Source organism: Gemmatirosa kalamazoonensis (genome assembly GCF_000522985.1).
GTDB lineage: Bacteria > Gemmatimonadota > Gemmatimonadetes > Gemmatimonadales > Gemmatimonadaceae > Gemmatirosa > Gemmatirosa kalamazoonensis.
Window position 1 is genome coordinate 57,672 of the sequence record NZ_CP007129.1, and the last position, 53,817, is coordinate 111,488.

Here is a 53,817-nt window from a genome sequence, read left to right on the forward strand (position 1 = left end):
GGAGGTACGCGGCCTCGCGCGAGCCGAGGCCGTAGGCGATATGCGCGTTGCAGCGCGCGCACTCGGTGAGCACGCGGACGGTGCCACCGGGTCGACGGCGTGTCATACACCCACCGCCACCGGCGAAGCCGGCATCTCGTCCCATGTACGGCCGTCGAGCTCTCGACCCGCGCGCACCTTCCCGAGGCGGAACATCATGCGAGCGTGCCCGCATGTCGGATCGGTCACGTACTGGTGCGCAGCGTTGTGCGCGATCGCCGCCTCGAGCACGCGCGGGTCAGCGTCGTCGGCGATCCACTCGCCCCACTGTTTGAAGAAGAATGGGACACCCGCGCAGGCACACTGGTCCCGCAGCGCGCGCGCCCATGCCGGGTGCATCGGGCGCGCACGCGGCCCACTCTCGCCGCCGACGATGACCCAGTCCACGCCGGCGTCGGTCCACTGGTGCAGCCCGTGCCGGTCGCGCGCGTCGAAGGTGATGAACGACTGATCGGCGACGTACTTCCGCACCGCACCCAGGTCGACCGGGCCTAACAGCGGCTCCATGGAGAGGAATCGCACCGCCGCCGGCGTGTCGAGCAGCAGGTGGATCCGCGCATCGGCCGCCGCCTGGTCTTCCACCGAGACGCCGAGCCACACGTTCGGCAGCGCGCCGCGCGCGAAGCGCTCTGCTACGGCGTTCACCTGGGCAAGCGAGAACGCTTGCCCGAGGAACGTGCCTGTGAGCAGCTCAGCCGCACCGAGCTGTGATCCGTAGCGTTCGCGCAGAGTCGCGCACCAGGTCTGCATGCGCGCGGGCCGCTTCGTGAGCACCTGGAAGACGTGGCGCTCGGCGAGCGCCATGACGGCGAAGATCGCCGCGAGCTGCTCGTCGGTGACCCCGTCGTGGAAGAGGTCGGACATGCTGTTCACGAACACGCGCCGCGGCCGCTGCCAGCGCAGCGGATCCGCGAGGTGCTCCGGGATGAACCGCACCTCACCCGTCCAGCGCGCCTCACCGCTTGATGTGCGCCGAGCAAGGCCCTCGTACGGCTGCCCCGCGCCGCTGAACCGAGCCGCGACGGTCTCCGCGTAGCAGTGGCGGCAGCCCTCGGACACGCGCGAACACCCGCGGATTGGATTCCACGTCGCGTCGGTCCACTCGATCCCCGTGCGATCACCCATGCGTCGGCCTCGCTGTTTCGTGGCTCATGCCGCGGACTGGTCCCGATACGCCTTCAGCTGCTTCTTCCACGGGCTGTGCTCCGGGTGGTACTTCGGCGGCCGCCCAGGCGGCTTCCAGGCGATCGGCTCGCCGCACTTGGCGCACACCGGCGCCGGCCGCACCGGGTGCAGCCGGTAGTAGCGCTCGAGCGCCTGCCGCCGCTTCTTCTCGGCGCGCTCGGGCCGCGCGTTGGCGCGCATGTAGCCGGCGACGTAGCCCGGCGTCCGCTTCAGGTGGTAGCGCCGGCGGTGACGCTTTCGCGCCTCGGGATGCGCGGCCTCCCATTCCTTGCGCCGCGCCTTCCGCCGCTCACGGAACGCCCGGTCCGTGCGCCACCGCTTCCGCCACTGCGCGTTCTTGCGCTTCCGGATCTCCGGGTCCTCCTCCGAGCGACGTCGCGACGTCGCGCGCGCGGCCGCGGCGCACTCGGCGCAGCGAATCGCCCTGCCGATCGCGCCGTACACTGGGCGGGGGCAGTCGCGGCACAGCCCAGCGAGGCGCCGCTCGCACCGCGGGCAGCGTGTGACGACCGCGCCACCCGGCTGGACGTCGTGCTCGAGCAGTCCCCCGCAGAACCGGAACGTGCACTTCGCCATCTGCAGCCCCTTCGCGGCAACGCCAGGCATCGTCGGAGACCGTTAGGCGTAGAGGGACTGCGCCGCCGACAGCGCGATGGTCTCCGGGTCTGTGCCGCGCGCGTGAAAGCCGGCCGCGTACGCGTGCTCGGCGACGCGCGTCGCGTAGGCGGCGACGCGCTTCGCGAGCGCCTTGCTCAGGTTCTCCTCGCGCGACTGCAGCGCGTCCTCCTGCCGGTCCTGTGGGGCGCGCACGATCAGCATGCCGCGGACGGTGCCCGCGAGCGCGGCCGCAATCGCGTCCTCCACCGTCTCCGTCGTCGCCAGCTCGAGCTCCTGCTGCTGGGCGAACTGCGGCAGGATGAACGTGCGGATGGCCGCCGCGTCGTCGTCGATCGTGCGCGCGGCATTCCGGTAGCCGTCGTCCTTCAGCTGCTTCGCGCGCTTGGCGAGCGCCTCGGCGCGCTGCTCGAGCGCCTGCACGACGATCGTGTGGTCGTGCGGCGTGCGCAGGATGACGCTGGAACCCGACGCGGTTGCGGCGAACGCAGTAGCCATGGGTCTCGGTCCTCGCTGGTGGTCAGAACGGGATGTCGTCGTCGGCCTTCGCGGCCCTTCGCTCGAGTGCGTCCTCGACGCGGCCGCCGGCGGGCATGTCGACGCGCGCGGCCGTACTCGGCTTCGGCGGCTCCTGGACGCCGAGGTCCTGCTGCTTCGCGTACGCGGGCACGTCACCGCGCGCGCGGCGTGCCTCGAGCTCCTCGCTCACGATCTCGATCCACTTCTCCGAGCCGCCCTTGCGCGACGCCTCGAGTGCGTCAGTGAGTTCGCTCCAGGTGCAGTCGCCGACCTGGCGGCCGCGCAGCTGCTCGAGCGGGAAGTTCTTCGGGAACTTCTTCTCGCCGCGCTTCACGTCGGCCGACTTCGGCGGCCACTCGCCGGGCCAGTACTTCCCGTCGCAGCTGCGGTCCTTGCATTTGAAGTCCGGCGCGCGCGGGTTCGTCTTCGTCTCGCGATTGTCCCACATGCCACCGCTGCACTTCGGGCACGTCGGCGCCGGCGGCTCGTTCGGATCGCCCGCGCTCGCCGACGCGGCGGCCGCGGTGTCCTCGCTCGCGGGCGCCGCGTTCGACGCCTGGCCCATCTCGTCCGGCGTGTACACGCCCGAGAGCTCGTTCGGGAACGCCTTCCGCAGCGCGAGCGCCTCGGCGCACTTCGCGAGCTGCTCGGGCCCCATGCGCTCCCACATCGACACGAGCCCTCCATCGCGCCTCTTCTGCGCGTACGCGTCGAACCGGGCGATGCCCAGGAGCGGCTCCTTGAACGCGCGGCGGTGCACGCCCACGCGCGCGGCGTACGGCTGCTCGGCGGGGAACGGCCACACCTCGAACCACCGTACGACGGGGTCTCCGCCGGTGACGTCGAAGTCGTACAGCTTGCCCCACTGCGGCGGCGTCTGCCCCTCGTACTCGCCGGTGCGCTCGGCGACGAGGCGGAAGCCGTCGATCGACACCTCGGCGCGGCCCGTCTCGACCCAGCGGCCGTCCTCCTGCGTCTTCCGCTTGATGAAGTAGATCTGCCGCGCGAACGGGTCGAGGCGGAGCCGCTTGCACGTGAACAGGAAGAGCTGCAGCTCGTCGTCGGTCGCGCCCTTCGCGATCGTGCGCTTGATCAGCTCGATCTGCTCGCGCGTGAAGTGCAGCCCCTCGACGGTCGGCGGTGCGGGCTCCGACTCCGGCGCCTGCTGCTCGCGCTCCGCGCCCTTCGACACGTGCACGAGCGGCGCAGCCTGAGGGAGGTCGACAACAGGACCGGTCTGGGCGCGGTCCTGCACTTCGGGGGCGGGCGCGGTCATCCGAGGTGGCTCCGATCCTTGAGGGTCTCGAGACGGCGCGCGCCGCTCGCGCGGCGGCGGAGCCACCGCACCAGCGCGCGCGCGCCGAGGAACAGCGCGGCGCCGATCGCGCCGCTCCCGGCGCCGGCGAGGAACGTCGCGACGTTAGGCATCGGTCGCCTCCTGCCGGACTGCCGGCGCCACGCGCTTGGTGCGACGTGACGAGCCATCGCGCCGATGTGTGTTCAGATTCACGCGCGACGAACCGACCAGAGCATCCGAGGCGCACATCGCCTGGAAGGCCGGCTTGAGCGAGTCGATGAGCGCGAGGGTGGCCGGCGTCGGCGGGATCATCGGCGCGCGCTTCCCACCGCGTGTCGGGATCGGGAGCGGACTAGCCATGCGCCGCGGCCTCCCCGCGCTCGGGCGCGCGCTCCGCAGCGATCACGCGCGGGATGTGTGGAAGCGTGACGTTGCCCAGGCACGAGACGCACGGCTCGCCGGGGGCCTTGTGGCAACGGGGGCAAGGGACGGCGAGCGCCGGATGATGCTCCCAGCGCTCGATGAGATCGCGGGTCCGTTTGTCGAGGCGCATGGTCACGCCTCCGGTGCGCGCGCGAGCGTCCACGCGCGGCAGCGCGCGGCTTCCCACTCGGCCCACCGCTCGAGCGTCGCGATCACGGCCGCGCGCTGGTCGCCGCGGTGCCGCGCGTAGTCGGCGTCCTGCTCGACGATCTTCTCGGCCGCGGTCGCCGACGTCGCCGCACTCGACTCGAGGAGGCGCAGGATCGCGTCGCGCTTCACGAGCGCGCGCCGATCCTCGAGCGCCATCTCGTGCGCGCGCGCCTCGCCGAGTCGCCGAGCGGCGTCGTGCAGCTGCGCGATCGCGCGGTCCAGGTCCGACGCGATCGGTGACATCGTTGCGCCCAAGGCGGTGGCCATCACGCGGCCTCCGTCTCGGCGGCGCCGCGCGCTGCGTCCTCGCGCTCCTCGCGCTCCACGGCGTCGAGCGCCTTGCGCCACATCACGAGCCGGATCTGCAGCGCGGCCTCCGTGATGTTCGGCGTGAGCGGCGCACCGCCCTTCGCGACGCGCCGGTCGCTCTCGGCCTCGCGCAGCCCGCCGAGCCGCCCGAGCTCCTTCGCCATGTCGGCGATCTCGCGCTCGAGCTCCTCGCGCGTGAGCCCCGCCGGGACGTTCAGGTCCATCATCGGCGCCGTCGGGACGCCACCGTATCGCAGACTCGGACGCATCGTTGCGGTTCAGTGCGGGGTGAGTATCTTCCCCGTCGGGACGCCCATCCCATGGCGGGGCCTCTGGTCTCGTCCTTCGCGCCCTCCGGCCCTCACGCCGGGGGGCGTCGTCGTTAGGCGGCCTCCGTCACCGCGTCGAACGTCAGGTCCACGGCGCGCAGGACCGCGGCGACCAGGTGCTGCTTCACGCGCTCGCGCTGCGCGCCGCCGCTTGCGATGTCTTCGAGCGCGTTAGGCAGCTTGCCGGCGGGGCGCACGCGGCCGCGCGCGATGTCGTCGATGCGCTCGGAGGGGCGGCGCGGCAGGCCGGCCACGCTGAGCACGAGGGCGCCGCGCAGCTCGCGGTCGACGCGCTCACGGATCGTCAGGCGCCGCCGGGCAGGCGCCGGGGGGTGGGGCGGGGGATCGTCGCTGGTGGCGCGCGCGGGCGCGCCGTCGGTCGTGGGAAGGAGCCCATCCATCGTCTGCCTCTGCGGCGTGTGCCGCGACATCGGATCCGGAGATTCCGGCTCGCCCCGGTGCGGAGCCGGCCCTACCCTCGCGCTCATGTCCCTCACGACCTGCGCGCGAGCACCACCACGTCCGGGCCGGCCGCGTCGTCGGCCCCGCGACGCGTGGGCCCTACGCCACCTGCGGTGGCAGGTGGTCGGCGATGAACGCCTCGATGAGGCGCGAGAGCCGCGCGCTTTCGCGCTGCCCCGACAGGACGAAGTAGAGGTGCCCGTACGAGATGCCCTGCTTCTGGGCCCAGCTCTCCATCGTCTCGCCGGCAAGCTTCAGCGCCGCTTCGAAGCGTCGCTTGCGCTCATCTGATGCGCTCGGCATAGTCGGCTATCGCTCCTCACACGTAAGGTTCACTTACGGTAGGATCATATATCGGATGCGATATGCTGTCAAGCGGATCCGATGGTCGTCGTATCGCACTCGACAGGATGCCAGACACGCCACCGACGCTCGGGGCCCGGCTCAAGCAGGCGCGCCGGCAGAAGGCCGCCAGGGAGGGGCGTGACTACACGCAGGCAGCGCTCGCGCAGGACGCGAGCGTGGCACCCGTCAGCGTCTCCCGGTACGAGTCGAACGTGCAGGAGCCGTCGCTGGAGCTGATTCAGCGGATGGCGGCCGTCCTCGGCGTGTCGCCTGGCTGGCTCGCGTTCGGCGACGAGGATGACGTGCCCAACGACCGTCGGGCACCTACGAGCATGTTCAAGACGCGTGAGCAGCTCGAGGCGGAGGAACGCGAACAGAAGGACCGCGGCGCCTAACGGTTGTCGAGCTCTCGGAAATGCGGCATCGGCGGGAGCATGCCGCGACGCTTCCGCCGGTTGTTGAGCAGCTCCTGCACGCGCGTCATGTAGTCCCGCGGATCCACCGGCGATGGCGCCGGCGGCTGCGGTCGGTCCGGAACGAGTTTCAGCTGCGGCACCGGATGCTTCAGGTCCAGCCACGCCTCGAGCGCGCCCATCGCCCGCCCCAGTGGCCACTCTGGTGGCACCGGGCGCTGCGCGCGCAGTGCGCCGGTGTGGTCGATCGCGAGCAGCACGAGCCGCCCGCGCACCGTGTACGGCGCCACGAAGACGCCGCGCTGCAACAACTCTGTTGTCCGTCCGCCTTCGACTCGCAGCATCAGCTTCGGGTTACGTTCGGGGGTGCGCTATATGGCACCCGACGCGGACACCCGCAACCGTGCGGCCGAGCAAGCCTAACGCTTCCACATCTCCACATCGCTCGGTGTTGCGTCGATGCAACACCGGCGGCCGTACCCGGGCGGATGCACGACCCGGCAATGCCGCCGGTTGCCCGCGCCTAACGGCGTCCCCCACCTGCTGAAGGTCGCCGCATCATGTTCCTCCTATTCATCTTCGCCGTCGCCTGCGGCATCGCCGGCTACCTGCTGCTCGAGCCGATGGACAACGGCGGCGCAGGCGCCGCGCTCGGGTTTCTACTCGGCCCGATCGGGATCCTTATCGCGTGGATCATGCGAATGAACGCGCAGCGCGAGCTCGAGGCACAGCGCGTTCGACACGACCGTCACCACCGCGAGAGCGATTCCCGAGCGACGGCCGTCGTCCCGAGCGCGATGACACGCGACACGAAGGTCTGCCCCGACTGCGCGGAGACCATCAAGGCCGACGCCCGCATCTGCCGGTTCTGCCGTCGGGAGTTCAGCGTGGAGGAGATCGCGGCCGCGAAAGCGCCGCGCGAAGTCGCGCGCGCGAAAGGACCGCCGCGCGAGCCGAAGCCCTGCGAGGTGTGCGGCACCCCCGTGGCTTGGGCGGACCAGCGCATCGGCGGTCCTGTCCAGTGTCCGGAGCACCGCGGTGCGCCGGCGCGCCGGTCCTTCCGCTGATGCGGGATCTCAAGTGGTGTGCGGTGTCTCTTCTGATCGTCGGAGCGGCGGCCTGCAAGGGAGCTGACCGCGGCCCGGACCGTCAGAAGGTCACCGCGGCGCAGCCCGTAGACACCAATCCACCAGGGACGCGATGGACGATCGACAGCACCGTCGACGAGCTGACACGCGCGGTGTCGTATGAACTGAACGCGCGACCGGTCGAATCGTCGGAGCCCCACGGTTCCATCACCAGCACGGTCGACATCCGGTGGCGGTGCGGGCCGCGCGATCCGGTGGCTTCCGCCGGCGCCGCGTTCGACATGGCACTCCTCGACTCGCCTAACGTGACCGTGCAGCCGGGCGGGCGGCCCGCGCGATATGAGACGTGGCGACGTTCGGGCCGGTTCATCGTCGCTGACCCGCCGTTGGCCGATTCGTTGGTCGTTGACCTCCACGTCACCGACACGACGATCGTGCGATTTGAGGCGTTGGGCCGGCCGGCCTACGTCCACCTGCCGGCGCGCGGCTTTCCCGAAGCATGGCGCGACTGGGTCGCGCGCTGTGACAGGGGAGGTACCGTCCGGAAGATTGTGCTGCCCAGGATCGGTCGGGCCGTGAGCCGCGTCCAGCAGGCGGCTTCGCGATGAGCGCGATGCCCACACTCCAGGCGCCGGAGGAGTTCACGAAGCCGGCGACCAAGCGGTTCGTCGACGAAGCGCGCGTGGCGCTCGACGAGCACCACGCCGGCGTGCGGATCGACTTCACCCACGTCGTGTCCGTCGGCGCCGCTGGCGGCCTCGCCCTGCTCGCGCTGCACGAGTACGCCGCCCAGTTAGGCGGTGACGTCCTCCTCGTAAACGTGCCGGACGATCTCGCGGACGAGCTAGCCGCCGCGGGTGTAGACCGCGCGTGTTACGTGCGCCGCGCCGACGCACGCGCTACTGCGTCGCGACGAGCGCGCGCGAACCAGCGGGCCGGCCGTACCGAGGAGGGCGACGGGGCAAGCGCACGAGGGGGCTACATCCGCTTGGTGCGAGAGACCGAGTGAACGCTGAGGGCAAACCCCTGTACTTCACCGATCGCGACGGCACGCGGTGGCGCGTGTACGACCAGGTGCGGCACGAGTCGACTGCGGATGTCTGGCCCCCGGGCCCGGCGACCTTCACGTACCACGATCCGCCGCATCCCGCGGCGTGGATCCGCGTCTTCGTGCGCGAGGATCGCGTGCGGCGTATCGCGAGCATCGTGTGGCCTGCCGAGCGGGCCGTCGATGACGTGATGCTCGCGGAGCAACTCGCCGGCGCGTTCTGGGACACCTCGCACGCGCGCGGGCCCGTCGCGATCGAGGCGACCGGTGGCGGGATGACACCGACGTGATGTGCTCTGCGGAGAGCGACGGCGCCGGGCACGTCGGCGGATGACCTTCACCGCGAGGACCGATGAAACGCGAATGCATCGGTGGGACGTTCCACGGACAAGTCTTCGATGTTCGAGACGGGATTACTGAGGTGCGCATCCCCCTACCAAAGAAGCCCGGCAAGGCCGAGCGGTACACCCCTGGCCATGACGATGCCGGGCGCGCGCTGCTCGTGTATGAGGAGGAAGTTGACCACCCATTGGCGTGACACCCCCGCGATGCATGGCGTTCGAGGTTCACGTGTGCAACAACGCGCGATCAGTTTGCCTCAGTGCCCCCGCGCGCTGAAGCGTGACGCTCTAGCGTCGCACGCAGATTCACGACGAACCTGCGAGCGCTGTGGGCGCATCGGGCCCCTGGGAGAGGTGACGCGGAGCATGCAGCGTCCGTGAGCGCCGCCATAAGCTCATACGCCCGTGTCTGGACCGGTGCGGAATGGGAGGAGCACATCAACATGCTGCTCGCCATCCGCTACGCGGCCGGAGACTACGTGCGAGTACCTGCAAAGCATGGGGGGGACTGCGGAATCGAGGGCTACTCGATTCCGGACGGACGGGCGTATCAGTGCTACGCGCCGGAAACACCGCTCCCGACGACCCAACTCTACGAACACCAGCGACGGAAGATGGCGACCGATGTGAAGAAGTTCATCGCCAATCGGGAGCGGTTGCTGGCCGTCCTCGGGACAACTCGTATTCGTCGCTGGCTCCTCGTTGTGCCCGAGCATCGCAGCATACGCCTCAACGAGTACGCCGTCCGCAAGACCGAGGAGGTCCGCGCCGCAGGCCTGCCCTACGTCACGGATGACTTTCATGTTGTCGTCGTAACAGACGACGACTTCGCCCTCGAGCGAAACAAGCTCTACGAACAGCCAAGTGGCCTCGTTCGTCTCCCCGAAGTCCTCATCGACGGCGAGGTACTGGACCTCTTCGCCGCGAAGAATGCAGCGGCCATGGAGCACCTCGAGCGAAAGGTGAAGTCCATCGTGCCTCGTGATCTGTCAGCGCGCGCTGAGGTCGTCCAACAGCTGCTCGAGGCATACGTGATCGGCACAGCGTTGTTACAGCGGCTACACGACCTTTCCCCAGCGTTACACGAACAACTACTCAGTGTCGCTGCACGCGCGGCGAAGGAAATCCGTCTGAAATCCCGGATTACGACCGTTCCAGCCTCGGAACTTGTCCAACAAACCATCGGCACGCTCAAGGTGCAGATCCTTCGTGCAGCGCCGAGCCTTGAGCTGCATGCCGACGATCTCACGATGCAGATTGTTGCCGACTGGCTTATGCGCTGCCCGCTGGACTTTTCCGTCACATCGATGCCCGTCTCATGAGCGTCCTGGACACCACGCCCACGCCGACGCCTAACTATCTCCTTGCTGCGTTAAGGAAGTCGGCATCGGTCGTCTCGTTCACGGCCCGCCCGATACCTTTGCACGCCGACTACCGGCCAATCTGGCGCGTCCCGCTTCTCGCGATAACGATCCGCCTGTGTTGTCACGCGAGCAGGACAAGTCTAACGCGACTCCACATACTCAACTGGGCGGTGCGAACGCCGTCAGCGCGACGCGAGCTCCTCGCCCTGCTCGACGGCAAGAAACGTCCGCAGGACGTCATCGTTCGCACAGAGCCGACGCTGAACTTTGTGGTTGATCTTGCTCTGGGCGAGAAGGTGGTGTCGTTCCCACGTGGCGACCGGGTCGCGTTGACGGAGCGAGGGATCGCGCTTGCCGATGAAGTAATTCAAACGGAAGACTGCTTCGAGGTCGAAAAGGCATTCTTCGCGGCCCTCGGAAAGCAACTCACCGAAGAGTGGGTGGGCGAGCTCGTGAAGGTAAGCTTTCAGGACCGTTCATGATCATCACGCGACTTCGCCTTCGCGCGTACACCGCCATCGGTGAGGTTGGTGTTACAATCCCCTTCTCGAAGGGCTTGGTGCTCCTGCGCGCGGAGGGCGCTGGCGGCAAGTCGAACTGCTTGCTCGCGATCTTGTACGCGCTGGGTCTCGACGGCATGCTCGGGCCGAGTAAGGCAGTACCGCTTAAGCACGCGATGACGGACTTCGTCGATGTTGACGGCGAAGAGGTGCCAGTGATCTCGTCGGAAGTCATGCTCGAGATCCAGGACGCTGCTGGCCGATTCATTACCGTGCTACGGTCGGTGAAGGGCAATCGCTCCCGTGACCTAGTAACGGTCTGGGAGGGTGAACATCTTGAGGATACCGAATCCGCTAGCGTGCCCTCGCGCGATTTCTTTGTGCGCGTGCCCGGTGCGGTGACCAACGCGGCTGGGTTCCATCAGTATCTGGCGTCCTTCTTCGGCTGGAAGCTGCCGGGTGTGCTGACGTACGGCGGCGAGACAGTCCCGCTCTACATGGAGAGCATCTTCCCGCTCCTCTTTGTCGAGCAGGTACGAGGCTGGAGTGCCATCGAGGGGATTTATCCTACCCACTTCCGCATTCGCGACCCAGGAACCCGCGCGGTCGAGTTCATCCTTGCCCTCGGCATCCGCGACCTTGCGGCACGCCGAGCGCTGCTCGAGCGAGACATGGAGAGCGTACGGGTGTCTTGGACACAGTCAGCACGGCAGGTGGATGCGGTTGCCCGAAACCTGGGTGCTGTTGTGCATGGCCTACCCAATGCGCCGGTCGCAGAGTGGCCAACATCCGCACCACCACGCTTGCTGGTCTCCGCCGGGGAGAATTGGGAGCCCATCGATGCGTTGATCGCTACCCTTGAGTCCGAGCTCGCCGAGAAGTCTCGAGAGCCGGCTCGTACGACGGCAGAGGTGGCCCCACAGCTGGAGGCGGACCTTCGCGAGGCCGAACGACGGGTCCGAACGGTTGAGGCGTGGCTCTCGGGCGTGTTCAATGATATCGAGCTGCTTGAACTGGAGATAACGCGGACCGAGGAGCGCATTCGGGCGCTCGCGGATGATCTAACACGCAACAAGGACGCGCTTCGCCTCAAGAAGCTCGGGTCTACGCGGGCACTCGCAATCACATCGGACCGATGCCCGACGTGTCATCAGAGCGTCGAGCTGGCTCTGCTTCCCGAAGTTCGCGCCGCTGAAGCAAGCCCGATGACGCTCGAGGACAATGTGAGGTACCTCGAGGATCAGCGCGACATGTTCCAACTCGTCCTGGCGCAGACGCAGGACTCGCTCAGTGCGAAGCTCCGCCAGTCAACCGCTGGCGGCGAGGAGCTTGCCAGAGCACGGGCGACGGTCCGTGATCTCCGCGCGGCGCTAGTCGCACATCCGCTAACGACCTCGAAGGAGTCGGTCGCCGAGATCGTGCGCCTAGAGGCGAGGATCGATGCGTTGAAGCGCGGTGTCCGGCTCGCGCAGGAGTACACGAACGAGTTCACGGTGCTTGCCGAACGCTGGGCAGACCTCCAAGCACGGCTGGCAGAATTGCCGGAGGACTCTATATCGGCGGAAGATGCAGCGAAGCTCGGTGCCCTGCAGAGTTCCTTCACGGAGCAACTCGTCGAGTACGGGCTCACGTCGGTTGAGCCGCACGCGATCGTTATCCCAAGAGACTCACTGCGTCCGGAGTACAAGGGTTTCGACCTGCAATTCGACCTCGCTGGGAGCGACGCAACGCGGGCGACTTGGGCCTACCGGAACGCATTTCTGGAGGTGGCTCGCACCCACGCGACGAATCACCCGGGATTTCTCATCATCGATGAACCGCAGCAGCAACACCCGAGTCTGGAATCATTCGGGGCTCTGCTGCGGCGGGTCTCCCGGAGTGAAAGGCACGATCAGCAGGTGATTATCTCGACGAACGAGAAGGTCAGCGACTTAAGAGCGTTGCTCGAGGGGCATTCATACACGTTGCTTGACTACGGAGATGAACGGATGATGCGGCTTGTCTCTCGGACGGAGCGACCGGTGTGACGATCGCGTGACGCACCGAACGTAAATCGGGGCTCCCTCACCAGGAGCCCCGATTGTTTACACCGAACCTTACAGATTGCGAGCTCGCGGAGCTGCTCGTCGCGGTGTGACGAACGGGGCCCAGCTCTCGGAATACCGCAGCGGTCTCGCGGCGACGCGCGTAGGTGGGGGGCGGTCGATCTTCCTGACGACGCGCGCCGTTGTCGAGCAGCCGGAGGGACGGGATGGGCGCGTGGCTCAGCGCGATCGCGGAATGGCTCGAGGACGTCGTCATCTACGCGCTCGTCGTGGTCGCGGCGATTCCCACCTACCTGCTGACGATGCGTCGGCGCCGGAGCCGGCCGGAGGACGAGGACGACGAGCCGCGGCCGCCGCGGCGTCCCCCACCGCGATGACGCACGTGTGACGCACGAACGCGAGATTGGGCGCCCCCAACCCGGAGGCGCCCATGTCGCATCTCACCGATCGCGAGCTCGCCGAGCTGCTCGCGGCGATCGCGGGCGACGAGCCGCTGAGCCGCGCCGAGCTGCGTGGCCTCGCGCTCGAGGTGATGCGGCTGCGTCGCACCCTTGCGGAGTGTATATACACGACGTATATTCACCCCATGACGACGCGCTTCGAGTGGGACGACGCCAAGGCCTCGGCCAACCTCGTGAAGCACGGGATCGATTTCGCCGACGCGGTGCTTGCGTTCGCCGATCCGCAGTTCGTGAGCGTGGAGACCACAAAGCCGGAGCACGGCGAGCGTCGGTGGCTCGGATTCGGTCGCGTGGACGGCCGGCTGCTCGCGGTGGCGTACACGATCCGCAGCGACGCGACCCGGATCATCTCGGCGCGCAAAGCCATTCGCCGCGAGCAGCGCAAGTACGGCGCGCAGTGACTACCGCACGACCGCAGTGACTACAGCCCTGGTAACGATGCCTCGTAACGATAAGACGCCCGGCCGCGGCCGGGGGAAGCCGCGCGCGGGCCGCGCGGCGCAGACGGGCGGCGCGAAGGCGCCGGCGCCCACGAAGACGACCAGCATGACGCTCGAGGAGGTGCGCGCGCGCGCCGCGCTGCCGCCTAACGCGCCCGGCGCGCGCGGGCGTACGGACTGGGCCCGCGTCGACGCGATGACGGACGACGATGTCGAGCGGCAGATCGCCGAGGATCCGGATGCGCCGCCGCTACTCGACGACGCCTCGTGGGCGGCGGCGGTGGCAGAGCGAGATCGGAAGCAGGCGATCTCGCTCCGCGTCGACGCCGACGTCCTCGCGTGGTTCCGCGCGCAGGGCGCGGGCTACCAGTCGCGCATGAACGCCGTCCTGCGCACGTACATGCACCACCAGCAGCGCGCAACCGGCGGCTGACTAGGCGACCGCCTCGAGCGGCGGCTCGTCGTAGACGAGGCGCGCCCACCACTTCTGGACCCGCGGGGTGCCGTCGGCGGCGGTGACGCTCATCGTCACGCGGACGGGCGTGCCCTCGGCCGGCGCGGTGATCGATGGGACGAGCACCTGGGCGGCGCCGGTGCCGTCGGTCACGCCGCTGGCCGAGGCGAGCGGCGCCCCGCTGGCGTCGGCCACCGTGACCGTGACCGTGGCGCCCACGGCCGCCCCCTGGGTCCGGTTGTCGATCACGTCGTACTCCTCGAGCTGCGCGCTGCCGAGCGGCCACGTGTGGGGGATGATCGCGGGAGCCTGAGACATGGGAGGGGGAGCGAGAGGAGGACCGAGGCGTCAGCGCCGCGATCAGCGCCGCGATCAGCGCCGCGGTCAGCGCTGCGAGCGGCGGATGACATCGAGGACGGGCGCGCTGCGCGCGGCGAAGCGAAGCGGGGTGCTGAACGGGATCACGAGAATGGCGGTACCGCGCCCGGTGATGGCGGGGCGCGCCGCGAGCGAGCCGCCGCCCGATACGCGGACCGCGCCGACGCCGGCTACGCGCGCCACGCCGGCCACGCCGGCCAACGCACCACTACCCGAGACGGCGACTGCGCCGGCGCCGGCGAGGCGCACGTTGGAGACGAGCGTTCCGCCCCCCGTGGAGGTCGGCGCCCCCGCGACAGTGCCGCTGCCGGCGATCTTGGGGCTCGTCGTCACCACGCCGCCCCAGCTCGTCGCGCCAAGCACCTGGGGGTGCGCGTCGAACCAGTCCTTCGCGAAGTTGCCGAGCTTCGGGGCGGCCGACGAGTTGTAGTGCTGCACCGTCCCGTCGAAGTAGGTCGTATCGACGCACGCGTGGCCCGGCGCCTGGCGATCGATCTGCAGGAACGGGATGCCGTTCTCCCGCATCGCCTCGAAGTCGAGCAGGCCGGCCACGCCGGGCAGCGTGAGGAACGTCGTGCGCAGCCAGTCGTTCCACAGCTTCACGTTCACGCCCGTCTGATTGAGCGTGCCCGTTCCTGAGGGGCTGTAGAGGAGGTTGTAGTCGATCGAGGTCTGCCCGATCACCCGGAAGCCGAGCGCCACCGCCTTGGCAACGAACGCCGTAAACAGCGTCGTGACGGTGGGGATGTCGCCGGCTTGGTTGTAGAGGCTCGTGATCGGACTCAGGACGAATCCGGTCAGCAGGAGGTGCGGCCCGCCGCGGCGCGTATCGAGCTCCAGCGCCACGCGATGGTCCCACGTCGTATCGAAGTCGAGGAACCCGGCGCCGTTGTGCGCCGCCGACACCTTGTTGGGGTCCGTCTCCAGCCCGAGCGCGGCGAACGTCCCCGCGCCGCTGTTGCGATTCGCGCACGTCGAGAACCACCACCCGCTGCCGTTCGCGCCTGCCGTGTCGCCCACGTCGTCGACCGGCGCCGTGGTGCCGAACCCGCGGTCGTTGCTCGCGCCGATGTTGATGAACGTGCCCTTCTTGGAGAGGTCCGGCGCGGCGCCGAATTGCGCGGTCGCGAAGTCCTCGAAGGCGCTATCGAGCGCGCGGCTGCGCGTGGCCGAGCAGACGCCGACCCACAGGAGCGTCATGTCGGCGTAGGTCGTGCCCCAGCGCCCGAGCGCGAGCGCGAGCGACGCACTCGGCGCCACGGGGAGCCGGTGGCGCTTCACGCCCTGGCGGCCGCGCACGTGCAGCTGGTAGACGTGCGGCCCGCCCAGCGACGTGCTCACGTTCTGCTCGCGCCCCGCGATGATCGCGCGCGGCGTCGCGCCGGCCGCACTCACGCTGTCGAGCGTCACGAGGTTCGTCGTGCCCGCCGACCCGGCGTTCGCCTGCAGCCCGTAGTTGCCGCCTGCCGTCGTGGTGAGGTTGCAGTACGGCAGCGAGGTCGTGAGCGTCGGGTCGGGCGAGAGCGAGACGAGGTGCGCGCCGCTCGACGGCGACTTCACCACGGCGAAGATGTGCAGCGCGCTCGTCGCCGCGAGGTTGATCGCCGCGTCCACCGCCGCGATCATGTGGTCCTGGCGCGCCGCGCTGAACACGATCCCGTTGGCGGTCCACAGCGGCTGAGTTCCCGCCGTCGCCTGCGCGAGCGTGTTGAGGAACCCGCCGCCCGCGCCGCGCACGTCGTCCCACGCGGAGACGCGATCGGTGCCGTCCTTCGTCACGTTCTCCCGGCTGTCGGCGACGGCGAGCCACACCGCGTCGCCACCGGTCGCCGCGATGAACGCGTCGTTGTCGTAGCGCGCGGCCGTGTGGACGATGATCGTGCGGCTCGCCGTGCCCGTGGCGCCGAGCGAGTCCGTCGCGGTCAGCGTGATCGTGTGCGTCCCGACCGAGAGGGTGGGCGCGATACTCGTGCCGGTGCCTAACGCGCCGTCGATCGAGGAAGTCCACGCGAGGGAGGCGCCGGTCAGCGTGCCGTCCTCGGCGTCGGTGCCCGTGCCGGTGATCGTCACCGCGCTCCCCGCCCGCACGATGGTCCCCGAAGCCGGCGACGTGATCGCCGCCGTCGGACTGCTGTTGCCGCCGTCCGGCGTGTAAGCACCGACCGAGTAGAACGCGCCGTCAGTGAAGTTCCGCCGCACCGCTCGGCGCTCGTCGGTCGAGCGCGCCGTCTTGTAGATGCGCACCTCGCGCAACCGGACAGCGGAGCCCAGGATCTGCGTGCGCGTCGTGCCGTTGATGCGCCGCACGCCGATCGAGATGTCCTGCGGCGCCGCCGAAATGCTGCCGCTCGTGGTGCCCGTCGTGACGGTGCCGTTCACGTCGAGGATGCGGCGCGCCGTCGTGACGGCGTTGAGCAGGTCGAACACCGCGGCGCCGTAGTTCACGCCGACCGCGAGCTGGCTGTTCGCACCCGTGACGGCGTTTGTCAGGTTCTGCGACCGCATGGCGTCGGTCGGCCGCACCTGGAGCTCGTAGGGAATCTCGTTCGCCGCGAACCCGCCGAGGTCCACGAGCGAGTAGGTCATCCCCGTGCTGATCGACGCCGTCGTCTCGAAGATCGCCTCGAGCGTGAGGACGTTCTTATCCGGCACCACGTCGGTCGAGCCGTCGTACTCGCCATAGCTCGCGCCGTCGCCCGCCCACTGGCCGTCGCCGCCCGAGTCGAGGCTCGCCGTGCCGGTGCCGGTGACCGTGAGGTTGCGACCGCCCGGCGACGAGTCGAGGCCGGCCCAGGTGCTGCCGTCCCGCATGTGGCAAACGAACGCGTAGACGCTCGAATCCCACGCCGCGCTGCTGCTGTAGTCCGTCGCCTGCCCCGCATCGCCGATCGCGACGACGAACGTCTGGGCCGTCGTCTTCGACACCGTGACGCCCGCGACGTAGAGCACCACCTCGCCGGCGACCGGGTCGAAGCGCGTGCGCTCGAACGTGAGCTGCGTGCTGAACACCCCGCCCGAGACGCTCGCGTACGGCACGATGTCGCGCCCATCGGCGCGGCAGAGCCCTCCGTTCGCCACGCTCGCGAGCTGCGCCGCCGAAAGGCGAACGCAGACCGTGAACGCGGTCACGTCGGCGGTGAGGCTCGCGTCGGCGGGGATGGTGACGGTGAAGTGGCCGGCGAATGCCATTACGAGAGAGCTCGAAGAGGAGGGAGAGCGTTAGGCCGCGCGTTAGGCGCGTGCGTTCGGCAGACAGCGCGCGCGATCAGGTGAGGTTGAGCGTCGAGATCGTGACGTTCTGGCCGACCGTGATGCTGGTGTTATCCAGCTCGATGTCGCCGCCGCCGGCGGTCAGCGTGATCGTGCCCTCGATCCGGTGCTGCGTTCCCACGGCGGCGCCGGTGTCGCCTGTCGCCTTGATGCGGAAGTGCCCCGCCGTGCCGGCCGCCACCGCGGCGGTCGTCGCCAGCGCGGCGTTGAGCGCCTTGACCGCGCCCGACGCGGCGGCCCACAGGTCGGCCGGCAGGGTGATCGAGACGAGGAGCGTGCCGGACGGCACCGCGCCCGGCCCCGGCGGCGCGCCCGTGCGGATCTCGAGCGTGCCGCCGTTGAACGTGGCGTCGATGCTGTCGAGCATCGTGTTCTTTGTGACCGTGTTGAAGACGGTAGCCATCGGAAGGGAGGGCGAGAGGTCGAGGAGGGGAGGGGTGCGTTAGGCGCTAGCGCGGCGCCTGCGCGATCGTGTTGAAGAGGTGCCAGAAGGCCTCGTCGAAGGCCTTGCCGCCGCGGAGCCACCAGTCGCGCGGCGTCTTCGCCGCGAGCCCCTCGAGCAGCGTGCGCACGCTCGGCGTGCGCTGGGCGTTCGAGGGCTGGCCGGTGGTCGCGGCCAGCCACGTCGCCGGCGCGAGCAGGAACGCGTTGAGGCCCGGCTCCGGGTTCGGCCGCGCGGGCGTCGTCGCGCCCTCGTCGGTGCCGCGGAGCGAGTGGTACTGGAACGAGCGCGTCAGCGGGTCGTACTCGCGCGCCCACAGGTCGTCGACGGCGCGCTGCACCGCGGCGAGGATCCGCGGGTCGGGACTCACCTCGTCGTAGTACCGCGTGAGCGCCTGGAGCAGCATGCCGACCATGTAGTTCGACTGGCCGCCCGAGTCCGCGCTCCAGGTGCTCGCGGAGTAGTACCGGCCGCCGAACTGCCCGTCCTTCCGCTGCGACGCGAGCAGGTTGCTCACCATCGCCGGCAGCGAGTCGGGCGTGAGGTACCGCCCGTAGTACACGAGGCTGGCGCCGGCGATCGTGTAGTAGCGCGCCGCGTCGGCGGGCTGCGCGAGCATCTCGAGGCGCGCGGCGTCGAGCGCCGCGGCGAGCGCGCGGGCGCGCATCCGGTCGTCGCCGTACGTGCCGCCCATCCAGCCGCTCATGCCCTTCCGCGTCATCCACGCCTGGATCTCGGCGGTCTTGCGCAGCTGGTAGCGCGTGCGGTCCGAGCCCGTCGCCCAGTAGTGAAGCGGCATGGACTCCGTCATCGTCCACCACGCGGGCGAGCCGCTGTTGACGGCGATGTACCGCGTGAGGTAGTCGTCCACCATCGCGGTCGCGTGGTACCAGAGCGTCGCGTCGCCCGTACGGAGCCACGCCTGGTACGCGATGTAGGCACGGTCGTAGCCGGCGGTGCGCCCGCAGTCCCACTTCGGACCGCAGCGCACCCACTCGGCCGCCTCGAGGCGGCGGTAGTCGCTCTCGAACTGGCGCACGATCGCGCTCGTGTCGCTGCCGGCGACGCTGAGCGGCCCGCCCCAGCTCGACGCGATGAGGTACCGCGGATCGGTCGGCAGCGCGGCGGCCGCCGGCACGGGCGAGGTGACCGCGACGCCGGGCCGCGGCAGCGCCGCGGTGTCGTACGGCGTGCCGATCACGAGCTGCGCGTCGACGGGCGCCCCGTCGGCGAGCGAATCGCTGAACTGCACGAGGACCGCGCGGAGCGAGCCGTCGGGGTGCCGGCCGAAGAGCGCGGTGAAGCTCGCCGCGCGCTCGACGCCGGCGACGACCACGTGCATGCTGTCGAGCGTCGCCGCGGTGGCGAGGCCGCGCACCAGCGGGATCCCGTTCGTGATCGTGAGCCGACCCGCGCCGCCATCGAACCGCTGCAGCGCGAGCGGCACCACGCGTAGTGTGTCGGTCATCGTGTCGCACCGCACGACGCGCGTCGTGTCGATGCGGAGCGTGGTCGTCGTGTCGACCCGCCGCACGTGCACGACGCGCGGCACGACGGAATCGAGGCTGCTCGAGGCGGGCTGCGCGCCCGCGTGCATCGCAACGGTTGCGACGCAGAGGAGGACCAGCATGCCGAGCGACCCGAGCAGCGTCAGGGCCTTGGCGACAGCGAGGAGCGCGCGGTGCGCTCGGTAGGACAACGACATCGGAGGGAGGGGAAGGAAGGAGGGTATTCGTCGCGAATCGCGCCTATAACACAGGCGTTATGTCGACTCGGCGCACCGGGGAGCGGTGAAGCCGATCTCGCGCGGCCGCGCTGGCGAACGCCGGCCGCCGTAGTCGAGGTCGTCCACGAACGGGACCGCGTGACCGCCGTGCACCGTGTCGACGCGCGGGCGTAGCTCCTCGTGCTCGTCGAGCGCCGCGCGCGCTTCGGCGACGAGCTCACGTCGGACGCGGACGCGGTCCTTCCACGCGCACTCGCGCTCGAGGCGGAACGCGCCGACGTCGACGATGACCATGACGCGGGGGGCGGGGGCGTTAGGCATGGCCGTCCGCCTGCGCGACCGCCACCATGTCACATGCGCGCGGCATCCGGACGCAGCGCACGCGGTACGCGGCGCGTGAGAAGCGCGACACCTTCACCTGGTCGGACTGGTTCCCGCCGAGGCACTCGACGTACTCCGGCGTGGCCTTGAGCAGGAACGCGACGTGATTGCCGGTCGGGCTGCCGGTCGCCGGATCCGGCGCCGCGTTCTTCCTGCAGAGCACCACGATCGCGCCGCGCTGCTCCTCGGTGAGGGCGACGCGGCCATACCGGAGCCAGCTCACCGCGGCCGCGCTCTTCGTGCGCTGGTAGCCCGCTTCGCGCATCACCCAGTTCACGAAGCTCGAGCACCAGGGGACCTCGTCGTGCGTGATCGTCAGCTCGACGGTCTTCCCGTACTCGAGGATCCGCGGGTTGTCCTGCCCGGGACCGGTGCCCGCGATCTCGTGCTGCCCGAGCTCCCGCGCGGCGATGTGCAGCCACGCGGGGTCGGTGCGGAACAGGGGGAACGGCGTCTGCGCCGGCTGCTGCGTCTGGAGCTGCGTCTGGAGCTGCGTCGCGATCGGCGTCGGCATCGGCATCGAGGTGGGAGACATCAGAGGGTCCTCCAGTGCGGGGCGCCGAAGTCGCGCACCGCGAGATGCGCCGCCTCGGCGATCACGGGGGCGACGCCGACGTCGATCATCAGGTCGAGGAAGAGGTCATCCGCCTCCGCGCGGCTGTACCGGATGCGCGGGTCGCTCGGCACGACGCCGCCGGCGCCGTACAGCACGTCGTGCGGCAGCGCGGGCACGTCACCGATGTCATCGCGCGAGATGACCGACTGGCAGAGGTGCGGGATGGACGGCCCATCGAAGCGGACGCCGGCCGCGATCTTCCACACGCGCCCGTGCCGGCCGTCGTGCACCCACACGTCGTTGCGGAGGTCCACGAGCTTGCCCGTGCCGATCTCCTCGAACAGCGGCGCCGGCGCGATGAACGCGCGGGGATCCGTGAGGCGCATCGACGTCACTGCGGGGGGAGGGTAGCGGCGGGGATGAACAGCGCAGCGAGGAGCGCGTGCTCGAGCGGCGAGGGCGCGAACGGGGCCAGCGGCGGCACGCCGTCGGCGACCGCCAGCGCGATCGACGCGACGGCCGCGCTCGTGCGCTGCGGCCCGTGGAGGAGCGGCCAGCGGCGCCCCTGGCCCAGGACGGCGCACGGCACGCCGCGGTCGGTCGCCTCGTCGCTGCCTAACCGGCGGCACTCGATGCGGCCGAGCGTCGTCAGCGCCTCGGTGATGGACACGCGGTCCTCGATCGAGAGTGAGTCGCGCACGACGCCGACGCGCTGCTCGTGCTCGATGGCGGCGAAGCGGCTCCCGGGCGACTGCACCTGCGCGCCGACGAACGCGAGCAGGCCGATCGCGGCGGGCATCCACTCACGCGCGTGCTTCAGCAGCGCGAGCGGCGCGAGCGGCGTCGGACGGTTCGTATCGGGGGACTGGCCGTCGCTGGCGCGGCGGCCGTGGAGGGCAGACATGAGAGGCGGGGCATGAAGGCGGGAGAGACTGCGGAGGAGGCGGGCAGGGGAGCGCGTGGGGAGCGCGCGGGCCTAACTGTTCGTGATCCACTGCAGCGTGAGCCGCAGCTTGTCGCCCGATGCCCAGGTGAAGGGCACGAGCTGGCCGACCTGGCCGTTCGAGGCGTAGACCTCGGCGCGCGGCGGCGAGACGACGGTCATCTCGGCGGTGACCGGCGTGTGCGTGTTCGCGCTCGAGTCGTACGCGCGGCCGTTGCCGGGGAGCGGCGTGTCGGCCGTGTGGTAGTTCACCGACGCCGGCAGGTCGAAGCGCCACGTGCCGGTGCCGTACGTGGTGGTGCTGCCGGCCGTGAGCTCGATCACCGCGATGACGTGCTGGCCGCGGCGCCAGAGCTTCCCGGTGAGCGTGCCGTTGCCGAGCGACGGCGCGGTGCCGCTCGCGCCCCACGTCGGCGTGAAGCTCTGCTCGGCCTCGCTGACGTTGAGGTTCGCGCTGCGGACGTTCCTGAGCGTCTTCGTGCGGCCGAACGTGAAGTTCGTGAGGTTGACCTGGCCCTCGGTCTCGATGTCGTCGAGCACGAGGCCGTCGTACCCGGCGACGAACGGCACGCCGTCGGCCGCGATCACCACCTCGCCCGGGTCGGAGAGCACCGAGAGGCGGCCGACCTTCACGTTGTGCGCGAAGTCGCCGCTCCAGCTGTAGAGCGCGTCGGCGAAGAGGTCGAACGCCGTGTTCGTCAGCGCCGTGCCGGCAACGACGCTGCCGCGCACCGCCACGTTGATGATCGAGTGGCCGCGCCCCGTGGTGTCCGGGTTGTCGAGCTTATCGCGCTTCCGGAACATGAACACGCGCCGCGTGATCGGCGTGGTGGTCGTGTTCTCGGCGACGATCTCGATGTCGATGTCCTTGAGCGTGGCGGGGCCGGCGACGGACACGCCGGAGACGTCCGGGTACTGCGTCACGTCGCAGCACACGAGGCACTGGTTCGTTCCCTGGTCCTGCCCGCCCGCGTAGCGGCCTTTCGTGTGGTAGCGGAGCTTGATGTTCTGGCACGCGCTGAAGCGACCCGTGTAGCCCTTCGCGATGATCACGACATCGTCGAACGGCCCGCCGTGTTCCGAGTACATCTCGACGTCGTGGTCGCGGACGCTCGTCGGGAAGTAGCTGCGACCGCAGTTGATCGTGCGGATGTTGCGCGCCACGTAGTCGTCGCCCGAGTGCTGGAACGACTGCGGGTAGTAGACGGTCGTGAACTCCGCGTTGGTCATGCGGATGTTGCGCGCCCGGTACTGGAAGTCCGGCCACTCACCGCGCACCTGGAGCCCGAAGCGCCCGCCGGTCTGCTCCACGTCGCCGATCCGGATGCGGCGCGAGTCGCCGCTCACCGTGATGAGGCTGATCCCGTAGTCGCTCGCCGCGTTCCCGCCCGAGGTCGTGATCGTCGCGTTGTCCTGCGTGGCGCGGAGCCCGCGCACGGAGAACCCGGCGACGTTGAACAGGTAGACGAGGTTGATCTGGTTCGCCGCCGCGGTGGCGTCGCCAACCGAGAACGTCGCGCCGTTTGCCTCGAGGCGCTGGTCGACCGCGTTCGTGAAGTCGAGGAGGATCGATGTGCCGTAGGTCGTCCAGCTCCCCGTCGGGAACACGCGGTAGATCGCGCCGGGGCGCAGCTCCAACGTCGTCCCCTTGAGCGCGCCGCAGATCTGACTCGCGCGGATGATGAGCGCGGTGTCGTCCGTGAGGTTGTCGCCCTTCACGCCGTAGTGCTCGAGGTGCCACCGGCGCGGCGGCTTCTGGAAGATCGGCGCGCAGAAACCGCCGGCGCTCAGGTCGAACACCTGGCGGAAGTCCGGCAGCGTCGGCGCCTCCTGGAACGTCATGGTGACGCCGGAGTCGAACTTGATCACCGCGCCGGGCGCGAACACACAGCCCTTGACCGTCGTCGCGTTCGAGATGCGGTAGGTGCCGGCGGACACCGAGATGCCGCCGTAGATGAGCGCCTCAGGCGACGCGACCGCGAGCGCGAAGTACGGCGAGTCGTCGTGCACGCCGTCGGCGAAGGCGCCGAACGAGCGCGGGTCATTCGGCGCGAGGCCGGTGTTGCCGCCCCCGCCGCCGGCGCCGCCGCTCTTGCCGCTCGCGTTCGCCGTCACGACGACGCTCGCGCCGCCGCCCGTCGACTCGGTGGCGAGAGTGGCCGTGAGGGTCGACACCTTCCGTGCGAGCGTGAGCGTCGTCTCGCGCGGATCGGAGCGGTTCATCCGCATGCGCACCACGCGCAGCGACGCGTTGACGAGTCCCAAGCGCGGCAGGTTCGCCGTCACCATCTGCCCGAGCTGCACGTCGGTGTTCGCCGTGCCCTTCTCGCGGTAGATGTCGCGGATCCCGGCCTCGTACGAGCTCGCGTTGGCGAGCGGGTTCGAGCGCTCGGGCAGCACGTCGACGACCGAGGCCCACAGGTCGTTGGAGCCCGAGAAGTCGCAGACGACCGAGGGCGCCTCACTCGTGAAGTGGAACGCGAAGCCGCCGACGCGCACGGCCTGCGGCGGGTCGGACGCGACGGCGACGACGGCCACGAGGTCGCGGCAGTCGGCGGGGATCGTGACGCCGGCGAGCGTCGCGGTGACCCACGCGCCGACGCCTAACGCCTCCCCGCTGAACGTCCGCGTCTCGAGCGTGGTGAGTGCCGTCGTCACGCCGCGGCGCCAGGTCGCGTCGTATACGGTGATCGTGAGCGCGACAGTCGCCGGGTCGACGCCGGAGTCGATCTTGTAGTCGAGGATGACGGAGCACTCCGTCTGCTCGTCGCGCCGCCAGCGGTGGACGAGCGGCGCCTGCAGCTGGGCGTCCTCGAGGAGCATACAGCCCTGCGCGTAGAGGCTGTCGCTCGTGTCCTTCGTGACTGACCCAGAGAGGAGCGCCCACCCGGTGGGCAGCGAGCCGCTCCACGTGGCGAAGTGGCCGCTCTGCCCCGTCTCGTTCCGGTAGCCCCACACGCCGCTCTGGGTGAGCGAGCCGGCCTTCACCCCGAAGCCGAGCGTCGTCTCCGCATTCGGGTCGTTGAGCGCGACGACGTGGCGCGAGGGGCTGGGCAGGCGGTCGAACACGATCCGGTCCCCGCTGAGCAGGCCGGTCGCGGAGTCGAAAGTGATGGTGTTCGTGCCGCTGTTGAACGCGTCGACGCGCGGGAACGCCGACTGGCGGCGGTACGTGCGCACCTGCACCACCGCATCGCTGACCCACAGCCCATTCGCCGTGGTGTTGACGGGGATCGCGGCGCCGGTGTAGAAGTCGGCGAGCTGGAACTCGGTGCGGCCGGCGTTGATCGCGGTGATGACGCCGACCGTCACCGTCTGGTGCCCCACCGTCGGGTTCTCGAACGTGACGATGTCGCCCACCGCGGGCGTGCCGGGGAGAACCCGGTACGTGATGCCCCACGTGCTCGTGCTCGAGTTCCACAGGTGCCGCTCGAAGCGGTACGGCGTGGCGGCAGCGCCGCCGGCGTCGAGGACCGTGTAGTCGCCGACGTTGTCGCTCTCGTCCGGGTCGTTGGTGTAGGTGGAGGTACCGATCTGGCGCCACACCTCGCAGCGGAGGTCGAGGATGTCGGTCGTCGCCTTGAGCGCGGCGGCCAGCGACGCCGCGTGGGCGGCGTACTTGTAGATGTAGGTCGTGTCGAACGTGACGACCGAGGTGAGCCCCGACGGCGTCCCGAGCTGGAGCCCGAACGGGTTGACGCCGTCGCCGCCGGGCAGCGTCGTGCGGAGCGAGGCGTCGAACGTGGTGTCGCTCGCCGCGAGCTCCACGATCTCGAACAGCTCGCCGGTCGTCGCGCCCGCCGTGAGCGTGCCTAACGCGGTGCTGCTCGTCGCCGACGTCACGGTGAACGTCGACGTGAGCACGCCCGAGGCCTTCCCGCTCGTCGACGTCTGGATCTGGTAGCACCGGCCGGTGAGGAGGCGGCGCAGGTACTTCCCGACGTGCTGCCCGTCCGACATCGCCGCCCACGTCTGCCCCTGCGGGTCCACGAGCGTGAGGTCGGACCCCGAGCGCGCGGAGAGGCGGAATGCGTTCTGATCGAGCGACGTGGCGTTCTCGCCGATCGCGACGACGCGTGTGACCTGCTCGGCCACGTCGTAGGCGCGCCGGAGGTTCGTGAGCGGGACCTGCGTGCCGGTGGCGTCCGAGGTGATCGTGCGCGCCGGCGCGGTACTCCCGATCTCGACCGGGGCGTTGAGGTCGTACTGGGTCGTGCCGTTGCGCACGAGCTGCGGCTCGCAGCTGTAGGCGCCGCTGAAGGTGTTGCGGATGACCTGCAGCGCGTTCTCGCCGTTCCACTCCCAGTCGAACAGCTGCGCGGGGTAGCCGACCGTGCCCGCGGCGATGTAGCCGTACCCCTGCTGCGTGAGGAACGGCCCCAGGATCGTGGCGCAGAACGTCGCCCAGGTGGCCTGGTCGAGCCGCCCCGAGAGCTGCGGCGTCGCGAGCGACACGTCGTAGAGCGGCCCCGCATCGGCGAGGTCGAGGAGAAGCGACGACGCAACGATCTGCACCGTCCCGAACTCGCCGTCGTCCTCGCGCTCCTCGCTGTGGAGGCGCCACTCCTCGATGACCGTGACGCCGTCGGCGCCGCGCGAGTACTCCACGCGCAGGATGCGCCGCGGCTGGAGGTACGGGACGATCGGGTCGGTCGACGGAACCGTCAGCTCGAGCTGATCCTCGCCGTTCAGCGTGTACTCCGCGAAGATCCCGAGCTCGTCGGGCGCGAGCGAGAGACAGCCGGCGAGCTTCGCGCCCCCCTGGCACTGGAGGCCCGACCACACCTCCACCTTGGTGATCAGATCCTTCGCCATCGGATCAGTTCACCGTGGTGCGGCCGCCGGCGCGCTCCTGGAAGCGCAGGCGGCCGTTGAGGCGACGATCGAGCTTGTCGACGATCTGGTCGGCGTCGCGGCCCGTGCCGCGATCGGCCTTCACCACGACGGTGAGCGTGCCGGTCCAGCCGCCGGTGAAGCCCTCGAAAAACTTCAGCGCGCCGGTGTTGTCGGCGATGCGGGACAGGTACGCGTTCGCGGTGCGCGCGAGCCCGTTCGACTCGTTCGCCTGCGACACCGAGAACCCCGTGAAGGCCGAGGCGACCGAATCCTTCACGGTGTCGGTGTGCTTGACGCTCAGGCCTCCGGCCGCCTGGAAGCCGGCGAGCCCCGCGTTGCCGCCGAGCTTCTTCGCGGCGTCGCGCAGGTTCAGCAGGGTGCTCGCAGTGTCGCGGAGATCGTTGAGCGTGTCCTGGTCGGCCTGTCCGAGCCGCGCGGGGTCGAGCGCTTCCTTGAGCCACGCGTCGATGGCAGCCGTGAGGCTCGCCGGGTCGGCGGTGTTCGTCCCGTCGAGCGCGTGCGCGGCGTTGCCGTTGAGCATCGCCAGCGCGGCCTGCTGCTGGAGCCCGAGCGTGGGGTCGATGCCTAACGCGCCGTTGCGCTGCGCGAGCAGGTCGAGGCGCGACGACGCCAGCGAGGCCTCGGCCTGCGCCGCGCGCTTCGCCGCATCGGCCGCCTTCTGCGTGGCGGCGGCCTGCGCCTCCAGCGCGTTCGTGTAGATGATCTCGGCCTGCGTCATCGCGTCGGCGCCGCCTTTGATCGCCTCCTCGAGCGCCCGCTGGACGGTGAGCTGGTCGCGCATCGCGTCCGCTTCCGCGGTGCGGCCCTGCGCGACGAGCTGCCGGACCTTCAGGTCCTCCCGGCTCGTCCGGTTGTACGCCTCGAGGCTGGCGACGCGCTCGCGCTCCGCGTCGGCGGCCTGCTTGTCGCGCGTCGCGTTCGCCGCGGCATCGGCGCCGCGCTGGAACTCGCGCGCCCGCTCGTCCTCGTAGGCCTGCTCCCTGGCCGCCGCGGCCGCTTCGGCCGCCGCCTTCTCGCGCGCCGCGTCGCGCGCCGCCTGCGTCGCGAGCACGCTATCGCGCACGTCCTCGCCATACTGCTTGATCGCGTCGTTCAGCTCCTTCGTGTTCGCGATCTGCCGCTCGATGGCGTCGGCTTCGTCGCCGAGTCCGCCTAGCCGCAGCTGCTCGGCGCGCTGCTGCTCGAAGAAGTCGAACTTCGACTGGGCGAACTCCAACGCGTTGCGCTGGAGGCCCGCCGCCTCCGCGCTCGTGACCTGGGCCTGCTTCGCGGCGATGAGGCTCGCGTTGTCGCGGAACGCCGAGCCCTTGTAGGCGTCCGCGGCGTCCTGCCGGAGCTTGTCCGCGGTCGCGTGAATCGCCGCCTGCGCGTCGTCGAGCGCCGTGCCGGTGCCGCGCATCGCGCGGTCGAACGACGCGAAGCTGGCGACGTAGGCCTGCTGCGCGCGCACCATTGCCTCGGCGACTTCCTGCGCCTTCTTGTGCGCGCCCGCGAGCCCGGCGATCGCGCCGATGGCGCCGCCGATGATCGCGCCGGGGACCCCGCCGACGCTTCCGCCGGCGAGCGCGCCACCGACCGCGCCGCCAACGAACCCCTGCGCACTGTTCCCCGTCGCCGTCCCGATGCTGTAGCCGACGAAGCCACCGGCGAGCGCCGCGCCGCCGAACTTGCCGACGTCCGACTTGCTCGCCTTCGACAGCGCCCGCTGCAGCGCGTCGCCCACGAGCTGCTCGCCGAGCTGCGCGATGGACGACCAGAACGCCTCGCCGCCGAGCGTGCCGGACTCGAGGCCGCGGAGCACGCCCTGCGCGACCGCGTCGGCGAGGCCATTCGCGACGCGGCGATAGAACGGCCCGCCCGCGAGCTCGTCCAGCGTCTGGTCGAACGACTGCAGGAGCGCCGTCGACATGATGCCGAGCGCCTGCTGCGCGTCCTCGTTGATCGACGCCTCGAACGCGCGGCGCTGCTTCCCAACCTCGGCGAGGTCGGCGGCGATCGACTTGTCGAGCGACGGATCCGAGAGCGCCACAGCCGCGCGCCGCCGGTCGGCGGCCTGCGCGCGCTCCTCCTGGTCGGCGATGCGCTTCAGCCCCGCGTCGTAGCGCTCGATCGTCTTCGCGATCTCGTCGAGCTCCTTCTTGTGCGCCTTGTACTCGCCGGTGAGGCTCTTCGCCGTCACCACGACCGGGCCCAGCCCGCGCTCCGCGAACTCCTGCCCGTTGCGTGGATCGAAGAGCGCGGCGAACAGCTTGTTCACCTCGTCGACCTTCGGCGCGATCTTCGAGCGATCGAGCTCGTCGATCTGCTTCGTGAGCGCGTCGATGCGCGGGTTCGCCTGCACGGCCGAGCCGGCGCCGAAGCTGCCTGCCGGGGCGTTCTTCAGTGCGTCGAGGAGCTGCTGGCGCTCGTTGAACAGCCGCGCGCGCTCCTCGCGCAGTGCGGTGAGGCCGTCCTGGCCGCCCGCGGCGCGGGTGCCTAACGTCGCCTCGCGGTACTTCTTCTCCAGTGCCTCGAACGATCCCGAGTTCACGAGGTCGTCGATCGACTTCTGGATCTTCTCCGCCGCTTCCTTGGACGCCTTGCCGGCGCGATCGGCCGCGCCGCTGTACGCGTCCCACGCGCGCGCCATCACGGTGACGCCGACGAGGACGCCCGCCGTGCCGGCGGCGCCGAGCCCCATGAACGGGGCGAGATTGGCGAATAGGGTGCCGAACGACTGCGAGACGCCGAGCGACGAGGCCGCGAGGCCGTTGAAGGAGTAGACCAGCGACTGCGCCGTCGACGCGGCTCCCCGCTGCCCCTGCTCCACGTCGTTGATCACCCGCCGGTACGTGACGGCCGGCGGCGCGACACGGCGCGCCGATTCAGCGAGCCGGTCGGTCGCGTTGGCGGCCTGCCCGATCCCGGCGGCCGCGCTCTGCGCCCCGCTCTGGATGTCGGAGAACGCGCGAACGACGCGGTCCCGCCCCTCCTCAGCGGGGCGGGAATCGATCGCGAACGCGACGGTGGGCGACGCGCCAGCGCTCACGGCCGGGTACTCCGATCGGACGGCCCGTTAGGCGCCACATCCGGCGTCTCCCGCGCGATGCGCTCGTACGCGATCGACAGATACGTGCTGTCGAGTCGTTGCAGGAGGTCCAAGGCGTCCTCGCGGTCGTCGGGGTCGTCGGAAGGCCAGCAGGCGCGGAGGTAGGCGAGCGCCTCGCTGACGGGGATGGGCTGCGGGAGCGGCGGGCCGAAGCCGCCGGCGGTGCGCTGGCGCGCGCGATGGAGGGTCTGGAACGCGCGCCAGTACGGGACGGCGGCGTCGAGGAGGTGGGGGGGACCGGTGACGTGCTCGGCGCGGATCTCCGCGATGTCGTCGGGAATCGCGTGTCCGGCCTCGCGCGCGGCTTCGGCGACTAGATCGGCGACACGGCTGCGGCGCTCGACGCGCTCGCCTCCTCCGCCGACGTGCCAGCGGAGGTACTCGCAGAGTTTCCCGACAGGAGCTCCAGCGCGGCCGCGCGGAACGTCTCGGCGTTCACCGAGGCGGCCCACACGTCGTTCTTGAGCTCCACGAGCGCGGGGTGGCCGAGCACCGCGCGGACGTTCTCGGGCGTGCACGGCAGCGTGTTGCCCTCGAGGTCCACGACGCCGCGCCAGTTGCTGACGACGGCGCTCAGCACCTCGAGCTGATCGGCGTCCTGCGTCTCGATCGGCAGCACGCCGCTCGCGGCCTTCAGGATCGCCGGGCGGTTGCGCGTGTTGATGGCCTGGACGACCTCACGGACGGCGCGGCTCGACTGCGCGCGGACGCACATCTCGACGCCGGCGTCGAACGACACCCACGCGCCATCGGTGGCGGCCTTGGGGTCGATCGCGTAGCGCTTCCACATCGCCGGCTTCGTGCTGCTCTGCTTCGTGCTCATGGGTAGTGCTCCCGGTAGGGGTAGGGACCGCGACGCGTGGTGCCGCGGGAAGAGAAGGGGTGGCGCTGCCGTCGCCGGCACGCTCCCGAGGCCTGCCGGGGGACAGGGCACTCGGGCCGACGACGACAGCGCCTAACAGCGTTGGGCAGGTACAGCCGTTACAGGCCGATCCCCTCGAGGATGGACTGGCTGAACGCGTAGCCGAGCGAGGCGTGCTTGTACGCCTGGAAGCCCAGCTCCACGGTGATGTCCTGGTCGCCGGCCGGCGCGCCGGTCGTGTACTTCACGGCGGGCAGGTCGAGCACCGTCCCGTGGTCCGTGTTCGGCTCGCGCATCGGGAACGCGAGGTTCGTCGGCGTCTGGCCCATCACCTTGGCGAGCAGCGTGCTGTCGCCGAGGTAGGCCGTGATGGAGCCGGTGACGTTGCACTTGCCCGGGTTCACGCCGATGATGCCGTTCGCCGTCGCCAGCGCGGGCAGCTCGCGCAGCCCGTTGTCGAGGTTGATCTTCGCGGCGAGCACGTAGTTCGGCCCCGCGAGCGGGATCGCGCTCCCGCCCTCCACGATCATCCCGATGTTGGCCAGCGTGTTGTAGGGCGTGTTGCCGAGGCCGAGCGTCGACGTCGTGGCCTTCTGTTCGGCCACGTTCAGCGCGTAGGTCGCGAACGTGAGGCCGCTGTAGCTCACCTTCGCGATCGACTTCGCGCTGAGGTCGTAGCTCACCGCGCCCATCACGCCGTCCGAGAACAGCTCGTGGACGTTGTTGATGTCGAGGAACGAGCGCTCGAAGGCGAGCAGCACCGGCGTCACGCCGTTCGCGATGAAGTCGCCGAAGTAGATGCGGATCGAGTTCGCGGCCGCGTTGGTGTCGGCGGCCCACCCGATCGGCAGGATGTCGAACGTGAGCGACGCGTTCCCGCGGCCGGCCTTCGCGACGCGCGCCCAGCCGCCCGGGTTCGTGGCGAACTTCTTGTTCGCCGCGTCGCCGCCGACCCACACCCACGCGCCGTCGGCGGGGATGAACGAGGCGAAGTTGACGCCGGTCGCGGTGTTCAGGTTCGACGCGCCGGACTGCGTCGTCGTCGGTAGCTCGGCGCCGATGACCTTGATGCGCGCGCCGGCCGGCGGTGCGGCCTCGGCGACGCCGGCGGCGTTCGTCCACGTGACGGTCGTAGCGCCACCGTCCGCGTTCGCGAGGAACACGCCGTTGTTGGTCGCGTTGGCGAAGCCGCTGACCTGGACCAGCATCTTCGACTTCACGAAGGTGCCGCCGGAGGCGACCGTCGCCGTCTGGATGTTGGCCGCCGGCGCCGACAGCGCCGTCACCTCCGGGAGGCCGGCGTAGCCGCCACCCTTGATGAACTCCGCCGTGCGCGTGAACGACGCGAACATCGCCGACTCGAGGAGCGGGTCGTACGAGCGCGCCGAGAGCTCGCCGTTGATGCCGCCGGAGAGCGTGCGGCCCGTGAGCACCGGGTCGGACATGTTGCGGTCGCTCACGATCTCGCCCGAGGGCGTAACCTGCGGCGCGGCGCCGAGCGACTCGTCGGTGTAGCGCAGGAGGTTGAACAGGGCGGCGGCGGGCACCGTGCCCGAGACGCTCTGACGCGCAACCTTGAGCGCGATGCGATTTCTGGTGGCCTGTCCCATCGGGGGCGGGGGCGGGAGGAAGGAGGCGGGAATCCGAGGCCGTTAGGCGCTCAGATCGAGTTCGTGGTGTGCGTGCGCCAGCTCACGGTGCAGGGCGCCATGAGCCAGCCGGCAGCATCGGGGATGGCGCCGCCGCGGCTCGCGCCGGTGAGGCGGAGCACGCCGTCGGCGGCCTGCGCGTTCGGCAACGCGAGGTCGAGCCCGGGCGGGAAGGCGAGCACCACCGCGTCAGCGAGGGTGTCGCTGTCCGCGGTGCCGGTGTTCGCCGGCGTGAAGACGTCGACGAGCCAGAGCCCGACGGTCGTGAGCCGTGCGTGAGGGCCGATCGTGTCGGGGACGGTGCCGCCGACCCGCAGCGTGCCGCGGATCCACGGCCGACCGGTCGGGCGGGTGAAGCGAAGGCCCTCGGACTGCACGGCGCAGCCAGCGAGCGCGCCGAGCGTTGACGCCTGGAGCGCGGCGTCGAGGCGCGCGCCGAGCGCCGCGCGCAGTGCGGTGGTGAGCGGCGGCAGCGTCGCGCTCATGCGCGGGCTCCTCCGCGAGCGTTAGGCGTTCCGCCCTCGAGGACGCGCGCCGTCGCGCGCACCGCGTCGTCGAAGATGCGGTCGGCCTGGAGCAGCGTGAGGCGCACGAATCCTTCCGGCGCCTGGTCGCTGTGGCCGTTCTCGAGCGCCGCGATGTAGACCGCGCGGTTCCCACACCAGATGATGTCCCCGACGTGCGTCCCGGCGATCGCCGACGCGATCTCGTCGAGCGCTGCCGGGCCGATCGGCTCGGGCGTGCCGTCCTTCGGCCGCTCCGCCGTGCCGAGACCGGCTGGCGGGGCACCGAGGGAAACGACCCACATGTTGCGCGCGAAGCCGGTATCGACGGGCGTGCCCGGGAGCCCGAACTTGCCGCCGACGATCACGAGCTCCACGCACTCGCTCGCGAACTGCTGCAGCAGCGCATCGGACCAGTCGACGGTACGCCGCTTCAGATCCTCCACGGCGAGCACGAACTCGGCGGCCGGCAGGGCGGCCGTGTGACGGGGCGCGATCATCGCGCGACCTCCACGGCGTAGCAGCCCGGCTGGTCCTTCACCGCCGTGATCGTCCAGCGCACGGGATCGCCCGTGACCGGATGCGTGGTGACGAGCGTGTGTGTCGGCTCGGGGATCACTGGCAGATCCACCGTGCTGATCACCGCGCGGCCCACGACCGCGAAGCCGCCCGACGTGTCGCGCGCGCGACGCTGCCGCACGATGGCGGCCGTGCACGCGTACGCCGGCGGCCCGCTCGCGGTGACGCCGTCGGGGTTCGGCACCTCGAGCAGCGCGGCGCCGCGCGCGGGCGCGACAGCCCGCATCGCGGTGAGGAACGCGCCGGCGATGGCGGTGGTGGGGAGCGGCACGGTGCGCCTCCGCCTACGCGCGAATCACGCGCTGGCAGGCCGCGGCCGGCCGGCGGAGGCCGCGCAGCTGGCGCACCACGGTGGGCGGCAGGGCGTGCGGATTGTTCACGAGCGCCACGCGCAACCCGTCCATGTCGACGGTCGCGTTAGGCACCAGCGCCGCGTCGGCGGCCGGCGCCCAGCTCCCCTCGAGCAGGCAGCAGGCGAGCTCGCACGTCGCCTCCTGCACGCCGCGCGGCACGCTGAACGTCTGCTGCGCGTCCGCCGGGTAGAGCGGCGCGACGAGCAGCTCGCCGAGGCGGTAGACCCGCGGCCACGGGAGCGCCTGGGTGAGCGTGGCAGGCACGCCGATCCAGGACTCCTGCGTCAACCGGTCGGTCGCCGCGACGAGCGCGCGCGTGATCGCCACATCGTCGTCGGTGGGCACGCTCCCGCCCACGCCCGTCGATCCCACGCGGCGCTCGACATAGCTGTCGAACGTCGCGCGGGCGACGAACGTGTTGGCGGCAGCGCCACCCACCGTCGGATCGAGGGCGAGCGTCACGCGTTAGGCCTCGTCGGACGCCGGGGCGCTCTCGAGCGCCGCCAGCGCGGCCTGATGCTCCGGCGAGCCGGGCACCACGCGCACGAAGCCGTGCAGCGTGTCGGCCGCGGGCAGCTCGACGAGGTGCGCCGGGCAGGGGTCGAAGCCCTCCGGCACCGTGTACGTCGGCGCCTGCGCCTCGGCGGTCGCCGAGGCGCTGGTCTCGGCGCTGGCGTCGGAGCTCGTCTCGGTGCTCGTCGCCTCGGGCGCGGTGGACGCCGCACTCTCGGGCGGCGTCGCAGTCGACGCGCCTGGGGCCTGCGCCTCGGCGGTCGCCGAGGCGCTCTTCGTGGTCGGCTTGGCCATGGCTTACGCCCCGGCCAGGCGCGCGACCAGCGCCGAGCGGAAGACGCCGACGCCGTAGAGCGTCGCGATCTTCAGCTTGCTCTGGTAGTTCTGGCGCTCGATCTCGGCGCGGAACACGAGACCCGTCTGCGGATCCGTGTACGTGAAGACGTTCGCCGGGTTGAAGCCGGCGATCGTGAGCTCCTTCAGCGGCCGCGACGCGAACACCACACCGCTCTGGTGGATCACCAGGCTGTTGCTGTACGTCGTGCCCGCGCCCAGCACCGTGATCGCCTCGCCGCCGGCGAGCGCCTTCTCGAGCCCGAGGCCGACCCCGGTCGCGGTGCGCGTCAGCGCCGCGTTGATCGTGACCGTGGTGTTGCCCGCCTGCGCGACCACGACGTCCGCCGCGAGCACGTAGTTGCGCGAGTGGCCCGCGATCGAGATGACGTCGCCCGCCTTCGCGTTCCAGTTCGCGCCGGCGCCCTTCGCGATGCTGAAGGACAGCGCGCCCGCGGCGGCCGCGCCGTTCACGGTGAGCGCGCCGGCGCCGATCGCGTTCGTCACCGTGTTCGGGATGAGCTGGTCGGTGCCCAGCGCCGTGCCGTACGCGCCGTTGAGATCCCCCGTCACGAGCGGGTTGGCCGCGTCGCCGCGGCGGTCCGCCTGCGCGAAGTTCGGGACCTTGAACGCGCGCCAGTACGCGGCCGGCGTCAGGACGCCGACACGGCCGGCGACCGCGGCGCGCTGCTCGTCGAGGTGCTGGAGCGCGTCGAGGAACGGCTGCTCGTCGGTCGCGAACGGGTTCGTGCCGGGCGTGCCGATCAGGCGACCCGCGCCCACGACGGCGGCCGCGTACACGTCGCCGTTCACCTGCTCGGCGAGGTCGATGCCCATCTGCGTGACCTGCGCCGGCGTGTTGCCGGACTCGATCTCGCCGACCTCCTTGTCCGTGAGCGCCATCGAGCGCTCGTAGAACTTGTCGACCTTGAGGCCGAAGCTGTCGGTGTCGGCGGCCTGCGGCGCGGTGGGCTGGTAGCCCGGCACGACGGCCTGGGGCGCCTGGGGCTTGGCGACGCGCACGCTGATCGTGTCGCCGAGGTTCGCCGGCGCGGGGTCGAGGTCGCGCGAGACGACGCGCGTGGCGATGGCGCGCGCGCGCAGCTGCGTGAGGAACTGCGCCGTGACCTGCGGGAGCAGGGTGGTGATCGGCATGGGGGTCTCGGAGGGGTGGAACGGAGGGAGGGAGGGCCGAGACGCACACGCGCCCGGCACGCTGGGGAAGCGTCCGGGCGCGGAGGGAGAACACCGTTAGGCGGCTATGAGGCCGTCGCACGCGGACGCGGGTGGGAGCGCGGAGCGCGGGCACGGCCCGTCGTCGCGCATCTCACCGGAGCTGGGGTCGGGCACCGCCCGACCATGTGCGAGGCACCGCCTCATGGGGTGGGGGCACGGCCCCCGTGCTGCCTTGCGGGCACCGCCCGCGTCATGCCGTCTGCTGTCGCGCTGTCGTACGACCGCGTGCTACTCGACGAGCTTCACCTGACCCCTCGCGATCGCGTCGAGATTCGCGCCGAACGCCGCGTTGTCGCCCACCTTGACCGTCTTGGCGTTCGCGTCGACGGTGCCGCGCGCCGCGTCGGCGGTCGCGCCGGTGCCGCTGGCTGCGCTGCCGGCGAAGAGCCCCGGGTACTGCGCGCGCAGGTCCTGCGCGACCCACTGCTCGACGGAGTAGACCGACTCGGTCCCGTCGGGCTGCAGAACGACCGGCTTCGTGCCGTCCTTGAGCTTCACCTGCTGCTTCGCGGCGAGCCGTGCGAGCTGCTTCGAGGCGGCGTCCTTCGGCTGCGCCTTGTCGATGGCCTCGTCGATGACGCGATCGAGCCGCTCGACCTCGAGCTCGGAGCGAAAGCGCGAGAGCTGCTCGGTGGCGGGCTTGAGCTCCTTCTCGCGCACCTCGGCGATGGCCGCGGCGATCGCCTTGTCGCGATCGGCGCCGCTCTCGAGGAGCGCGCGTACCTGCTCGACGGGCCGGTCGCCGATCACGTCGCGCAGCGGGCGGATCGAGTCCTCGAGCTGCTTCTTCTCGCGCAGCACGTCCGCCTTCGACCGCGAGACCGCGGAGAAGGTGGTGGACTTGTCGCCGTCGAGGATCGTGAGGTGAAGCTTCCCATCGGCACCGGAGACGTATTCCCCGCGGAGCGATTCGCGGAGGGCCTCGGGCAGGGAGTCGAGCGAGTCGATGACTGCGGGCAGCGGCATGAGATCACGATGGCGCGGTACGGCTGTGTGCGGCACTAGCCCAACGGGCTAGGTCTGGCGTTGCGGTCCTCGATGGCGCGCGCCGCGAGCTCCCCGCTCGGCCAGATGCGCGTCACGGCAGCGCAGCGGCAGTTGTAGTCGCCTTCGCCAACACGACGCCACACGCGGCCCGTGGCGGGGTCGCGGAACGGCTCGCCCTTCCGCACGGTGCGCCGGTGCATGCGGTGGTGCTGCGGGCGCTCGCGGCCGTCGAGCCGGGTCACCCACGTCGTGGTGATTCGATCGGCGGTCACGCGCCCGTCCGCGATCGCCTGGTCCCACACGCTGTCCTGCGCGAGACGCAGCGCATCGAGCGTCGCGGTGCGAGTCGCGGTCTCCGCGCGCCACGCGAGGAGGCGCCGCTGGTATGCGGCGACGCTCGTCTCGATCTGCTCGCGCGTGAGCGCCTTGCCGCCCTCCGCCGCACGCCGCAGCGGACCGTCGTAGCGCCGATCGCGCAGCGTGCGCGTGAGCGCCGTGCGGTCGGCGGTCTCCAGCTGGCGGCGGAAGCTCGCGACGAGCTGCACGTCATGCTCGCCGAGGCCGATGAGACTGCGCACCTGGCGAGCGGTCTCGCGCGGGTTCACGCCCGCCTCGATGCCGGCCGCGATCGCCGCGCGGAACCCCTCGCGCAGACTCTCGGTCATCGTGCGCAGCACCTCGGCGCGGTACGAGGCGAGCGTCGCCGACACTGCGGGGTGCAGCACGTCGAACGTGAAGCGGATCGCCGCACCGCCCGGGCGCGGCGACGGCACGGGTGGGAGGTCGCGTGCCCAGGCAGCACCGCCGGTCGAGAGCACGGCGCGCAGCGCGTCGCCGACGCCGTTGAGCGCCGCCACCGCGTGCGGCCCGCCGAACACCGCCTCGAGCGCCGCCTCCACGTCGCCGGTGGTGATCGCGCGCTCGATCGCCGAGAGCGTGGCGGCGTCGCGGATCTGGCGCACCGCGCGCAGCCAGGCGCGCGCGACGTCGGGCGTGAGCCGATCGGCGAGCGCTTCGAGGCGCGCGAGTGCGCGTTGGTCTGCGGTCGGCGCCGTCACGGATCGTCGGCGACCCGCCGATGCACGATGTGCAGCCCGACTATGCCGTCGTAGAGCTCCGGGATCGCACAGGGCTCCCAGCCCTTACCCTCACAGCGGTAGCAGTCGGCGCCGGCTTCGCCCTCGCACGCGGAACAGGCCTGCGAGACCGCCGGTCCGCACCAGCAGGTGAGCCCCTCGGTGTCGTGCGGCCGCACGTCGTCGAGCGGATAGGTGTGGACGTTAGGCACCTGCACCCCCCGGGGGGTCGACCCGATAGACCGCGGTCATGCTCACGACGCGCGGGTAGCGGTGCAGCCCCTGGAGCACGCCCCACCACGGGTCCAGCACGCGCCCGTCGCGCAGCAGCACAACAGCGTGCTGCCCGCTGCCGCGCGTGTTGATCACCTCGACGAGATGAAGGTCCGCCCACGGCGCACACGGCCACGACTCGCGCCGCGCTCCGTTCAGGCGGCTCAGGTAGTCGAAGCGGAGGCGCCACGCGAAGCCGTGGGCGTCGAGCACCTCCTGCCACTGGTAGCGGTGCGCGCCCTCGACGGTGAAGTCGTTGTGCGCGACGAAGTACTGCTTGGTCTCGAAGTACGTCTTGCCAATGATCATCGCGACGGCGGCGACGACGCAGCCGGAGTTCTCCGGCTGATACACGAACTTCACCGGTAGGTCCGTCGCCGTGCACGCGCAGGGCATCCGGTGGCGCTCTCCCGTGCCGCGATGGAGGATGAGGCGTGCCTTCTGATCGGCGCAGTCGGCGCACGCGATCGCGGCCGGCGCATCGGCGTTCAACGCGATCACGCCTCACTCCCAGCGTTCGGGTCGCCGTTGCCGTTCACCGCGGCCGCGTCGCGCACGGCCTGGTCCTGCGCGGCGAGCGTCAGCTCCTCCTCCTCGAGGTCGATCGACTCCGGCAGCACTCCGCCGCTCGCAAGCAGCTTCAGGAACGTGCCGCGCGTGAGCCCACCATCCTTCCGGATCGTGTTGAGCGCGGTGAGCGTCGGCGCATCGAGCTGCCGCACGTCGTACGTCGTCTGCACGCGCACGGGCAACGCCTCGACCGGCGCCGCCGCCGAGGACGCGAAGCGCGCCGAGAACCCGACGCCCTGATCAAGCATGTCCTGCAGCCCGAGCGCCGCCAGCGCGAGCGAGGCGTGCCCCGCCTGCGCGTCGTACGCGCGGCCGGTCGCCGTCTCGGGCGCCGTGTCGCGGCGCAGCAGGAAGTCGAGCGACAGCGTGGCCATCTCCACGCGCAGCCGCTCGAGCTCGACCTGGCTGGCGGCCATCGCGTCCGCCGGCGCCGCGACGTACTTCACGTCCCCATTTCGCGGCACGTCGATCGAGGTACCCGGGCCCACGGCGACCTGGGGGAACCGACCATCGTCGCCCGGCTCGCGGCCGACAAGCACGAGGATCGGCGCGAGGGAGAGCGCCATCGACCAACGGCGGTCGCTCGCCGTGCGGTAGTAGTCCGCGTTCGTGTCCGCGAGCGCGAGCAGCGGCGAGTCGGCGACGAAGGGCGCCGTATGCGGGCTGCCGTAGCCGACGGCGAACGGGATGACGCCGAACGAGCGGCCGGTGCCGTCGAGCACCCAGCCCGCCTCGCGTGCGACGAAGCGTACCGGCTCCGCCTCGCCGGGCCGCTCGACGCGGTCCCAGAGGACGTAGCGCACGCCGAGCGGTCGCTCGGCGTCGGTGCCCGCGGCGGGATCGTCCGTCCGCACGAGCAGGAGCTCGCGGAAGCGCCGCGTGGCCGTGACGCCGTACGCGCCGGCGTTCGTCTCGACACGCTCCTCGAGCACGAGCCGCGTGAGCGCGAGCCGCGTCCCGCCCTGCACGGGATCCACGGCGAGGCCGATGCGCCAGTTCAGGATCTGGTCGCGGCGGTAGGGCAGGAGCCGCGCGACGACGCGCGTGCTCGCGTCGGGCACCGTGCCGTCGAGCCGCGGCGGCACGTCGACGAGCAGCCCGGCCAGTCCGTCGGTGAGCATGTCGCGGAACACGCCGCGCGCGACCGTCGCGAGGTCGTGGCCCATGCCGTCGGCATCCTTCGCGAGCGCCTCGAGCGCGTCCGGCAGCGGCGCGGGTTCGGTGCTGCCCTCAGGGTCATCCCGCTTCGGACGCTGCGGCGGGACGAGCGCCGGCGGCGTGGAGAACACCATGCCGAGCGAGGCGATGAGCGCGCGCCCGGTGGCCGCGTACACGGAGCTGTACTTCGTGCGGGCCTTGTAGGTGTCCGAACTCTCGCCCTCCCACTTCGGGAGGTGGGTCGGACCTGCGCGGCGCACCGCGTCGGTGCCGGCGACGAAGTCGCGGACGCGACCGAGCTGCTCGCGCGCGTTCTCGAGCTCCTGCCGCGCGTAGTCGGGGCGCTGCTCGGGCGGCGCACTGCCCAGGATGTCGGCGGGGAGGGCGCCGTTAGGCGCGGCGGTCGTGGTAGCCATGGTGAACGACGGAGGGGATCAGAGGCGGCCGAACGCGAGCAGCATCGAACGCCGGCCGATGTAGAGGGCGAGGCCGGCGATCTCGTCGCCGCGTGGGCACGTGATGCCCCAGCGTGGCGACGTGAAGCGCGCGCGGGTGAGCGAGAGGCAGTGCGAGCGGGCGACGAGAATCCAGCCGGTCCACCCGTCGTGGCGGTGTGCGAGGAGGCGCATGGTCAGAGGGCGGTCTGGTCGGTGCGGGCGCCGTGCGCGACATTCGCGCGGCGCGCAGCCTGGCCGAACACGCTGTCCATGAAAGCGAACGGGTTGCCGGCAGCGCGCTGCGCGATCTCCTCCATGTCGGCGGCCCGGTGCGCGGCGTCGGCGACGGCGCGCTCGCGGCGCACGACGGCGGCGACGAACTGCGCGACGAGGCCGGAGAGCTCGCGGGCCTGCGTCGCGTCGGGGACGTTCGCGTTGACCCAGCGGGCGAGCGCGGCGTTCGTCTCGGCGACGGCCTCGTTGTGCGTGGTGGCCATGGTTTCGTTGGTGGTGATCAGCGGTAGGTGCCCGTGCCCCAGACGCCCACGGGCGCGGAGCGGCCGAGCCACGCGAGCATCTCGGAGACGAGCATGTCGCGGCCGTTCAGGTCGTAGCGCCCGTCCGCGCCGCGGCGCACCGCGAACGCGTCGCGCAGCGCGGCCTTCGACGGGTTGCCCGCGACACGCTCGACTGCGGCGGTCACGAGCTCGCGGCCGGCGTCGAGCATGAGCGGCTTCGACTCGGCCGTCGTCGCCCAGCCGATGCGGCCGGACTGCTCGCGCTGCGACTGGTCGTGCGCGACGCGATGGTAGATCGCGGCGAGCGGGTACTGGTGGTCGTCCACCAGGTGGCGCAGCACCGTGATGCCGTGCGCGTTCTTCTCGACGACGAGGAAGGCCGGCGTGCCGCCGACGGCGAGCCGACGGCCCCACGTGTTGAGCAGCGCCGCGAACTCGCGGGGCGTGATGTTCGGATCCTCGAAGGTCGCGCGCAGCTTCCACGTCGTGCGCGTGCGCGCCGTGAACGTGCTGCGGTCGCCGCCGGTGCCCTCCGCCGTGTCGGCGCCGATGATCACGCGCTCGTTCGTCGGCGCGTCGTAGAGCTGCAGCGCGCCATTCAGCTCGACCGAACGTGGCTCCGGCGCGGCGAGCATGAGCGCTTTGATCTGCTGCGCGTCGAAGAACATCCCGCCGACGGCGGCCCAGCAGCTCTCGGGATCCTCGGCGTACTCCTGGAGGAACAGCGTGCGCGTGAGCTCCGCGATCTTCGCGCGGCGCCACTTGAGCTGCTCAAGGTCCAAGCCGTGGGCCGTGAGGAGCAGCTGCTCCTCGTCGGTGAGCGCCCCGAGCTCGTCGTAGGCGAACAGCGGTAGGCGGTAGTTCGCGCGGTCGCAGAGCCACCACGGGTAGAACACGGCGCGGTAGCCGCGCGCGGCCGCCTCGCGCCAGAAGTTGTGCGCGGGGCTGTCGAAGCCCGAGGCGGTCGTCTCGAGGACGACGATCGAGCCCTGCGGCACGAGTGCCGGCGTGACGCTGCCTAACAACGCGACCGGGTCGCCCCAGAAGGCGAACTCGGAGCCGTGGAAGCGCTTGATCGTGAGCCCGCGGCCCGTGCGCTTCGATCCGGCGGTGCCGGTGTAGAGCCGCGCGTCGCGCCCGGGGAAGCTCACCTCGGTCGTACCCTTCTCGCCGAGGCGCGGCAGGAGCGCCGGCGGGAAGTGCTCGATCGCGCGCGTCGTGATGCCGAAGAGCTTCTCGGTGTCTTCCTTCGTGTGCGCGAGCGTGAGCGCGTCGAACCCGCGCTCGCTCCAGATCTGGTGCAGCGCGCGCCCCTGCTGGTCCGTCGACACGCCACCCTGCCGGGCCTTCAGGACCATGATGCGGGCCTGGCCCTTTGTGGTGAGCTCCTCGCGCTCGACGTCGCCGATCGCGCGCTGCACGTCGTTCAGCACGAACGGCAGGATCCGTCCGTGCTTGTCGCGGATGCGGTAGCAGCGCCGCGCCCACTCCGCGTAGTCGACGCGGAGCCGGTCGACGAACGCGATCGCGCGCGCGCGCGCCGCGCCGGCGGGGCTGACTTACTCGCCGTCGCCAGCATCGCCCGCACTCTCGCGCTCCGCCTCGTCGAGCAGGTCCTCGATCGTCTTGTCGCGCGTCTCCACGCGCTCGACGAGCATGCCGAGGTGCTTCGCGACGTTGAGCAGCGCGCCGTCCTGGTCGCGCATCCGCACGTCGACGCCGTGCTGCGTCTCCTTCACGCCGGCGTACAGGCGGAGCGCCGCCGGCGACAGCCGCCGCGTGTCCTTCACGAGCACGCGCGCGACGCCGTCGCCCCAGCAGCGCTGGCACTTCGGATTCGGGTCGCGCCGCGGGTCGTACCCGATGCCACCCTGCTCGTCGAAGGCCGGGAACGCGTCGGCCGCGCGCTTCTTCTTCCGCTCCCAGGCGGCGCGCTCGAGGTCATACTTCGCGCGATCGCGCTGCAGCTCCACGGCGGTGCGCTGGTACATCCCGCCGCGGCCGTGGCAGTAGCGGCACGAGCGGCGCTGCACCTCCACCAGCTCGTTCGGGTTCGCATTCGCGAGGTCCCACCAGCGCTGGAGGACGTCGTCCGCCTCGATCTGCGTGCGGAGCGAGCGGGCCGCCTTCGCTTCCCGGATCGCCGCGGCGATCTGCGGTTTCTGGAGGTTCTCGTAGCCGATGTTGGCCGCCACGCGCGCCGAGTAGCCGGCCCGAATCGCCGCCTGCGTCGCGTTCAGGTCGACGATGAACTCCTCGACGAAGCGCTGCTGCTTGGGCGTCAGCGCGGGCGCATCGGACGTCACGACGCCAGCTGCAGCGGAGCCGCGGAGCCGTGCAGCGCGCGGTCGGCCGCGCGGTCCGCCTCGAGCATCCGGGCGAGGCGGCCGAGCCGGGGCCCTTCCCATGCGCAGCGGCTCGCGACCGCCTGGGCGAGCTGCTCGACGCGCGCGCGGCAGATGCCGAGCAGCGCCGCGGCCTCACGCTTCGAGTAGCCGGCGACCAGGAGCTCGGCGACCGCGCGCTCCCGGGGCGTCAGGGAACGCGAGGGCCGGCGAGCGGCAGGGCGCGCGGCCAGCGGCCGGGGAGTGCAGCGACGGAACGTGACGCGGTTCTCGGGCACCTTGCCACGAAACCCGATTGTAGCCGGCCCGACCATTGGCACATGCGGCTAGCCACATGTGTCTAGACACATGTGCCGAGAACCCGCCAGTCCGCAGAGGGCAGCGTTAGGCCGCGTGGTCCTGTGAGACGGGGAGCTCCCGGTCGCGCGGCGCCACCGACTCCGCCAGCCGCCGCATCGCGTACAGGACGACACGGTCCTTCGTCCCCGCGTTCGGGGCCCAGTCGTCGGGCAGCTGCGCCGCGATGTCCTCGACGTGCTGGCGCACCGTGCGCTTCGACACCCCCAGCGCGTGCGCGATCTGCTTGTAGCCCGGCGCCTCGGCGAGGAGGGCGAGGACACGGGCCTGGGCGGGCGTCAGCGGCCGCCGGAGCTCCACGACGGCGCGCATCGGCATCTCAGCCCTGCGCTCCTCGGGACTCGCTCATCGTGTCGTACACGTTGCGCATCGGCGTCGGCTACGGATCGGGGTGTGGCGCCGCGCGCTGGCGGTCTCGTTCGACCACCGAGCGCGCGGGCCCATCTCAACAGACGACCTGGGCTACTACCCCGTCACCGCTGCTGCAGCGCGCGGAACGCGCTGTCTCGCGACTCCAGCAGCTTCCGCAGCGCCACCGTGCGCTCCGCGGTGCGCGGCAGCGTGTTCACGATCAACTGGGCGTTCTCGAAGTAGACGCGGCCCACCGCCCGGAGCTGCGGCGGCAGCGTCTCGTACACGAAGAACCCGACGATCGGCTCGACCTGCGTGCCGCCCGCCTGGTCGCCCTGCTGCACGTTGCTCCCGGCCCAGGTGTTCGCCTGGGCGTTGTTGTCGGTTCCGCTGATGATGGTCGCCGGGCTGTCGGTCATGGTGCCTCTCCAATGGGAGTAAGGGTGAGACGGATCGACGCAGGTTCTTTCCGTGTCACGCGCTGCGTCGGGAACGCCCCCCACCGCACGCAGGTTCGGCGGTCGCTCGCGAGGTAGCAGCGTGCGACCAGCCAGTCGATTAGCCACTTGTGACGGCTCACCGCGCCGTCGTCGTCCCCCGCGCCGCCGAGCACCATGGCCGACGTGAGAAGCGCCCGCCGCATCGGCGTCGCCGGCGGGTCGGGCACGCGCCACGGTGCGGGCGGCGCGTGGCCGATCATTGCGAGCGTGTCGAGCTGCTCGAGGTACGTGCGCCGCTCGCGGTCGATCGCGCTCCAGTGCCGCGAGCTGCCATGCGCACGGTTCGCGACGATCGGCGGCACCGGCACGACCAGCTCGAGCGGCGCTGTTACGCCGCTGTTCTCTCGCGCCGCGTGGCCCGCAAACGACGCGGTAACACGAGACGGCGTCTCAGGTTTTCTGAGGTCCGATCGGGCCGCAGCGGGACGTTGGCGCGGCGCGCGGCCCTGTTTCGCGAGCTCGGCACGCGCGCGATCGCGCAGGTGCGCCGGCAGGTCGGAGAGGCGCATCAGGTGCGCGCTCCCGCCACGTCCCCTCCCTCTCTGATAGTCTCTCTTCTTTCTGGGAGACTAGGGACGGTTGGGAGGGTGGAATAGATAAAGTGCGTGCGCGTGCGCGCATGACACAAAATGCCCGGGAGAGCCTCCCAACTGTAGCAACTCCCCCAGACCGTCCCGCCACGCGCAGAGCACCTCACGGCGCCGGCTCCCACCGCGCGGCCGGCGCATCCTGCGATGCTAACCGTACGCCACGACGCCACACAAGGCGCTGGGCGCCGGTGCCGCGGAGCTCCTTGGTGATGCCGCGCTCCTCGAGGCGGCGGCCGAACAGGGTCTGCGACATCACGTACTCGCCGCCGTTCTCCGCCCACTTCTTGTACGACGCGTAGAGACTCGACGCCGCGTCGGCGGCGCCGTCCTCGCGCACGCAGCACTCGGCGATCCACGCGCCTAACACGTCGCTCTCCGCGCGATAGCTCGCGGTCGCGAGCAGCACGCGCTCCGGCGGCTGCAGCCGCCCGCGCCGCCAGGCCAGGCACCCGTCGAGCGCCCACCCCAGGATGCCGGGGAGTTCGCCCTGCAGCTTCGCATCGAGCTCGTGATCCTGCTCCTCGGGCGGGATCGTCACCTCGAACGGCACGAGCCGCACGCGCCGCCAGATGCCGTCGTCGGTCCCGCGCACCACCGGCTTGTGGTTCGCCGCGAGCCACAGCTTGAAGGTCGGCTTGAACTCGAACGCCTCGCTGTACAGGTAGCGCGCGCTCACGACGTCGTCGCCGGTCACGCTCTTGATCAGCCCCTCGGCGAGACGCTGCCCCTCGTTCGCTTCGCTCGCCGTCACCACGCGCGCGCCGAGCAGCCGCGCGACGTCGTTGCGTGGGCCCGAGTCGCGGCCGCGGTCGAGGAACGTCGCGAAGTCGGCCGCCACCGCGGCGTCGCCGACGAGCCACCGCAGCACCTGGAGGAACTTCGACTTCCCGTTCGACCCGGTGCCGTGCATGAGGAACATGCACTGCTCGCGCGTGTGGCCGGTGAGCGAGTAGCCGATCGCGCGCTGCAGAAACCCGATCATGTCCTGGTCGCCGCCCATGATGCGCTCGAGGAACGCGAGCCACGTGGGGCATCGCGCGTCGGCCTCGAGGCGAATGTCGACGAGCTTCGTGATCCGGTCCTCGCGGGCGTGGGGCCGCAGGCGTCCGGTGCGCAGGTCGAGCGTGCCGTTCGCGAGGGTGAGCAGGTCCGGGTCAGCGTCGAAGTCGGTCGGTCGTGCGGGGATGCCCTCCTCGCACTGGGCGCGCTCGATCATCGCGCCGATGCGGCCGTTCGATTCGCTCGCGATCGCGTGCTTCGCGAGCAGCTCCGCCTCGTCGCGGGTCGCCGCGTCGCGCGCCTCCTCGAGGATCGCGCGCACGGTCTCCTTCGCCAGCTGGTGGATGCGCTGCGTGTCGTCGACGGCCCACCGTCGGCCGTCCCAGACGAGCCACCGCTTCCACGCCGGCACGTAGTGGAGGTCGGCCCCGTGCCGCGCGACGAGCCGCTCGGCGTTGCCGAGGTCCGTCGGGTTGAAGGTCGCGACATCCGAGAGGACAGCTACGGCGTTCATGCGACGCTCCGCGTGGGGCGCGGCTCGCTCTCGGCGGGTCGCGCGAGCACGTAGTCCACGATGCGCAGGCGCCGGCGCGGCGGGCGCTTCGCGCGCGCGCGCAGCTCCGTGATCGTACGGCGGCCGTCGAACACGACGGCGATCGGCACGCGCGCGAGCTGCTCGACGAGGTCGCGCACCTCGTGCAGTGCGACGCGCTCCGAGAGCGGCTCACGGATCGCGGCCGGCACGGGCGGGCGGCGCGCGAACTCCACGAGCGCGAGAAAATCGAGCGGCCGCAGCTTGAACAGTCCCTCCCAGCCGTGCAGCGTCACGCGCTCGGGGAAGAAGGCGAGCAGCGCCGCCACATGCTGGGGCGCGCCGCGCGGGAAGACGCGCAGCAGGTCCTCATCCGCGAGCTGCGCAGCGGCCCACGGGTCGCGCAGCAGCGCGGCGAGCGTGCCGAACGCTTGCCCCGCGCGGAGCGTGCGTGGTCGGCTCATGGCGCGAGCTCCGCCCGGTCGGCGAGCTGCACGAGCAGCCGCGCCGCGGTGTCGAGGTGGGCGTCGCGGATCTCGGTCGGCTCGCCGGTGCGGCTCTTCCGCGCGAGCGCGGTGAGCATGCGCGCGTAGAGGCGCGCCTGGTCCTCGAGCGAGATGCTCTGCGCCTCGTGCGCCACGGGGCGAATCGGGATCGGGCGGCTCATGGTCGACCTCCGTGTGAGACACCCACCCCGCATCGCAAGGCAAGTCGCGTCGCGCAGCTCATGGTGTCGGCGACTCCGGCGCCTCGGCCTTCTGATCCGTAGTCAGATGCGCGGTCGGCTCATCGCGTCGGCGCGGCGACGCGTGGCCGAGCGGCCGGGCGGGCCGCGACGGGGCCGACGCGTCGGCGCGGTCAGCGGGGACGCGCTGCTGGAAGCCCTCGGAGCGCCCGAAGCGGCACGAGCACAGATCGGGACGCTTGTGGCACGTCGGGCAGAGCGCGTTAGGCATCGAGCGCCCTCGCGTCGACATACCAGCCCCCCGCGTCCTCGCGCGCCGTGAGCAGGTCGCGGAAGCCGTCCACCGCCAGGCGCACCGTCGCGTGCGAGCTCGCGAACGTGTGGCCGTCCACCTCCAGGGAGAGCTCACCCATCTGGAGGTGCGCGTGGCCGCGGACGCGTCGGCGCACGATGCGGCCGCTCGGCAGGATTACCCGGACCGAGTCGCCGGTCTTCGGCGCCGTCCGCAGGCGCTCGAGCTCCGCCGCGATCGCCGTCAGCGGCGGCAAGCCACCGTCGCGCCGCGGGCGCGGCTGACGCCGGGGGCTCATGCCGCACCTCGATCGGTGGGCTGCCGCGGGATTGACCCGCCGCAGTCGAGACAGCGACCGACGAACGCGCCGTCCCGGTAGCCCCACGACTCGCGCGTCGGCGCGACGCAGCGGCACTCCGCCGGCCCCCACCCCACGTGTTCCGCCCACCACCGGCGGAGCGCCACGAGCGCGCGCGCCCAGCGCGTCGCCGGCGCCGGCACGGCCGGCATCGACGTCGGGACGCGCGACAGACTATGTTCGCGCCGTGACGCTCCAGCGCCCCGATCGGCGAACGCCGCGAACGCGTGTTCGCTGGTTACGCGTTGGTTACGGCGGAGGGAACACGATTCGGCCGGTGTACGGCCTTCCGTGTTCGACCCCGCGAGCGCCGCTCTCTGGGGCGCGTTCGCAACGTTCGCGAACCTCTGTTCGCGGTCGAGTTTACCAGAAGTGCGGCTTCCGCATGCATCACGTGCGACAGGACTACTTCTGGTACGAGCGGCGGCCGCGGTTCGAGCACGGGATCCGCGTGCAGGACCTGCTCGTGTTCCGATACGTTCTTTGACAGGATGAACAGGACGGACAGGATGTAAACCAACACCGAGCGCGTTGCCGTTCGTGTTGGTTTACATCCTGTCCGTCCTGCTCATCCTGTCGAAGAACGAACAGCAACGAGATCCTGTCGATTGCCATGGAGCTCCGCCATCTCCGCTACTTCGTCGCCGTGGCCGAGGAGCTCCACTTCGGCCGCGCGGCGGAGCGGCTGCACATCGCGCAGCCACCGTTGAGCCGGCAGATCCGCGACCTCGAGCGCGAGCTCGGCGAGCCGCTGCTCGAGCGCGGCGCGCGCGGGGTGACGCTGACCGCCGCGGGGCGCGCGTTCCTTCCGGAGGCGCGGCTCGTGCTCGCGCAGGCGGAGCGCGCGCGGCGCACCGCCCAGCGCGCCGCGGCGGGTGAGACGGGCCGGCTGCGCGTCGGCTTCGTGGAGGCGGCGACGTACGGCGGCGTGCTGCACGACGTGCTCGGCTTCTTCCGGCTGCACCTGCCGAACATCGGGCTGTCGCTGTTCGAGCTCGACCCCGCGCAGCAGGCCGACGCGTTCCGCGACGGGCGCATCGATCTCGGCATCCTGCACGCGCCGCCGCCCGACGCGGCGCGGTGGCTGCACGTGGAAGCGGTGTACGGCGTCCGCATGATCGTCGCGCTGCCGGAGGCGCACGCGCTTGCGCCGCGCGCCCGCGTCGCGTTAGGCGATCTCGCCGACGAGCCGTTCGTGCTGTTCCCGCGGCCGTCCGCGCCGGCGCTGCACGACGAGATCGTGACGCGCTGTCGCCGCGCCGGGTTCGAGCCGCGGGTGGTGCAGGAGGCCACCGGGTGGCACACGGTGGCGGGACTCGTCGCCGCGGGCATCGGCGTCGCGTTCGTGCCCGCGTCGCTCGCCGAGCTGCGGCGGCCGGGCGTGGCCTACCGCCCGGTCACCGGGCTCACCGCGGAGCTCACGCTCCACGTCGCGTGGAAGCGCGGCGAGCGGTCGCCGGTGCGCGACCGATTCGTCACGGCATTGAAGGCCGTCGCGCGTACCACGCGACGCCCTCGGCCGCGCTCTCGCGCACGGCCGCCAGCAGACCGCGGAGACGGCGCAGCATGACGCGCCGCCGCGCCGCCGCACGGCGGGCGACGCGCTCGGCCGCCGCGCGGCGGGCCGCCGCGACGTGCTCGGGGAGCGGATACTCGGTGTGCAGTCCGAAGTTCGCCATCGTGTCCTCCATATCGTCAGTCGGCCGCGCCAGCGCCGCGTCCTCCGCGGGCGTCGCGAGCCGGATGGTTCCGACCGGGTGGTAGATGGATGGGGTCATCGTGCCTCCTGCGATGGGGTGACTCGCATCCACATCGAGAGTTAGGCACCCCGGGACACGAGGTCCAAGACATCTTTGGTGGGGTGCGATACCCATCGGGTATCGCGGCGCGCGGCGCGCGGCGCGCGGCGCGCGGCGCGCGGCTCAGCGACGGCGGCGCTTGCGGGGCGCGGTGGCCGGCGCCGGGGCTCGGCGGCGGCGGCAGTGCCGGCGGCGGCCGGCTGGTCGGCGGGGACGGCGCCCGCCTGGGTGGCGACGTACGCGCCGGCGAGGTTCGCGTGGCGCAGCAGCGTGCGGTCGTCGGCGCCGCCGCGCAGCAGACCGGCGAGCAGCACGGCGAGGAACGCGTCGCCGGTGCCGACCGTGTCGCGCACCTCCACCTCGAAGCCCGGATGCTCCGTCCACCGCCCGTCGTGCCACAGCCCCGCGCCCTCGGACCCGCGCGTCACGCACACCACGCGGCACCCGAACGTCTCCGCGATCGCCGCCGCGGTCCGCGCCGCCGACTCGTCGGGCAGACGGAACCACTCCGCCACGCGGCGCAGCTCCGCCTCGGTGAGCTTCGCAACCGAGGCGCGCGCGAGCGATGCGCGCACCACCTCGGCGTCGTCGTGCGGGGGGCGGAGGTTCGCGTCGAACACGCGCACCGCGTCGGCGGACCCCAGCCGCTCGATCGTGCGGCGACTCGTCTCACGGCGCTGCGCGAGGGAGCCGAACACGATCGCGCGCGCGTCGGCGGCTCGCCGGAGCAGTTCCGGCGTCGGCGCGATCGCGTCCCACGCCGCGGGGTCGACGATCTCGTACGACGGCGCGCCCGCCGCGTCCACGGTCACGCGCACGAGCCCCGTCGGCAGCGTGTCGTCGCGCTGCACGAGATCGGTGTGCACGCCGTACCACGCGGCGCGGCGCACCGCCTCGTCGCCGAGGTGATCGCGTCCCACGCGGCTCACGAGCGACACCGGCAGGCCCGCCGCCGCGAGGTGGCACGCGACGTTGAACGGGGCGCCGCCGAGGAACAGCCCCGCGGGAAGCGCGTCCCACACCACCTCGCCGACGCAGAGGATCTCGGTGGCTGGCATCGGGGTGTAATGTACCGTCGCCCCGTCTCCCACGAGTCGATCCCATGAGACACGTCGTCCTCACTCTCGCCGTGCCCGCGCTGCTGTCGGCGTGCGCGAGCGCGTCGAAGCGCGTCGAGCAGGGACAGAAGCTGGAGCGCGAGGGACGCGCGGCCGACGCGGCCGCGCGCTACGTGCAGGCCCTGAAGAAGGACCGCACGCTCGAGAGCGCACGCGCGGGGCTGCGCGACGCCGGCGCGCGCGCGATCGACGAGTGGGTGCGACAGGCCGCGGCCGACGACTCCGCCGGACGCTCCGATAGCGCCGCCGACGCGTTCCTCGCGGCCGACGATCTGCGCGGCGACGCGACCGCGCTCGGTGTCGACCTCGCGCTGCCGCCCGACTACGCCGCGCGCCGCCGCTTCACGTTCGACCGCGCGATCGCCGCCGCGCTCGACGACGCGCGCACGCTCGCGCAGAGCGAGAAGTACGACGACGCGGCACGCCGCGTGGAGCGCGCCGCGCGCCTCGCGCCTAACGGCAGCCAGCTCGCGCGGCTGTCCGCCGGCCGCACCGACGCGCTGCTCGCGTGGGCGCACGCGGACACCGTGCGCGGCCGCTTCCGATCGGCGTACGACCGCGCCGCCCGTGCGCTCGACTTCGCGGGGCTCGCCGCGCCCGACTCGCAGCGCGCGCAGGCGGTGCAGGCGGCGGCGCTCGCGCGCGGCACGCGACGCGTGGCCGTGGTGCCGCCGTGGGCGCGCGAGTCGGCGCGCCGCGCGCTTCCCGACGACGCGCTCCCCGCGCTCGCCGAATCGCTCGTCGACGAACCGTGGACCGAGCCGCCGCGGTTCGTGGATCTCGCGCCGCTGCCGCTCGTGCAGCGCGAGCTGCGCCGCCTGGACCTGAGCCGCCGCGCGCTCTCCTCGAGCGACGCCGCGCGACTGGGCCGCGCGCTCGGCGCCGACCTCGTCGTGATCGCGCAGGTCGACTCGGCGCGCCGCGAGGAGACGAACCTGAAGGCGACGCGCCGCGTGGCGAAGACGAGCGGCGGCGCCGACACCGCGTACACGCTGGAGGAGGGGAAGCGTCGCCTGTGGGTCCGCATCGCGTACGACGTCGTCGAGCCGACGACGCGCGCGGTGCTGAGCAGCGAGACGGTGACCGCGAGCGCGTCGAAGGACTTCAAGCGCGGGCGCTACGCGGGCGACCCGCGCACGCTCGACCTGCGCCGCCAGGACCGCGACCTGTTCGACCGCGGCGCCGCCGACCGCGTCGACCGCGACCTCGTGAAGGATCTCGTCGACGATCTCTCGCCGCAGCTCGCGCGCAGCGTGTTCGATGCGCTGCTGCGGCGGATACCGTGAGCGTGACGACTTCGTCTCGCGCGGAGGCGCGGAGAACGCGGAGAAAGTCCATCGAAACCGCAGAGGACGCAGAGGGCCGCAGAGGACCGCACTTGATGTTCTCTGCGGCCCTCTGCGTCCTCTGCGGTTCGATCATCACAGCGAAGGAAGCTCTGCGCCGTCACCGCGCCTCCGCGTGAGACACACACGGCACGTGCCATCATGATCGCCACTCCGCGACTGGAGACCGCACGCCTGATCCTGCGCCCGACCGCGCTCGAGGATCTGGATCGATGGGCCGAGATGCTCGCCGACGAGGCGGCGGCGCGGTTCATCGGTGGGGTGCAGGCGAAGCCCGTGGTGTGGCGCCAGGTGATGACGATGGCCGGTGCGTGGACGCTCACGGGCGTCGCGATGTTCTCGGTGATCGAGAGATCGAGCGGCCGGTGGATCGGGCGCGTGGGGCCGTGGGAGCCGTTAGGCTGGCCGGGGCCGGAGGTGGGGTGGGCGCTGCATCCCGATGCGTGGGGGAACGGCTACGCCGTCGAAGCCGCCGCCGCGACGATGGACTACGCGTTCGACGTGCTCGGCTGGCCCGACGTCATCCACTCGATCGACGCCGAGAACGCCGCGTCGAAGCGCGTCGCCGAGCGCCTCGGGTCCGCGTACCGCGCCGCGGGGCGGCTGCCGGCGCCGTACGAGCACGTGCCGGTCGAGATCTGGGGGCAGACGCGCGAGGAGTGGCGGGCCCGACGCCGTTAGGCGCGGGCCAGCACGTGCCGCGCGATCACGATGTCCTGCACCGCGACGCCGGTGAGGTCGCACACCGTGATCGATTCCTCCGCGCGCTGCACGCGGTCCGCGAGCACCTCCCCGAGCTCGCGCACGGTGTCCGCGCGCACGACGCCCGCCGCGAGCGCGTGCGACAGCTCGCCGTGGTCGGCGCACTGGGCGCGGCTGTCCACCACGACGAGATCCGCGCGGCCGAACAGCGCGGGATCGAGCTCCTGCTTCCCCGGCGCGTCGGCGCCGACCGCGGTGACGTGCGTCCCCGGGCGCACGGCGTCGGCCGGGAACAGCGGCGCGCGGGCGGCGGTCGTCGTCACGAGCAGGTCCGCGGTCGCCGCGACGGTCGCGGCGTCCGGCGCCACGCTCGCGTTGAAGCCGAGCAGCGCCGCCTCGGCGACGAGCGACTCGGCGCGCTCGCGCGTGCGGTTCCACACGAGCACCGCGCGGGCCGGTGTGACGTGCGCGAGCAGCCGAAGCTGGAGCAGCGCCTGCACGCCGGCGCCCAACAGGCCGATCACCGACGCGTCGCGCCGCGCGAGCGCCCGCGCCGCCACCGCGCCCGCCGCGGCGGTGCGCAGGTCCGTGAGCCGCGCGTGGTCGAGCAGGATCGCGCGCAGCAGTCCCGTGCGCGCGTCGAGCACCAGCATCGCGCCGTCGCCGGTCGGCAGGCCGCGCGCGACGTTGCCCGGAAACCCCGTCGCGACCTTGATCACGAACACGTCGTCGCCGCGCACGTGCCCGTACTTCACGTGCAGATCCCCCGGCGGATCGTCGAACCCGAGGTGGCCGACGGGCGGCACCGCGACACGGCCGGCGGAGTAGTCGACGAAGCCGCGCGCGATCTCGTCGAGCAGCGCGGACGCGTCGACGGCGCGCTCGGACTCCTCGGCGGACAGGATGCGCACCTCGGGGAAACCATTCACGTGCACAGGACCTGTTGCTGTGTGTTCTCGACAGGATGAACAGGACGGACAGGATGAGAACCAACAACACGTGTAGTGCCTTTGTTGTTGGTCTTTATCCTGACCGTCCTGTTCATCCTGTCAAAACGAAGAGCCACGGCTCCCGTCCATCCTGTCGCTCGCTCACGCGACGAGCGTGCGCGCGAGGAGCTCGGCACCGAGGTTGCCGCCGCAGAGGATGATGATGCTCGGGCCGCGCGCCGGTGTCTTGCGCCACGCGGCGACCGCGACGCCGGCCGCGCCCTCGACGACCATGTGATCGCCGAGCGCGACCTCGCGCATCGCGTCGGCGATCTCCGC

General features: G+C 71.3%; 67 protein-coding genes and 1 pseudogene (2 of these 68 running past the window's edge). 14 read left to right on the forward strand and 54 right to left on the reverse strand.

Translation table 11 applies throughout. The features are described 5' to 3' along the window. The 12 genes from J421_RS23265 to J421_RS23315 all read right to left on the reverse strand — a co-directional run. Positions 1–106, reverse strand: partial view of a hypothetical protein gene (locus J421_RS23265; protein WP_148306491.1) — the beginning only. The gene continues 362 nt to the left of window position 1, outside the view; 106 of the gene's 468 nt are visible here — the first part of the coding sequence; its start codon is at positions 104–106; its stop codon lies off the left edge, out of view. Then, on the reverse strand, positions 103–1,164 hold the full coding sequence (locus J421_RS23270; protein ID WP_025413515.1) for a DUF5131 family protein: 1,062 nt from the start codon (positions 1,162–1,164) through the stop codon (positions 103–105). Before J421_RS23270 ends, J421_RS23265 begins: the two co-directional genes overlap by 4 nt. A 24-nt stretch (positions 1,165–1,188) precedes the next feature. Continuing rightward, positions 1,189–1,830 carry a hypothetical protein gene (locus tag J421_RS23275; RefSeq protein ID WP_148306492.1) on the reverse strand — a complete coding sequence of 214 codons (642 nt, stop codon included), beginning with the start codon at positions 1,828–1,830 and terminating at the stop codon, positions 1,189–1,191. A 12-nt stretch (positions 1,831–1,842) separates the two neighbouring features. Continuing rightward, positions 1,843–2,337 (reverse strand): hypothetical protein, encoded by a 495-nt coding sequence (locus J421_RS23280; RefSeq protein WP_025413517.1) that lies wholly within the window; start codon positions 2,335–2,337, stop codon positions 1,843–1,845. A gap of 22 nt (positions 2,338–2,359) precedes the next feature. After that, on the reverse strand, positions 2,360–3,634 hold the full coding sequence (gene bet / locus J421_RS23285) for a phage recombination protein Bet (RefSeq protein WP_104023207.1): 1,275 nt from the start codon (positions 3,632–3,634) through the stop codon (positions 2,360–2,362). Next, on the reverse strand, positions 3,631–3,786 hold the full coding sequence (locus tag J421_RS33025) for a hypothetical protein (protein WP_158508879.1): 156 nt from the start codon (positions 3,784–3,786) through the stop codon (positions 3,631–3,633). Before J421_RS33025 ends, bet begins: the two co-directional genes overlap by 4 nt. Continuing rightward, positions 3,779–3,967 carry a hypothetical protein gene (locus J421_RS23290; protein ID WP_025413519.1) on the reverse strand — a complete coding sequence of 63 codons (189 nt, stop codon included), beginning with the start codon at positions 3,965–3,967 and terminating at the stop codon, positions 3,779–3,781. Before J421_RS23290 ends, J421_RS33025 begins: the two co-directional genes overlap by 8 nt. A gap of 40 nt (positions 3,968–4,007) precedes the next feature. Next, positions 4,008–4,208: a zinc finger domain-containing protein gene (locus J421_RS23295; protein WP_104023208.1), complete on the reverse strand. Its 201-nt coding sequence runs from the start codon at positions 4,206–4,208 to the stop codon at positions 4,008–4,010. 2 nt (positions 4,209–4,210) lie between these two features. Beyond that, the gene (locus tag J421_RS23300; RefSeq protein WP_148306493.1) at positions 4,211–4,555 is read right to left on the reverse strand and encodes a hypothetical protein; all 345 of its coding nucleotides are present in this window, start codon (positions 4,553–4,555) and stop codon (positions 4,211–4,213) included. Beyond that, positions 4,555–4,824 carry a hypothetical protein gene (locus tag J421_RS23305; protein ID WP_148306494.1) on the reverse strand — a complete coding sequence of 90 codons (270 nt, stop codon included), beginning with the start codon at positions 4,822–4,824 and terminating at the stop codon, positions 4,555–4,557. The genes J421_RS23300 and J421_RS23305 overlap by 1 nt, the downstream gene beginning before the upstream one ends. A 155-nt stretch (positions 4,825–4,979) precedes the next feature. Beyond that, positions 4,980–5,327 (reverse strand): hypothetical protein, encoded by a 348-nt coding sequence (locus J421_RS23310; RefSeq protein WP_148306495.1) that lies wholly within the window; start codon positions 5,325–5,327, stop codon positions 4,980–4,982. Positions 5,328–5,487: 160 nt separating this feature from the next. Next, a complete protein-coding gene (locus J421_RS23315; RefSeq protein WP_025413523.1) occupies positions 5,488–5,691 on the reverse strand; it encodes a hypothetical protein in 204 nt (67 codons plus the stop codon). A 62-nt stretch (positions 5,692–5,753) separates the two neighbouring features. On the opposite strand from J421_RS23315, the gene J421_RS23320 reads away from it, so the two are divergent. Beyond that, positions 5,754–6,128 (forward strand): helix-turn-helix domain-containing protein, encoded by a 375-nt coding sequence (locus J421_RS23320; protein ID WP_104023209.1) that lies wholly within the window; start codon positions 5,754–5,756, stop codon positions 6,126–6,128. On the opposite strand, the gene J421_RS23325 is transcribed toward J421_RS23320, so the two are convergent. Next, positions 6,125–6,490 (reverse strand): hypothetical protein, encoded by a 366-nt coding sequence (locus J421_RS23325; protein WP_148306496.1) that lies wholly within the window; start codon positions 6,488–6,490, stop codon positions 6,125–6,127. The two genes, J421_RS23320 and J421_RS23325, sit on opposite strands and share 4 nt — an antisense overlap. Positions 6,491–6,706: 216 nt before the next feature. Between J421_RS23325 and J421_RS23330 the strand changes: the two genes are divergently transcribed. The 10 genes from J421_RS23330 (at position 6,707) to J421_RS23375 (ending at position 13,866) form a co-directional block, all read left to right on the forward strand. Continuing rightward, positions 6,707–7,213, forward strand: a complete 507-nt coding sequence (locus J421_RS23330; protein ID WP_025413526.1) for a zinc ribbon domain-containing protein — start codon at positions 6,707–6,709, stop codon at positions 7,211–7,213. Further along, complete coding sequence (locus J421_RS32275; RefSeq protein ID WP_148306497.1) at positions 7,213–7,842, forward strand: hypothetical protein; 630 nt, start codon at positions 7,213–7,215, stop codon at positions 7,840–7,842. The genes J421_RS23330 and J421_RS32275 overlap by 1 nt, the downstream gene beginning before the upstream one ends. Positions 7,843–7,847: 5 nt before the next feature. Beyond that, entirely contained in the window at positions 7,848–8,243 is a 396-nt protein-coding gene (locus J421_RS23345; protein ID WP_158508880.1) for an STAS domain-containing protein, read from the forward strand. Continuing rightward, the gene (locus tag J421_RS23350) at positions 8,240–8,572 is read left to right on the forward strand and encodes a hypothetical protein (protein WP_025413530.1); all 333 of its coding nucleotides are present in this window, start codon (positions 8,240–8,242) and stop codon (positions 8,570–8,572) included. Before J421_RS23345 ends, J421_RS23350 begins: the two co-directional genes overlap by 4 nt. 494 nt (positions 8,573–9,066) lie before the next feature. Beyond that, positions 9,067–9,945 carry a hypothetical protein gene (locus J421_RS23355; RefSeq protein ID WP_148306498.1) on the forward strand — a complete coding sequence of 293 codons (879 nt, stop codon included), beginning with the start codon at positions 9,067–9,069 and terminating at the stop codon, positions 9,943–9,945. Continuing rightward, on the forward strand, positions 9,942–10,469 hold the full coding sequence (locus J421_RS23360) for a hypothetical protein (RefSeq protein ID WP_025413532.1): 528 nt from the start codon (positions 9,942–9,944) through the stop codon (positions 10,467–10,469). Before J421_RS23355 ends, J421_RS23360 begins: the two co-directional genes overlap by 4 nt. Beyond that, positions 10,466–12,514: a hypothetical protein gene (locus J421_RS23365; RefSeq protein WP_025413533.1), complete on the forward strand. Its 2,049-nt coding sequence runs from the start codon at positions 10,466–10,468 to the stop codon at positions 12,512–12,514. The genes J421_RS23360 and J421_RS23365 overlap by 4 nt, the downstream gene beginning before the upstream one ends. Positions 12,515–12,738: 224 nt before the next feature. Next, on the forward strand, positions 12,739–12,909 hold the full coding sequence (locus J421_RS33030) for a hypothetical protein (RefSeq protein ID WP_158508881.1): 171 nt from the start codon (positions 12,739–12,741) through the stop codon (positions 12,907–12,909). Between the two features lie 53 nt (positions 12,910–12,962). Further along, positions 12,963–13,394 (forward strand): BrnT family toxin, encoded by a 432-nt coding sequence (locus tag J421_RS34530; protein WP_312845248.1) that lies wholly within the window; start codon positions 12,963–12,965, stop codon positions 13,392–13,394. Positions 13,395–13,431: 37 nt separating this feature from the next. Next, the gene (locus J421_RS23375) at positions 13,432–13,866 is read left to right on the forward strand and encodes a BrnA antitoxin family protein (protein WP_025413535.1); all 435 of its coding nucleotides are present in this window, start codon (positions 13,432–13,434) and stop codon (positions 13,864–13,866) included. Here J421_RS23375 and J421_RS23380 read toward each other — a convergent pair whose 3' ends face one another. The 38 genes from J421_RS23380 to J421_RS23560 all read right to left on the reverse strand — a co-directional run bounded on the left by J421_RS23380 (position 13,867) and on the right by J421_RS23560 (position 47,736). After that, the gene (locus J421_RS23380; RefSeq protein ID WP_025413536.1) at positions 13,867–14,205 is read right to left on the reverse strand and encodes a hypothetical protein; all 339 of its coding nucleotides are present in this window, start codon (positions 14,203–14,205) and stop codon (positions 13,867–13,869) included. Between the two features lie 66 nt (positions 14,206–14,271). After that, the gene (locus J421_RS23385; RefSeq protein ID WP_025413537.1) at positions 14,272–17,454 is read right to left on the reverse strand and encodes a hypothetical protein; all 3,183 of its coding nucleotides are present in this window, start codon (positions 17,452–17,454) and stop codon (positions 14,272–14,274) included. Between the two features lie 76 nt (positions 17,455–17,530). Beyond that, entirely contained in the window at positions 17,531–17,938 is a 408-nt protein-coding gene (locus tag J421_RS23390; protein WP_025413538.1) for a hypothetical protein, read from the reverse strand. A 46-nt stretch (positions 17,939–17,984) separates the two neighbouring features. Continuing rightward, on the reverse strand, positions 17,985–19,682 hold the full coding sequence (locus J421_RS23395) for a hypothetical protein (RefSeq protein ID WP_025413539.1): 1,698 nt from the start codon (positions 19,680–19,682) through the stop codon (positions 17,985–17,987). Between the two features lie 57 nt (positions 19,683–19,739). Then, the gene (locus J421_RS23400; RefSeq protein WP_148306499.1) at positions 19,740–20,024 is read right to left on the reverse strand and encodes a hypothetical protein; all 285 of its coding nucleotides are present in this window, start codon (positions 20,022–20,024) and stop codon (positions 19,740–19,742) included. Beyond that, entirely contained in the window at positions 20,017–20,619 is a 603-nt protein-coding gene (locus J421_RS23405) for a TIGR02594 family protein (protein WP_104023210.1), read from the reverse strand. Before J421_RS23405 ends, J421_RS23400 begins: the two co-directional genes overlap by 8 nt. Continuing rightward, positions 20,619–21,026 (reverse strand): DUF1353 domain-containing protein, encoded by a 408-nt coding sequence (locus J421_RS23410; protein WP_148306500.1) that lies wholly within the window; start codon positions 21,024–21,026, stop codon positions 20,619–20,621. Before J421_RS23410 ends, J421_RS23405 begins: the two co-directional genes overlap by 1 nt. Positions 21,027–21,031: 5 nt before the next feature. Then, positions 21,032–21,544 (reverse strand): hypothetical protein, encoded by a 513-nt coding sequence (locus J421_RS23415; protein ID WP_025413543.1) that lies wholly within the window; start codon positions 21,542–21,544, stop codon positions 21,032–21,034. A gap of 72 nt (positions 21,545–21,616) precedes the next feature. Further along, positions 21,617–26,398, reverse strand: coding sequence for a hypothetical protein (locus J421_RS23420; RefSeq protein ID WP_025413544.1), 4,782 nt, complete (start codon positions 26,396–26,398; stop codon positions 21,617–21,619). 4 nt (positions 26,399–26,402) lie between these two features. Continuing rightward, positions 26,403–29,468 carry a hypothetical protein gene (locus J421_RS23425; protein ID WP_025413545.1) on the reverse strand — a complete coding sequence of 1,022 codons (3,066 nt, stop codon included), beginning with the start codon at positions 29,466–29,468 and terminating at the stop codon, positions 26,403–26,405. Then, positions 29,465–29,809, reverse strand: coding sequence for a phage tail assembly chaperone (locus tag J421_RS34810; protein ID WP_425485855.1), 345 nt, complete (start codon positions 29,807–29,809; stop codon positions 29,465–29,467). Before J421_RS34810 ends, J421_RS23425 begins: the two co-directional genes overlap by 4 nt. A gap of 32 nt (positions 29,810–29,841) precedes the next feature. Then, a complete protein-coding gene (locus J421_RS23435) occupies positions 29,842–30,351 on the reverse strand; it encodes a hypothetical protein (RefSeq protein ID WP_025413547.1) in 510 nt (169 codons plus the stop codon). 158 nt (positions 30,352–30,509) lie between these two features. Next, the gene (locus tag J421_RS23440) at positions 30,510–32,000 is read right to left on the reverse strand and encodes a phage tail tube protein (protein WP_025413548.1); all 1,491 of its coding nucleotides are present in this window, start codon (positions 31,998–32,000) and stop codon (positions 30,510–30,512) included. A gap of 50 nt (positions 32,001–32,050) precedes the next feature. Further along, the gene (locus tag J421_RS23445) at positions 32,051–32,524 is read right to left on the reverse strand and encodes a DUF4128 domain-containing protein (RefSeq protein WP_025413549.1); all 474 of its coding nucleotides are present in this window, start codon (positions 32,522–32,524) and stop codon (positions 32,051–32,053) included. Further along, positions 32,521–33,042, reverse strand: coding sequence for a hypothetical protein (locus J421_RS23450; RefSeq protein WP_025413550.1), 522 nt, complete (start codon positions 33,040–33,042; stop codon positions 32,521–32,523). The genes J421_RS23445 and J421_RS23450 overlap by 4 nt, the downstream gene beginning before the upstream one ends. Continuing rightward, the gene (locus tag J421_RS23455; RefSeq protein ID WP_025413551.1) at positions 33,039–33,392 is read right to left on the reverse strand and encodes a hypothetical protein; all 354 of its coding nucleotides are present in this window, start codon (positions 33,390–33,392) and stop codon (positions 33,039–33,041) included. The genes J421_RS23450 and J421_RS23455 overlap by 4 nt, the downstream gene beginning before the upstream one ends. Positions 33,393–33,405: 13 nt before the next feature. Continuing rightward, complete coding sequence (locus tag J421_RS33035; RefSeq protein WP_025413552.1) at positions 33,406–33,936, reverse strand: DnaT-like ssDNA-binding protein; 531 nt, start codon at positions 33,934–33,936, stop codon at positions 33,406–33,408. Positions 33,937–33,939: 3 nt separating this feature from the next. Then, complete coding sequence (locus J421_RS23465; RefSeq protein ID WP_025413553.1) at positions 33,940–34,281, reverse strand: hypothetical protein; 342 nt, start codon at positions 34,279–34,281, stop codon at positions 33,940–33,942. 3 nt (positions 34,282–34,284) lie between these two features. Next, positions 34,285–35,475: a major capsid protein gene (locus J421_RS23470; protein WP_025413573.1), complete on the reverse strand. Its 1,191-nt coding sequence runs from the start codon at positions 35,473–35,475 to the stop codon at positions 34,285–34,287. A gap of 309 nt (positions 35,476–35,784) precedes the next feature. Then, on the reverse strand, positions 35,785–36,522 hold the full coding sequence (locus J421_RS23475; protein WP_025413555.1) for a hypothetical protein: 738 nt from the start codon (positions 36,520–36,522) through the stop codon (positions 35,785–35,787). Positions 36,523–36,557: 35 nt separating this feature from the next. After that, on the reverse strand, positions 36,558–37,601 hold the full coding sequence (locus J421_RS23480) for a structural protein (RefSeq protein ID WP_025413556.1): 1,044 nt from the start codon (positions 37,599–37,601) through the stop codon (positions 36,558–36,560). Beyond that, positions 37,598–37,831: a hypothetical protein gene (locus J421_RS23485; RefSeq protein ID WP_148306502.1), complete on the reverse strand. Its 234-nt coding sequence runs from the start codon at positions 37,829–37,831 to the stop codon at positions 37,598–37,600. The genes J421_RS23480 and J421_RS23485 overlap by 4 nt, the downstream gene beginning before the upstream one ends. Then, a complete protein-coding gene (locus J421_RS23490; RefSeq protein WP_025413558.1) occupies positions 37,824–38,393 on the reverse strand; it encodes a hypothetical protein in 570 nt (189 codons plus the stop codon). The genes J421_RS23485 and J421_RS23490 overlap by 8 nt, the downstream gene beginning before the upstream one ends. Beyond that, positions 38,390–40,036 (reverse strand): DUF4055 domain-containing protein, encoded by a 1,647-nt coding sequence (locus J421_RS23495; protein ID WP_025413559.1) that lies wholly within the window; start codon positions 40,034–40,036, stop codon positions 38,390–38,392. Before J421_RS23495 ends, J421_RS23490 begins: the two co-directional genes overlap by 4 nt. An 18-nt stretch (positions 40,037–40,054) precedes the next feature. Continuing rightward, positions 40,055–40,249, reverse strand: a complete 195-nt coding sequence (locus J421_RS23500; RefSeq protein ID WP_025413560.1) for a hypothetical protein — start codon at positions 40,247–40,249, stop codon at positions 40,055–40,057. Between the two features lie 2 nt (positions 40,250–40,251). Further along, the gene (locus tag J421_RS23505) at positions 40,252–40,554 is read right to left on the reverse strand and encodes a hypothetical protein (RefSeq protein WP_025413561.1); all 303 of its coding nucleotides are present in this window, start codon (positions 40,552–40,554) and stop codon (positions 40,252–40,254) included. Positions 40,555–40,571: 17 nt separating this feature from the next. Continuing rightward, positions 40,572–42,008, reverse strand: coding sequence for a terminase large subunit (locus tag J421_RS23510; protein WP_025413574.1), 1,437 nt, complete (start codon positions 42,006–42,008; stop codon positions 40,572–40,574). 126 nt (positions 42,009–42,134) lie between these two features. Then, the gene (locus J421_RS23515; RefSeq protein WP_025413575.1) at positions 42,135–42,881 is read right to left on the reverse strand and encodes a terminase small subunit; all 747 of its coding nucleotides are present in this window, start codon (positions 42,879–42,881) and stop codon (positions 42,135–42,137) included. Continuing rightward, positions 42,878–43,198, reverse strand: coding sequence for a helix-turn-helix domain-containing protein (locus tag J421_RS33040; protein WP_025413563.1), 321 nt, complete (start codon positions 43,196–43,198; stop codon positions 42,878–42,880). Before J421_RS33040 ends, J421_RS23515 begins: the two co-directional genes overlap by 4 nt. Before the next feature lie 106 nt (positions 43,199–43,304). Beyond that, on the reverse strand, positions 43,305–43,595 hold the full coding sequence (locus J421_RS23525) for a LuxR C-terminal-related transcriptional regulator (RefSeq protein WP_025413564.1): 291 nt from the start codon (positions 43,593–43,595) through the stop codon (positions 43,305–43,307). 155 nt (positions 43,596–43,750) lie between these two features. Beyond that, on the reverse strand, positions 43,751–44,047 hold the full coding sequence (locus J421_RS34075; protein WP_025413565.1) for a hypothetical protein: 297 nt from the start codon (positions 44,045–44,047) through the stop codon (positions 43,751–43,753). Beyond that, on the reverse strand, positions 44,044–44,637 hold the full coding sequence (locus tag J421_RS23535; protein ID WP_148306505.1) for a hypothetical protein: 594 nt from the start codon (positions 44,635–44,637) through the stop codon (positions 44,044–44,046). The genes J421_RS34075 and J421_RS23535 overlap by 4 nt, the downstream gene beginning before the upstream one ends. 184 nt (positions 44,638–44,821) lie before the next feature. Then, positions 44,822–46,231, reverse strand: a complete 1,410-nt coding sequence (locus J421_RS23540) for a DNA primase family protein (RefSeq protein WP_025413567.1) — start codon at positions 46,229–46,231, stop codon at positions 44,822–44,824. Next, on the reverse strand, positions 46,228–46,713 hold the full coding sequence (locus tag J421_RS23545; protein ID WP_025413568.1) for a hypothetical protein: 486 nt from the start codon (positions 46,711–46,713) through the stop codon (positions 46,228–46,230). The genes J421_RS23540 and J421_RS23545 overlap by 4 nt, the downstream gene beginning before the upstream one ends. Next, entirely contained in the window at positions 46,710–46,916 is a 207-nt protein-coding gene (locus J421_RS23550) for a hypothetical protein (RefSeq protein ID WP_025413569.1), read from the reverse strand. Before J421_RS23550 ends, J421_RS23545 begins: the two co-directional genes overlap by 4 nt. A 58-nt stretch (positions 46,917–46,974) precedes the next feature. After that, entirely contained in the window at positions 46,975–47,205 is a 231-nt protein-coding gene (locus J421_RS32280; RefSeq protein WP_148306506.1) for a hypothetical protein, read from the reverse strand. Next, on the reverse strand, positions 47,198–47,524 hold the full coding sequence (locus tag J421_RS23555; RefSeq protein WP_148306507.1) for a hypothetical protein: 327 nt from the start codon (positions 47,522–47,524) through the stop codon (positions 47,198–47,200). The genes J421_RS32280 and J421_RS23555 overlap by 8 nt, the downstream gene beginning before the upstream one ends. Further along, positions 47,521–47,736 carry a hypothetical protein gene (locus J421_RS23560; RefSeq protein ID WP_025413571.1) on the reverse strand — a complete coding sequence of 72 codons (216 nt, stop codon included), beginning with the start codon at positions 47,734–47,736 and terminating at the stop codon, positions 47,521–47,523. The genes J421_RS23555 and J421_RS23560 overlap by 4 nt, the downstream gene beginning before the upstream one ends. A 461-nt stretch (positions 47,737–48,197) precedes the next feature. On the opposite strand from J421_RS23560, the gene J421_RS23565 reads away from it, so the two are divergent. Then, positions 48,198–49,154, forward strand: coding sequence for a LysR family transcriptional regulator (locus J421_RS23565; RefSeq protein ID WP_025413576.1), 957 nt, complete (start codon positions 48,198–48,200; stop codon positions 49,152–49,154). Positions 49,155–49,403: 249 nt separating this feature from the next. Here the strand turns inward: J421_RS23565 and J421_RS23570 are convergent, their stop codons facing one another. After that, positions 49,404–50,441: a carbohydrate kinase family protein gene (locus tag J421_RS23570; RefSeq protein WP_025413577.1), complete on the reverse strand. Its 1,038-nt coding sequence runs from the start codon at positions 50,439–50,441 to the stop codon at positions 49,404–49,406. A gap of 44 nt (positions 50,442–50,485) precedes the next feature. Between J421_RS23570 and J421_RS23575 the strand changes: the two genes are divergently transcribed. After that, complete coding sequence (locus J421_RS23575; protein WP_025413578.1) at positions 50,486–51,787, forward strand: hypothetical protein; 1,302 nt, start codon at positions 50,486–50,488, stop codon at positions 51,785–51,787. Positions 51,788–51,988: 201 nt separating this feature from the next. After that, the gene (locus J421_RS23580) at positions 51,989–52,528 is read left to right on the forward strand and encodes a GNAT family N-acetyltransferase (protein WP_162178531.1); all 540 of its coding nucleotides are present in this window, start codon (positions 51,989–51,991) and stop codon (positions 52,526–52,528) included. On the opposite strand, the gene J421_RS23585 is transcribed toward J421_RS23580, so the two are convergent. Further along, the gene (locus J421_RS23585; RefSeq protein WP_158508883.1) at positions 52,525–53,478 is read right to left on the reverse strand and encodes a Rossmann-fold NAD(P)-binding domain-containing protein; all 954 of its coding nucleotides are present in this window, start codon (positions 53,476–53,478) and stop codon (positions 52,525–52,527) included. The genes J421_RS23580 and J421_RS23585 overlap by 4 nt on opposite strands. A gap of 162 nt (positions 53,479–53,640) precedes the next feature. Beyond that, positions 53,641–53,817 (reverse strand): annotated as a pseudogene (locus J421_RS34815) (pyridoxal-phosphate dependent enzyme); it runs 788 nt beyond the window's last position.

Coding starts and splice junctions, on each gene's coding strand:
- J421_RS23290 (WP_025413519.1), bottom strand. CDS start 3,967: ATGATCCCGCCGACGCCGGCCACCCTCGCGCTCATCGACTCGCTCAAG.
- J421_RS23315 (WP_025413523.1), bottom strand. CDS start 5,691: ATGCCGAGCGCATCAGATGAGCGCAAGCGACGCTTCGAAGCGGCGCTG.
- J421_RS23380 (WP_025413536.1), bottom strand. CDS start 14,205: ATGTCTCAGGCTCCCGCGATCATCCCCCACACGTGGCCGCTCGGCAGC.
- J421_RS23450 (WP_025413550.1), bottom strand. CDS start 33,042: ATGATCGCGCCCCGTCACACGGCCGCCCTGCCGGCCGCCGAGTTCGTG.
- J421_RS33025 (WP_158508879.1), bottom strand. CDS start 3,786: ATGCCTAACGTCGCGACGTTCCTCGCCGGCGCCGGGAGCGGCGCGATC.
- J421_RS23505 (WP_025413561.1), bottom strand. CDS start 40,554: ATGGCCACCACGCACAACGAGGCCGTCGCCGAGACGAACGCCGCGCTC.
- J421_RS23470 (WP_025413573.1), bottom strand. CDS start 35,475: ATGCCGATCACCACCCTGCTCCCGCAGGTCACGGCGCAGTTCCTCACG.
- J421_RS23410 (WP_148306500.1), bottom strand. CDS start 21,026: ATGCGCCTCACGGATCCCCGCGCGTTCATCGCGCCGGCGCCGCTGTTC.
- J421_RS23545 (WP_025413568.1), bottom strand. CDS start 46,713: ATGAGCCGACCACGCACGCTCCGCGCGGGGCAAGCGTTCGGCACGCTC.
- J421_RS23420 (WP_025413544.1), bottom strand. CDS start 26,398: ATGGCGAAGGATCTGATCACCAAGGTGGAGGTGTGGTCGGGCCTCCAG.
- J421_RS23295 (WP_104023208.1), bottom strand. CDS start 4,208: ATGCGCCTCGACAAACGGACCCGCGATCTCATCGAGCGCTGGGAGCAT.
- J421_RS34075 (WP_025413565.1), bottom strand. CDS start 44,047: ATGACCGACAGCCCGGCGACCATCATCAGCGGAACCGACAACAACGCC.
- bet (WP_104023207.1), bottom strand. CDS start 3,634: ATGACCGCGCCCGCCCCCGAAGTGCAGGACCGCGCCCAGACCGGTCCT.
- J421_RS33030 (WP_158508881.1), top strand. CDS start 12,739: ATGGGCGCGTGGCTCAGCGCGATCGCGGAATGGCTCGAGGACGTCGTC.
- J421_RS23465 (WP_025413553.1), bottom strand. CDS start 34,281: ATGGCCAAGCCGACCACGAAGAGCGCCTCGGCGACCGCCGAGGCGCAG.
- J421_RS23330 (WP_025413526.1), top strand. CDS start 6,707: ATGTTCCTCCTATTCATCTTCGCCGTCGCCTGCGGCATCGCCGGCTAC.
- J421_RS23445 (WP_025413549.1), bottom strand. CDS start 32,524: ATGAGCGCGACGCTGCCGCCGCTCACCACCGCACTGCGCGCGGCGCTC.
- J421_RS23325 (WP_148306496.1), bottom strand. CDS start 6,490: ATGCTGCGAGTCGAAGGCGGACGGACAACAGAGTTGTTGCAGCGCGGC.
- J421_RS23405 (WP_104023210.1), bottom strand. CDS start 20,619: ATGTCTCCCACCTCGATGCCGATGCCGACGCCGATCGCGACGCAGCTC.
- J421_RS23365 (WP_025413533.1), top strand. CDS start 10,466: ATGATCATCACGCGACTTCGCCTTCGCGCGTACACCGCCATCGGTGAG.
- J421_RS23580 (WP_162178531.1), top strand. CDS start 51,989: ATGATCGCCACTCCGCGACTGGAGACCGCACGCCTGATCCTGCGCCCG.
- J421_RS23435 (WP_025413547.1), bottom strand. CDS start 30,351: ATGAGCACGAAGCAGAGCAGCACGAAGCCGGCGATGTGGAAGCGCTAC.
- J421_RS23400 (WP_148306499.1), bottom strand. CDS start 20,024: ATGCCTAACGCCCCCGCCCCCCGCGTCATGGTCATCGTCGACGTCGGC.
- J421_RS23560 (WP_025413571.1), bottom strand. CDS start 47,736: ATGCCGGCCGTGCCGGCGCCGGCGACGCGCTGGGCGCGCGCGCTCGTG.
- J421_RS23535 (WP_148306505.1), bottom strand. CDS start 44,637: ATGCGCCTCTCCGACCTGCCGGCGCACCTGCGCGATCGCGCGCGTGCC.
- J421_RS23360 (WP_025413532.1), top strand. CDS start 9,942: ATGAGCGTCCTGGACACCACGCCCACGCCGACGCCTAACTATCTCCTT.
- J421_RS23575 (WP_025413578.1), top strand. CDS start 50,486: ATGAGACACGTCGTCCTCACTCTCGCCGTGCCCGCGCTGCTGTCGGCG.
- J421_RS23300 (WP_148306493.1), bottom strand. CDS start 4,555: ATGGCCACCGCCTTGGGCGCAACGATGTCACCGATCGCGTCGGACCTG.
- J421_RS23550 (WP_025413569.1), bottom strand. CDS start 46,916: ATGAGCCGCCCGATCCCGATTCGCCCCGTGGCGCACGAGGCGCAGAGC.
- J421_RS23525 (WP_025413564.1), bottom strand. CDS start 43,595: ATGCCGATGCGCGCCGTCGTGGAGCTCCGGCGGCCGCTGACGCCCGCC.
- J421_RS23475 (WP_025413555.1), bottom strand. CDS start 36,522: ATGCCGCTGCCCGCAGTCATCGACTCGCTCGACTCCCTGCCCGAGGCC.
- J421_RS23305 (WP_148306494.1), bottom strand. CDS start 4,824: ATGATGGACCTGAACGTCCCGGCGGGGCTCACGCGCGAGGAGCTCGAG.
- J421_RS23280 (WP_025413517.1), bottom strand. CDS start 2,337: ATGGCTACTGCGTTCGCCGCAACCGCGTCGGGTTCCAGCGTCATCCTG.
- J421_RS23270 (WP_025413515.1), bottom strand. CDS start 1,164: ATGGGTGATCGCACGGGGATCGAGTGGACCGACGCGACGTGGAATCCA.
- J421_RS23375 (WP_025413535.1), top strand. CDS start 13,432: ATGCCTCGTAACGATAAGACGCCCGGCCGCGGCCGGGGGAAGCCGCGC.
- J421_RS23415 (WP_025413543.1), bottom strand. CDS start 21,544: ATGTCTGCCCTCCACGGCCGCCGCGCCAGCGACGGCCAGTCCCCCGAT.
- J421_RS34530 (WP_312845248.1), top strand. CDS start 12,963: ATGTCGCATCTCACCGATCGCGAGCTCGCCGAGCTGCTCGCGGCGATC.
- J421_RS23440 (WP_025413548.1), bottom strand. CDS start 32,000: ATGGGACAGGCCACCAGAAATCGCATCGCGCTCAAGGTTGCGCGTCAG.
- J421_RS23275 (WP_148306492.1), bottom strand. CDS start 1,830: ATGCCTGGCGTTGCCGCGAAGGGGCTGCAGATGGCGAAGTGCACGTTC.
- J421_RS23565 (WP_025413576.1), top strand. CDS start 48,198: ATGGAGCTCCGCCATCTCCGCTACTTCGTCGCCGTGGCCGAGGAGCTC.
- J421_RS23355 (WP_148306498.1), top strand. CDS start 9,067: ATGCTGCTCGCCATCCGCTACGCGGCCGGAGACTACGTGCGAGTACCT.
- J421_RS23495 (WP_025413559.1), bottom strand. CDS start 40,036: ATGGCTACCACGACCGCCGCGCCTAACGGCGCCCTCCCCGCCGACATC.
- J421_RS23345 (WP_158508880.1), top strand. CDS start 7,848: ATGCCCACACTCCAGGCGCCGGAGGAGTTCACGAAGCCGGCGACCAAG.
- J421_RS23310 (WP_148306495.1), bottom strand. CDS start 5,327: ATGGATGGGCTCCTTCCCACGACCGACGGCGCGCCCGCGCGCGCCACC.
- J421_RS23570 (WP_025413577.1), bottom strand. CDS start 50,441: ATGCCAGCCACCGAGATCCTCTGCGTCGGCGAGGTGGTGTGGGACGCG.
- J421_RS23540 (WP_025413567.1), bottom strand. CDS start 46,231: ATGAACGCCGTAGCTGTCCTCTCGGATGTCGCGACCTTCAACCCGACG.
- J421_RS32275 (WP_148306497.1), top strand. CDS start 7,213: ATGCGGGATCTCAAGTGGTGTGCGGTGTCTCTTCTGATCGTCGGAGCG.
- J421_RS23555 (WP_148306507.1), bottom strand. CDS start 47,524: ATGAGCCCCCGGCGTCAGCCGCGCCCGCGGCGCGACGGTGGCTTGCCG.
- J421_RS32280 (WP_148306506.1), bottom strand. CDS start 47,205: ATGCCTAACGCGCTCTGCCCGACGTGCCACAAGCGTCCCGATCTGTGC.
- J421_RS23500 (WP_025413560.1), bottom strand. CDS start 40,249: ATGCGCCTCCTCGCACACCGCCACGACGGGTGGACCGGCTGGATTCTC.
- J421_RS23390 (WP_025413538.1), bottom strand. CDS start 17,938: ATGGCTACCGTCTTCAACACGGTCACAAAGAACACGATGCTCGACAGC.
- J421_RS23395 (WP_025413539.1), bottom strand. CDS start 19,682: ATGTCGTTGTCCTACCGAGCGCACCGCGCGCTCCTCGCTGTCGCCAAG.
- J421_RS23385 (WP_025413537.1), bottom strand. CDS start 17,454: ATGGCATTCGCCGGCCACTTCACCGTCACCATCCCCGCCGACGCGAGC.
- J421_RS23320 (WP_104023209.1), top strand. CDS start 5,754: ATGCTGTCAAGCGGATCCGATGGTCGTCGTATCGCACTCGACAGGATG.